Genomic DNA, 56,947 nt, shown 5'->3' on the forward strand with positions numbered 1-56,947 from the left:
AAAAAGAGTCAAAGAAATGAGAGATTTAGCAGTGGAATCAAGAATGGAAATTAAAGAGATCAATGCCAGTTTGAAGTACTTTAAGCGTAAGTACAGGGAATCTATAGAGGAAGGTAATATTTAAGACTTACGTCACAAGAGTATTGCAACCCAAATTCAAGGAAAAGTGATGAAATTAAATTTATTGATTATGTTACCGATAATCTCACTAAGCGCTTGTGTAGTAATGCCTGTTCAAGATACTGCTCATACCAACAAGTGCGAGATTTCATCGGATAGAAAAACCCTAAAGATAGTCGATGTTGCAGATGAAACCAATACGTATTATTCCGTGAGTGGAATTATGTTAACGCCGATACTCGTTCCTACTACTGCTATTATTTCGGGAACTTATGTGCTGGCAAATAATGCCTATCGTCTTGGGGAAGAGACGATAAAATGCGAGAATAAATCTTAAAACTAACTACAAACTTATTTAATTGTTGTGTAACTCCACCCAATTTAGTTCAGCTATTTCGTAGAATTCGGATCAAGCCAAGGCTTGATCCGACTTTCGCTTAGTGTTGTGGCTGTGGTGGGAAGTTAGCCAGCAACTCCGAAATGGTTTTGTTGATTGACGCTGTTCTTTGCTCAGGTGATTGGTTGCTACGCAAGCGGCCTTCTTTTGCACCGCGCCAAACTAGCTGGTTAGACGCTTTGTCTATCATATCGAGTACTAGCGTGCCCACTTCATATTCACGTGTTGTGGTCTGTGTTTGCCAACCAATACCCCAGTAGTTCCAACGCGCACCATAAGTGGTGTGAAGCGAGTCAGATTCAATTTTTGTATCAACTGATGCGTGATAGTTAACCAGTAAGTCGGCCGATTGCGGATCGGTGAGGGTGAAACCTTGTTTGCTCATTTCGTTTTGAATTGCACTGCGGATCCGCTTTTCCATTAAGTCATTGACTTGGTATTCACGACCATTATTTTTTAGGTCCGCTTCGGGTGACCAAGCATAGGTTTTGTAGTTAGCGAATTGTACAGACTTATCATAATCCCAATCAGGGGTTTTGGCGCAGGCCGCTAACATCAGCACCAAAGTGGCGATAACAATATTCTTAAACATGTGTCTTTACTCCTTAGTCGGATGTTTGCTCTACCTTAACGTGTTAAGGCGTTAAATGGTAGAGACAAGCATCCTTTAATAATTGTATCTGAGACATTAACTTGAGATTAATGTTCCACTTCAATCCAGTCTTTTTCATCCACCCAGTTTTGGCTACCTTGTGCAACACTGCGGATCGGCACCAAGTAGTCACAGCTGATCTGTGGTTTCACCGATGCAAAAATTGGCACAAACCCAAAGCTTAGTGCGGTTTCGATAATAGCCTTTTGGTTTTGTGGGTCGATATCCGCAGCTTCATCGATGTAAATCGGGATACGATACATTGCTTGCTCTTGATCAGATAGCAGATAGCGGATAAATAGCATGCCACATAAAAGCTTGATAGTGATCCGCGTACCGTTAGAGCCAGCCGAGTCAATTTTATCAAAGTGCTCAGTGTCACCTGCGCGGTTGACCACTTCAAAGCGAATGTCGAAGAGATCGGTTAACGTCAATCCCGCTTTATCACTTGCTAGTTTGATGATGTGATCTTTCGCCTCATTAACAGACTTTTCTGAGCTAGGCTGCTCGCTCAGTAAGTCTAAGCTTTCGCCTTTTTCATATAAATCTGAAGTGCTGATAATGGTATCTATGCTATCAACTAGCATTTTACGAGGGATGACATTGATTTTGAATGCCTGCAAGTTAGAGATACGATGCTGGCTTATGCCTTTGTTAAAGCTGTTCATCTCTCGGCGTAAGCGGTCTAAGTCTTGACGCAGTCCTTTAATGGTTGCGGCCACTTCAGTGAGCGCCACTCGTGCTTGTTTATCGACGGCATCTCGTTCGTTATCCAAGTTGTGATACGCGCTGATCAGCTTTTGATACTTAATAGTAACGTCTGACTCGTTTTCAAACTTAGTGATCCCAGCATTGTAGATATGCAAGTAGGTATTACGCACATTAACGTCTAAGTTTCTAAGCTCATTACAATCTTTATTAAATTGGTGGACCACTTCTGAGAGGTTATCAAAATCTAGGTTAATGTCGATTTCGTATGGTGCCAGCTTACCCGAATATAGGTCTAGTGTGTGGTCGATACGTTCTGACTTCACTTGCTTTAGGCGGTCGGCTTGGCGCACCAACAAGTCTTGCTTGCTTTTAATGATAGAGCGGCGGTCTGAAATTGAACCAGCATTACGTTGAATATCATGTAAATATTCATCAACTTGCTCTCGTTCCATTTCTAGTTGCTCTTTTAGTGCTTGTTGAGCATCGACCGATTGCAACATGGTTTGATATTGCTCAAAGCGTTTCATGGCCGCTTCTGTTGCCATGAGTTCATCATAAAGCGCATCACGTTCTTTTTGCTTTTCAGCGACATTTGCAGCTACTTCACGCTGCTGCTTTAAGTCGTTAAGCGACTGTTGTAGTGACTCCAGCTGTGCTTGCAATTGGGCTTTGTTCTCACCGCTTTGCATTTGTACTGGACTTAGTTTTTTCAACTTAACGGTAGCGCCAGGTACTTTAAGCTCACCGCCTTGAACTGACTTAGATAGCGACTCTAAAAATGCGCCAAAGGCATCCTCGTCGGTGATATCAATTTCACCTTGAGAAGTGGTTGAAAACGATAACAAATCTGGGTTCAAGATCCGTGAGATCTCTTCCACTTCTTTTAAAGAAAGATCTTCACGCATACGAGTAAACAGGTTGAACTCAAGGTTCTTGAGTTGCAGTTTTAAACTCTTAATCTGCTTTTGTGTTTCGTTGATGCGAAAATCAAGGGTATGGAGACTTTGCCCCTGTGCACTATTAATAGAGAAGGAAAGTTGCTCATATTCCTTTTTCAACAGCGTTAAATTGGTTTTAAGCGTTGCATGATTAGTTAGTTCAAATTCACGTTTTAACGCGTGGAAATCGGTAAACCATTGCTCTATTTGGGTTTGTTTACGCTCGATATCACGAGACTGCTGAACATATAGTTGCTGTTTAGACTCAAATTCGCGCTTTTCGGCTTCTATGTCTTCTAGCTGTGTTGCTAATTCTGCAATTTGCTCGTTATGATAGTTATCATATTCGACCAAAGCTAAATCGAGTTTCGGGGCGTAAGCCGCCAATTTACCTTTTAATACCGCTTCATTTTCAAGCATTTTCTCAAGGGCTGAAATTGGCTCTTGCATCGACTCCAGCGCATTTAGCTCACGGCGAGCGCGGTTGACCTTATCAAAAGCGCGACGCCAGACTTCATAAAAGTCGACTTTCGAGTTCGACATATGACGTTCAAACACTTTGAGCATAAAGCGCTTTACGTCTTGCGCGCCGAGTTTATGCAGATTCAGAATACGGCGGAATATTTCTTTATATACAGGCGCATCTTGGACATTATTCAGTGGGATCATCTTCAGGTTGATATCACCATCAAATGGGGTGGCGCCACCTGTGAGTAGGGCATTAAGCTCTTGTGCTTTTAGCTCTACAGGCTTAAGTTGTTTTTCCTGTAAGTGATTAAATAGCTTAGTGTACTTGATGATACTTTTCCCTTCGGTGTAATCATCAAGATTGAGTTTGCCTTGATAGCAAAAAAACTGATGCGCGTAACCGGCGATTTTACCCAGTCCCGCAACGCCAATGACCACATCGCCGTGGGGGAGGTTGGCTTCAAGCAAAATATAGGATTGATCAGAAGAGAAGTAGAACTTACGCGTTTCTTCTAAATCGTGACCATCCCATTCAGTCAGTCTTAAATCGTTGATAAGTGGAAACTGCAGCGCATTGATCACTGAGCTTTTACCGGTGTTATTCGGAGCGCAGATTGACGCGCTTTTATCCAGAGGAATGACACACTTAGCGTATCCGGCGGTATTTAATAACGCTAGTTTACTTAAGCCGTACAACTGCTCGCTCATAGCTCGTCCTCAATATCATATTGTTCTTCGTTTACTTCCATTAGCGCGTCAATGTAGCGATAAATCGGTGCAAGTAGCATAAAGCCTTGTTCAACCTCACGGGCTAGACCCAATCTCACCATACGTAAAAACACGTCTTTTCTGAGATCTGAGCCCGAAAAAATCTCCAACTGGTCAAAAAGATGCTTATTGAGCTGCACTATGGTTTGCATTAGCTCTAAATCGCAGCTTTCATCAAATAGTACGCGAAGCGGATCTTTACCTTGGTTGGCATAGTGCTCAATCAAAATATAAATGGTTAAGGCAATCGCGCGGGAAATTTTCCCCATATTTGGCGTACTTTCATCGCTTGCCAAATAATAAAAGCCACGGGCATCGTGCTGTAAGTCATGGCCTAAAGCTGAAAATAGCGCTTGATAGCTATCAATTTGCTGATCTAATTCTTGCCAAAGGGTCGTGTCTTGCTCACTGATATGATACCCGCTCACCAGTTTTTTATTGATGGCTTGGAGCTCGTTGAGCATATCTAAGTTAATTGTCGTCATAATGCTAATCTTGTTTTGCTTTGGCACTAAATGGATATAAAGAGAAGGTATGCGATGCGATAGTGATCTTACTCTTTTGTTGCTCTTGGCTAAGTGCCAAGTCAGATTCGTTGATCAGCTTTTGATAGAGAAACAGCATTTCGTCTGCTTCAAGATCTGGGTAGCTATCGCTTAAAAAGCCCAATAGTGCCTGGCGCTTTTTACCGGTTTGTTGAAATCTCGTTTTTACCGAGTTGTAATCTGGAATGTAAGGGCTTTGATAAGCTGGTACATCGTCTTGATCGGGCAGCTGATATTCTTCATGTTCAAACTCAACGAGACTTGCCATATAAGCGACCATGTGACGCTTTTGCCCAAGGTTAAAACGTTGAATGTCTGACACAAATTCTGGTTGAACTGGTGAAAGTAGTCGGTCAACGCCGCGTTTTCTAATTTGTCCAAGGACTTTGGAGGCTTGCCGTGTAATGAGTGTATTACGGCGCAGTTCTTCTCGTAACGGCATAAGGAGATCGGCACTACGGCTTAAGCTTTCTCTACCAATGAGGTGCATATCTAAAATACGTGTTCTGAGCTGCTCCAGCATACGTTTGTCTGCAGCGCCACGGCCTAATTGTTCAATCTCATCAATTTGCTCACTGACCTGAAGCTCTATTTGATCAAAGCAACGCTGGAAAGGGCCATGAATATCGACCATTTCCAGCATAGGTTCGATATATTCTTCAAACGCTTCCAATACCGCTTTATATCTCATGCCAAGAGACAGCGTTGAAGTATCCGATTTAGCTTGCTCTACTAGGTTCATGATAGCACTTTCGTTATGTTCGAACAGCTTAACAATTTTACGAACGCGTTCGTCCATAATGCGGCTAAAGCGGCGTAGCTCAGAGTAGTCAGCCTCTTCACCGGCTTGTGCGATGCGATTACCTAGTCTTTCTAAGTCTTTTACTAGCACCGTGATCTCTTCCGCTAAACCAAGGCTCTCTTCTTGCAAAAGGAAGCTGGCAAAGTCAGCGATTGAACGGTTGATCTCTAACTGTGAGGACTTAGCTAAAGGAATAATAATTTCTTGCTGGAGTAGTCGATTGGTTTCTTTATAAATTCGTTCACTCGACCAGCTTGGGTTTTTCTGTTTTAGGATGTTTTGTACATCTTTTAGGCTGAAATCTGCGAGCTTAAATCGTTTAAAAAGTAGCTCCAACACATTCCAGTGCTCGTTTATCGTATTTAATAATTTTTTAGCTGGGATCATAACTTTCCAAGGTGTAGTAGCTAGGCTACATCACAACTTCATCAATTTGTCACAAAATGTTTATCGTACGTAGCATGGGGACTGTGATGGTGCTAGAATCCGCCGCGAAAACGAACCCACCCCTTGTTACATTTAATTACAGGTTGTTTACGCATTATGGTCACGTCCATTATTCTAACCCTGATCGCCATCGCTTTTATACTCATCGTTATAGAAGATATTATTCACGTAAACAAGGCCAAAACAACGCTTTTTTTTGGCACTTTATGTTGGATTATCGCCTTTATCTCTCCGATTCATGGCCAAAGCCCAGAAATTGTACAAATTGAGCTAGACCATAACATTTTGGAAATCGCGACTTTATGGCTGTTTTTAATGGCTGCCATGACGTTTGTGGCCTACTTGAACTCAAAAGGGTTTATCCAAAATATTGTTCATCGGATCATGCCAACCCATATTAGCGAACGCAAGCTAATGTTTTTGGTCGGTGCTTTTGCATTCATATTTTCATCCATCTCGGATAATATTACTGCGACGCTTATTTCATTAGCTGTTGTCATGTCTTTGAAACTTGACCCGAAAAAGTTAATAAAATATGCGACGTTAATTATCTTTAGTGTCAATTCGGGCGGCGTATCATTGATCACCGGTGATGTAACCACCTTGATGATATTTTTGGCCGATAAAGTCACGATCCCAGACCTTTTATTGCTGATCATGCCGTCGATGTTGAGTGTATTTGTGTTGGCAGCCATGCTTTCTATTGGTATGAATGAAAAAATTACCTTTGAAAAAGCAGAATTACGCAGAATCGAAAAGACCGATATCACTATTGCACTCATCTTCTTGTCAACCATTTTTGCCACGTTATTCTTAAGCGTGCAATACCATGTACCGCCAATGCTAACTTTCTTATTTGGACTATCGTTGATGTTTTTGACTGCACAATTTTTAATGCGCAAGAAAGACGTTAACAAGAAAATCATCGACTATATCCGTGAAATTGAATACGACACGTTATTATTCTTTGTTGGTGTGCTGTTACTCGTTGGTGCATTGAAAGAGGTCGGTGTACTGTCTAAATTTACCGATTTGTACCTGCATCTTGCGCCGGAATACGCAAACTACTTGGTCGGTTTAATGAGCGCTGCAGTAGATAACGTGCCATTGACGGCGGCGTTATTAAAAGCAGATATAACGATGACACCAGGGCAGTGGCTTACCTTTACTTATGCCACTGGTGTTGGAGGTTCTATGCTTATCATTGGTTCTGCTGCGGGGATCATTGCAATGAGTAAGGTAAAAGCCTTAACCTTCTCAAGCTATCTTAAAATGAGTGTCTACCTGCTTGTCGCATACACCATTGGATATAGTGGCGCGTATTTCGCGGGCCAGCTTATTTAAGACAAATTGGCTTAATTCTTTACCGCTCCAGCGCAAGTTTTTCATAAATAACTTGACACCTAGACGGCTAAAAGATAATTTTCTTACATCGCCCGCATTGATTGCGGGCTTTTATTTTGTTTTTATTCAGATTAACAAAGGCAAAATAAACAGAAGAGGCGCGATGCTTAGGTAGTTAGTGTGAGGTGACGAGACCAATGACCACTAGTGAGGGAAGTATTCGCCGAGGAGAAAAGTTGCTCGTCGCAACAATTCTTCGGTTTACGAGGCTGAATCCTCGGAACTGTCACCGTATTGGTGGAGAGCTTCTGGCAAAGGTCATTTCAAGTGTTCGTCTTTCTAGAAATCCCATGCCGAGTTCTCCTTATAAAATTTGACTGTGCCAACAGTCGAGAGGAGAGAAAATGAATTCGCAGTATGTTGTAGCCAAATTTGGCGGTACCAGTGTCGCTGACTTTGAAGCTATGTCTCGTTGTGCTCACATTGTTCGTGACAACCCTAATGTTCGAGTGGTCGTTGTGAGTGCATGTGCTGGCGTAACCAATCACCTTGTAACGCTAACCCAACAAAAGGAAGATGAAGCCGGGCGCAAAGCAGTTGTTGCAGCGGTTGAAAACATACAGCAAGCGATTATCGACCAAGTGTCTTTGGATGCAGATCTTGCTGAGGGTTACAAGCAAACTTTCAGTGAATTTGAAAGCCTTGCGAGTTTACCTGCACTGAGCAGACAGCAATGCGATGAAATGTTGAGCTTTGGCGAACGTTTTTCTTCTTATTTGTTTACCCAAATACTACGTAATAACCAGGTTCAGGCGTCGCGCTTTGATGTGCGTAAGGTACTTAAAACAGATAATCAATTTGGTAAAGCGAATCCGAATGTCGCAGCGACGCGTGAGGCGGCACAAACGAGTTTGGTCGCGCTACTTGGCGATACAGTGCAAGTGACGCAAGGATTTATTGGTAGTGACCAATACGGCCAGACGACTACGCTTGGTCGTGGCGGTTCTGACTATAGTGCTGCATTGTTAGCAGAGGCAATTGACGCGTCAAGTGTGCATATTTGGACCGATGTAGTTGGTATTTTCAGTACTGATCCGCGTTTGTGTGCAAAGGCTAGACCTATTCCTCGTTTGAGTTTTGATGAAGCGGCAGAAATGGCGACATTTGGTGCCAAGGTGTTACATCCCGCAACCATATTGCCAGCGAGTCGTAAAGGTATTTCAGTATTTGTTGGTTCAAGTCGTGATCCGCAAGCGGGTGGCACTTGGATTGAAAAAGAGAAAACGGCGCAAGCAGGTATTCGCGCAGTGACACAACGCAAAAACCAAATACTATTGACGTTAAAGAGCCCTGAAATGCTTCTTGCTAGCGGCTTTTTGGCTCGTATCTTCACCATTTTAAGCAATTACAATATATCGGTTGACTTGGTAACGACTTCGGAAATTAGTGTTGCACTTACGCTGGATAATGCGCCGAATGCTTCTCGACCAGAGTTAGAGCAAGCTTGTTTGGATGAACTTGGCGAGTTTTGTCATGTGACCGTTGAAAATAATCTCACTTTGGTGGCCATGATAGGTTCTGAGATCCAGTTGAAGAAGTGCCAACTTAATCTGATGGATGTATTGTCAGAGTTTAATATTCGACTAATATGCCATGGTGCGAGCAAGCACAATCTGTGCTTTTTAGTGGAGCAGCAGGAGTCAGATCAGGTCGTGCAGTCAATTCATGCTAAATTACTAGAGGTTGCATAAATGAATTTATTGTTTTTCAGGAACTAATAAAAAAGTTGCATTATTGAATAATGGATGGCACTTTGTTTATAACGGTTAGGGTCTGCTGACCATCAAGTTTGTTTTTCCCTAGGAGTGCCATCATGAATTATAAAGATGTCTACGAATTCTGGTTTGTTGAATGCACTGAATCAGATTGGTGGAAGAAGTCTGCGGACTTTGATCGCATAATAAAAAATCGCTTCGGTATTTTGCACCAAATGGCGCACCAAGGTGAGCTTTCGAGCTGGAGAGCAACACCACTTGGCGCGCTGTGCGAAATCATTATCTTAGATCAGTTTTCACGGAATATATTCAGAGACACTCCTGCGGCGTTTGCCAGTGATCCTTTGGCGTTATGCCTCACTCAGCATGCCATTGAAAAGGGCTATCATCGCCAGCTTAACGACACTGAATTGATGTTTTTATACCTACCCATGATGCATAGTGAAAGTCGCATCATCCATCGTGCCGCAGATCATTATTTTCGTGACCTGCCTAATTATGATTTTGAAGTCGCGCATAAAAAAATTATCGATAGATTTGGCCGTTATCCCCATCGAAATGAAATACTCAATCGTGATTCAACAGAAGAAGAAATGGATTTTCTAGGGACGCCTAACTCGAGTTTCTGAGGTGCGGCTCGAACCTCTCGCATTTTCAGCGGAAGTACGTATAATCGGCCGTCTACAAAAATAATGATTGATTACAGACATGGCTCATACGCGCGATGGATTTCAAAGCCGATTTGGCTTTGTGTTAGCAGCAGCTGGTGCGGCTGTTGGACTTGGTAACATTTGGGGATTTCCCACACAAGCCGCAAACCACGGTGGCGGTGCATTTTTACTGGTTTATTTTGCGGTGATTTTCTTACTCGCATTACCTGCACTGTACACCGAATTGTATTTAGGCCACCAGGCACAAGCAAACCCAGTTAAAGCACTTAAGACAGCCTGGCGTGAAGGTTATCCGAAAATAGGAGCTGCGGCGGGATATATTGGTCTTGCTGGTGCTATCGTGATGTTAAGCTTTTACTCCATTGTGGCTGGATGGATGCTGTCTCATGCACTCGATCCTCTTGTGCAAATGGCTGAATTGGATGCCGCACACCAGTTTCTGAGCGGTGATTCGATGCTGAGAAACTTTATCTTTACGCCACTGATGTTAATTTTGACTGCGAGCATTATTCTCAAAGGCGTAAAATCAGGCATAGAAGCTTGGTCGCGCAGACTCATGCCCTTGTTACTAGTATTATTGCTTTGCCTTATCGGTTATATGGCGACATTAGACGGCGCAGCAGAAGGGTTTAGAACGTATTTAGTACCGGACTTTTCAAAAATTAGTGATCCTGATTTGATCATCGCGGCGATGGGGCAGGCGTTCTTTTCGTTATCGTTGGGTGTGGGCTGCATGATGATTTATGGTTCGTACTTAAAACCGAATGAAAATCTACCTAAGCTTACGTTGAGTGTTGCAATGCTAGACACCAGTGTCGCATTTTTGGCCGGTTTACTTATTATCCCAGCAATATTTGTTGCGCAACAAAATGGTGTTCAAGTATTTCAAGACGGCAAATTAATCGGTGAAGGCCGTTTGATTTTTGCAATTTTACCTGAGCTGTTTGCTAATATGGGTGAAGTGGGGCTATTAGTAAGCCTGACTTTCTTTGTACTTATGTCGATTGCGTCAGTAACTTCTACCATTTCTTCAACAGAAATTCCGGTGTCTTTTTTAGTTGAAAATCATGGCTTTAATCGTAAGCACGCGACTTGGTTGGTTACGTTAGTTATCTTATTAGCATCAAGCACGATTATTCTAAACTTTGATTGGCTGTTCGAGTTGGTGATCAGTCTATTCACGCAATATCAGCTACCATTGATGGGACTGTTCTACTTTATTACTGTTGGTTGGGTTTGGAAGCGCGGTAATCAGCTCCACTTAGAATCTCGTGGTGCACATTATTGGTTTGCTCAGTACGTTAGATTTGTTTGCCCAGTCTTGATGACCGCGGTATTTATTAACGTAGCACTGGCAAAGTAGTGGTGATTTTTTTAAAAGCGGGAAGCGAAAGCTTCCCGTTTTGATTTTGGTAACAAGGTTTAGAAATCACGGGGGGAAACAAACTCCCCAGCCTGAATACTCTCGTAAGTTCGTTGCGCCAATGAATCTAAGTTGGCTAAATCCTTTCCCATTGACGCTAGTTGGTTTGCCACTGGAATAATATCGATATCTTCAACCCCAGAAAGTTGAGCCACTCGGGCAAAAGTGTATGCATGCTTATATTTTTCGTGTTTGTAGAAAATACTAACTAACGATGAATAGACTTCTGGGTTAGGGGTATGGCCTCTCTTGTTTAGCTCTAATACACGGTAGAGAATATCGACGGTTTTATCGTCATCTACTTTGGCGTAAAACTCTGCGAGGAAAAGCTGAATTTCGGGATCGTTTTGAACTCTAGGGTCATCCTGCATGTTCAGTAGCTTGTTCATTGCTGTGCGATCATTGTTACGAGACCAATGATAATAAAGTAGGCCTGGGTGGTTACTGCCTTTTGTTTCATTGTAAATACGTGTCGTTTCTTTTAGCGCAGTGAGATGACCTTCTACTCGTGAAGTGGTTTTTTCTTTTAGCTTGATGTGCTCAATTTTGGCGGCGCGAGAAACACACAGGTTGTAGCTTTCTAAATTCTGCAACAAGTCATATTTGTTTTCGTCCGTCGGGGATTTGTATTCGTGATAGCGCGCGTAGATAAGCGATGCACGTTCGTCTTTACAGTGACTGTCTTTATTTAAGTCTTCACAAAAACCAGGCGTTTCGCTACACACTTGGTTCAAGGTTAGGGTGTTGTCGCAACCAGCAAGTAGTAACGCTGCAAAAACTAGCGACTTTTTAAACGCCATAGTTTGACCTCAATGATTTTTTATAATTATAGGGGGTTACGCCCGAATAAACAGGGTAGAGCTAATAGTTTATCAGTTTAACGCAATGAATTGTTCGGTAACAGTGGAGAATCACGGCAGTTTAAATTAGAATAGCCGTGCCCATTCGGGCTATCCGTTCAAAGAAAATTGTTTATTAGGCAGAAAAAATGACCTTATCTCACGAGCAAGAATATCAAAACAGCTGGCAAGAGCGTCAAGATTATGCAGAAAGCATGCAACCCCTAATCGGTCGTCTATACCGTAATAAAGGCGTTGAAATCTCTGTATACGGCCGTCCTCTTGTAAGCGCAAGCACCATTGATGTTATCAAAGCACACAAAACAGTGGCACGCTTTGAAGAGCGCAAACTACGTCTTCGTGAAAGCTTTCCATTCTTAGAAGTGATCAGCAAAATGGAATTGGCACCGGGTCGTGTTGACCTTGGTAAGCTAGCTTATGCCTACATTTATAAAAATGCAGGTGAAGGCCGCTCAATCGAAGAGTTTTTAAATGCAGAACTTGCAGAATTACTAAACCAAGGCGCACGTCCAGAACCTCGTGACGTTGTTCTTTATGGTTTTGGTCGCATTGGCCGTTTATTAGCACGCCTACTTATCGAACGTGGCGGCTCTCACGCTGATTTACGCCTACGTGCAATTGTTGTTCGCGGTGGCCGCGATGGTGATCTTGAGAAACGTGCAAGCCTTTTACGCCGTGACTCAATTCATGGTCCTTTCAATGGTTCAATCACGGTAGACCATGAAAAAGGTGCGATTAAAGCAAATGGTAACTACATTCAAGTTATCTACGCAAACTCACCTGAAGAAGTGGATTACACTAAATACGGTATTGAAAACGCACTTATCGTAGATAATACAGGTGTTTGGAAAGATGAAGATGGTTTAGGTAAACACCTTAAATCAATCGGTGCCTCTAAAGTGCTACTTACAGCGCCTGCTAAAGGCGACATCAAAAACATCGTTTATGGTGTCAACAACTCAGACATTCAGTCTGAAGACAAGATTGTGTCTGCTGCAAGCTGTACAACTAACGCAATCACACCGGTATTAAAAGCACTTAACGACAAGTTTGGTATTAAAAACGGTCACGTTGAAACGGTTCACTCTTACACCAATGACCAAAACTTGATCGACAACTACCACAAAGCTGAGCGTCGTGGTCGTAGTGCCGCGTTGAACATGGTTATCACTTCAACTGGTGCTGCGAAAGCAGTTGCTAAAGCACTTCCAGAGCTTGCTGGTAAACTAACTGGTAACGCAATCCGTGTACCAACACCAAACGTATCAATGGCAATTCTTAACCTAAATCTAGGTAAAGAAACAACTGCTGAAGAGCTAAATGAATTCCTTCGTGAATCTTCACTTTACTCTGAACTGCGTGACCAGATTGACTACACAGCATCAACAGAAATCGTGTCTACTGACCTTGTGGGTAGCCGTTATGCAGGTGTGGTTGACTCAAAAGCAACCATCGTTGATGGCGACCGTGTAGTACTTTACGTTTGGTACGATAATGAGTTTGGTTACAGCTGTCAGGTTGTACGTGTAATGCAAGACATGGCGGAAGTAAAATTCCCGAGTCTACCTCGCTAACACGAAATTTACGATAAAAAGCCAGCGCCAGCTGGCTTTTTTAGTTTTTGAAACAAGTTCGTTGTGGTAGGCTTGCAAAGATAGGTCAGCTACAATTAGCTAACAAAAAGTTACACCTCAACTTTGTGCAAAGACATGCACAGTATTACTTCTCTTTGAGGTTTAATATAATTCTTGACTGAAGCATAGTTGAGTATGGTAACAGTGTATTTACACAGCAGTTTTTAACTTATTTAGGGAAACCTATGCGCATTACGAGTAATTTCGATAGTGGTAATATCAAGGTGGTAAAAGCAGAATCACCTGCAGATATTCAACTAGAAATCAATAAAGACAATGAGTCTGACTTTTTTCAATGGTTTCACTTTAGACTTGAGTCTACGCCTTTTTTAGAGCACAAAATTCATATCAACCAACTACTAAACTCAGCCTACCCAGAAGGTTGGGATGACTATCATGCGGTTGCATCTTATGATCGTCAAACTTGGTTCCGTGTGCCAACCCATTACGAGAATGGCACATTAACTATCGATTTTGAGCCTGAATGTGCTCATACCTACTTTGCTTACTTTGCGCCTTATAGTTATGAGCGTCATTTAGACCTAGTCTACTGGGCTCAAGCCCACGATGCGTGCGTTGTAGAGACGCTAGGTCAAACGCTTGATGGCCGTGATATGAGTTTGCTCACTATTGGTGAGCCGTCAGATGAGAAGAAAAAGATTTGGATCACGGCGCGCCAGCACCCGGGTGAAACGATGGCTGAGTGGTTCGTTGAAGGTCTACTTCACAAACTATTGGATGACGAAGATCCACATGCCGCGGCACTGTTGTCGAAAGCGGTATTTTATGTCGTGCCAAATATGAATCCGGACGGCAGCGTTCGTGGTCACCTGCGTACAAATGCAAAAGGCGTAAATCTAAACCGTGAATGGCAAACGCCAACACTTGAGAACTCACCTGAAGTTTATTATGTATTAAATAAAATGCATGAAACTGGGCTGGATATGTACCTCGATATTCATGGTGATGAAGCACTACCGTACAACTTCGTTGCAGGTAGTGAAGGTATTCCGAGTTATGATGAGCGCCTACAGCGTTTGGAAGAATCTTTCAAGGCTGCACTGTTAACTATCACACCTGAGTTCCAAGATGAATTTGGTTACGATAAAGATGCACCGGGTGAAGCAAATCTTACCGTAGCATCATGTGCTGTTGGTGAAGCGTTTAAAGCATTGGCCTATACTGTTGAAATGCCGTTTAAGGACAATGCGAATCTGCCAGATCCATACTTCGGCTGGTCAGACCGACGTTCATATCAGTTTGGTCAAGATACTTTAGCCGCAATCTTAAATGTGGTTGACGACTTAAGGTAAGTATAAAGACGGGTAATCGCCATTTGGATTACCCGTTTGTTTTTGTGGGTTTAAAAGAACAACAAAATAATATTTAAAGCAAATTAGTATTAAAAAAATAAGGTAGAACACCTCAACAGGGTGTAATAACAACAATAAAGGGGAATATTCGTGGATGCGTTAGGCAGCTTATTAGATAGCATAGATGGAATGTTAGGTGGTTCACCTTGGTTCCCGTATGTACTGTTAGGGGTAGGTTTATTTTTTACAATCTACTTGAAATTTCCACAGATCCGATATTTCAAACACGCTTGTAAAGTCGTGACTGGAAAATTCGATAAAAAAGGCCTCGAAGGAGATACAACCCATTTCCAAGCGTTAGCTACGGCGCTCTCTGGTACGGTTGGTACCGGTAACATTGGTGGGGTAGCATTGGCAATTTCAATTGGCGGACCTGCGGCATTGTTTTGGATGTGGATGACCGCATTTTTTGGTATGACAACCAAGTTTGTGGAAGTGACTTTATCTCATAAGTATCGTGTCCAAACTGATGATGGCACAATGGCTGGTGGTCCAATGTACTATATGGATCGCCGCTTAAACATGAAATGGCTAGCGGTTTTATTTGCGATTGCGACTGTAATTAGCTCTTTTGGTACAGGTAGCTTGCCTCAGATCAATAACATTGCTCAAGGCATGGAGGCGACCTTTGGTTTTGCCCCTATGGCGACAGGCGCAGTGCTTTCAGTTTTACTTGCGCTCGTTATTCTTGGCGGAATCAAGCGTATTGCAGCTATCACTTCTCGCGTCGTGCCATTAATGGCTGCGATTTATATTCTCGGTTCATTTGCGGTGATTTTTTATAATATCGAAAATATCGTTCCTTCGTTCCTTTCTGTATTTGAAGATGCCTTTACAGGTTCAGCAGCTGCTGGCGGCTTCTTAGGGGCTTCTTTTGCGTATGCATTCAACCGTGGGGTTAACCGAGGTCTGTTTTCAAACGAAGCGGGTCAAGGTTCAGCACCAATTGCGCACGCCTCTGCAAAAGCCGATGAACCAGTGTCTGAAGGTATGGTTTCAATTCTTGAACCATTTATTGACACAATCATTATCTGTACCTTGACGGGATTGGTTATTTTGTCATCGGGCGTGTGGACTGAAAAGTTCGAAACCCACTTTGAGCGCTCGTCTATGGTTATTCTAGACGGTAAATATGACGAATCGAACCAACAAGACCGAGACGCGTTGTATGCCTACTTGAATGGTAAAAAAGAGCACAATGTTAAGCCTTTCAATGGTGAAATTGAGGTCGTACAGGGTAAAGCGGTTACAGAAAACTTTACCGTTATCCACTCGCGCTCTATTGGTGAGCAAGTGCGTTTTGGTATTACCGAGCGTCACAAGTACACAGGAACAGTGGAAGTGAAAGACGGTTTGCCAACGGACAATAGTATTAGTTTGATTGGGCACTCTCTAGTGCACTCGGCAGAGCTGACAACAAAAGCGTTTACCCGAGGTTATTTAGGTGAAAATGGTAAATACATCGTCTCAATTGGCTTGTTGTTATTCGCGTTTTCTACTGCAATTGCATGGTCATACTATGGCGACCGCGCGATGATTTATCTACTTGGTAGCCGCTCGGTTATGCCATATCGCGTATTTTATGTCGCCGGTTTCTTCTGGGCGTCGTTTGCAGACACCACATTGGTATGGAAACTAGCGGCAGTAGCCATTGTAGTAATGACCTTACCTAACTTATTTGGTATTTTACTACTCAGAAAAGAAATGAAATCTTCGGTTAAAGAATACTGGGAAGATTTCAACAAAGAACACAAACAGTGAGCGAATTTTAATTAAAATTATCTTGTCATTTAAGGACAAGAGTTCGCAAAGGTAGTAGAATAGGGCACCTCACAGGTGCCCTTTTTTGTATTATGGAGAAGTAACACGATGGCAATAGCACAGTGCCCAAGCTGCGGTAAATCTATTTCCTCCAAACATAAGTCCTGCCCGCATTGTGAAATCAATTTAGCAGACTTTTCTCAAGAAGACAGAGAGAGAGCGGCCTCTAGAAATCGTGTAAAACGTCAGCAATCTGTAATGAATTACTCGTTTATTGCACTGATCCTAGTGCTAGGTGGATTCTTATATATCTATTGGCAGCAGCCTGAACCTAACTCGTTTGAAATGATCGCAAGCAAAAGCGCTATAGGCATAGGTGCGGTTTGGTACTTAATTAATCGAGTCATCCTCGTTATTTTGAAAAAGAAAAAGTAGTAATGAATGTAGATAGCTTAGTTCAAAATATTACCCCTGAAGTATTCGAGCGTTTGCAATACGGCGCGTCAACTGGAAAGTGGCCTGATGGTACGCCGCTAAGTGATGCGCAGAAAGAGCAAACCGTGCAGTTGGTCATGCTATATCAAGCAAAAGTAGCAAAGTCTAATGAGCAATTCACCATCAACGAAAAAGGTGAGATGGTGCAAAAATCCAAACGCGAATTACAACAAGAATTCAAAGCCGACAACGAAATAGCTAGGTTCAGTGAAAATGATCTTTAAACACCTTTTTACACCGAAATGGAAACACCCTAAGGTTGACGTTCGCTCACAAGCAGTGGACAAATTAGATTTAAGCAAAGACGCAACTTTACTACACACGCTAGCGCTTGAGGACGAGTCTGCGCAGATCAGAAAAAAGGTACTTACTAAGGTAAATGACCTTGGTCTTTGGTGGAAAGTTTATAAGCAAGATAGTGAGCTAAAAGAGCTTGCTGAGCAGAAAATTTCGAGTGCGGTTATTAATCAAGACACCGGACTGCAGAGCAACATTCGTGATGAATACATTGAACGCTATGCACCAGCTAAAACGCTTGAGAAAGTCGCGTTAATTGAAACTGATTTAACGAACAAAGTTAAACTCCTAAAGCGTCTTGCGAACGCCACGTTAATCGAAAAATCATTCAAAGAAGGTGATGAAGCACTTCAGATCGCTATGTTGGAACTGATTGCACAGCATTCACTTGAAAAGAGTGTCCTAAAGGCAGCCAAAGGTGAAGCGCTTACTTCTCTTAGTGGATCACTGGAGCAGCAGCGATTAGCAAAAGAAATGCCTGCTCAAGTTGCTGAGCAAACACGAGTTGTGCTTGCCAAGTTAAATGCGCTAAGAGATAAGCAAAACTATGAAACTGTGAATGCGCAAGCACAGCAGTTATTTGCGCAGTGGCAAAGCATTGAGCTTAAGTGGTTAGATGCTGAAACGGTAACTGCACTAGATGCAAAGTATCAACAAGTAGCAGATAAATTAAACCGTCACCTCAATGAGTTACAAGTTAAACATCAAGCGCAGCAAGCTGAGTTAATGCAAAAGCAAAATGAAGCGTTAGAGGTTGCTGAATTAACGGCTGAACTTGAAGCCATTGAAAAATCAGTGGAAATTGCATGTAAAACACTCGACTTAGCCCAACACGATGCACTGGTTAAGCGTAGTGAAGTATTAAAAGGTAAGGTAGCCGCACCGCAATATGTCGCTGTTGAAGCGCTTGGCGATTTCACCCGGAAACTGCAATATATTGAGCGTGATCTTGCCGATTTACCAGCACTTATTGCTGCAAGTGAAACCTTCAATAGTGCTTTAGCAGAGTTGAAGGCAGTTGAAGTACCAACTTCACTAGAAGCGCTTGATACCCAAGTACAAGCGCAAAAAGACCGTTATGTCACAGCGCGTAAAGCACTAGGTTCACTGCCGAAAGTGTTACATAAATCAGCAAAAGCTGAGCTATCAAACACAAGCCAAGCGTTTATGACAGCTATCGAACCGCTGAAAAATGAGCAAGAAAAAGTACTCAAAATAGCGAAGAAGAAAGCACGCGATGTTCAACGATTAATTGATCAAGGTCGATTTAACGTGGCATTTGGTGTTTTTAACGGCTTTACTGAGCAGTTTGAGTTGCTTACGCCAAGCTACAAAAAGCAGCTTGAAAACCAGCATGAAAGCTTGTCTCAAGCATTAAAAGACCTTAAAGATTGGCAAAAGTATGCAGCCACACCTAAACGTGAAGAATTGCTTGCGGAGCTTGATCTCAAACTGGCTGAGGAGTCGGTTGATCCCGTTAAACGTGCTGAGGAAGTAAAATTACTTAGAACACGTTGGAATGAACTTGGTCATGTTGAAACTGAACAAGAAAAGGCACAAGCAGCTCAATTTGATGAAAAAATTGAATTATTGTTTGTACCTTGTCGCGCTTACTTTGCGGAGCAGGAAGTGCAGCGTGAGCAGGCAAAAATGGCACGTGAAGCGGTGATCGAGGAAGTGAAAGTGCTGCTTAGTACTTTGGATAACGAGGGTATTGATTGGCGAGAAGTTGAAGCACAATTTAATCGCCTAGCCAAAGCATGGAAAAATGCTGGCAATGTGGATGCCAAAGTCTATCAAAAGCTGAATTCGATTTACCGTGAGCACCATCAAGCGGTTTACGAGAAACTTAAAGCCTTTCATCAAGCCAATGCCGTTGAAAAGGCTAAGCTAGTTGAAATTGCGCAGCAGCAGCTAGAGGCTGAAGATTTGGCTGCTGCTTGTGACTTACTGAAATCATTACAAAAACAGTGGCAACAAATTGGTTTTGCTGGTGCAAAACAAGAGCATACTCTATGGAAAGCATTTCGTGCCCATAATGATGCCGTGTTTGAAAAGCGCAGCGCACAATATGCTGAACAAAAAGCACAGGAAAAGTCGCAGGAAGCCGAGCAGCGTCAGTTGTTAGCTGAATTCGACAACAAAGTCATCGAGGCGGTCACTCAAAGTGAACTGGGGGCTATTCGTGATGAACTAAATACGTTTATTGTAGTGCCAGGACTGAAGCAAGAAAAGAATCGTTTATTGTCACAAGTGAAGTCTAAATTAGATGATCTATTTTCTTCACAGCGTCGCGAAAAATTCAATGAACTGGTGGAAGCTGTAGACATTGGCGGTGATATTCCAAGCACTTGGCAAGGTACAAATAAAACCTCGCTAAACGCCGCCCAGTTACTTTTAAGACTTGAGATTTTAACGAATCAGTCCTCACCGGAAGCATTGCAAAGCGAAAGAATGTCCGAGCAAGTCGCGATGCTGGACGCAAAACTTCAAGGTGAAGAAAGCAACCTTGAGACTTATCTTATCAGTTATTTAGCTGAAGCTGACAAAGCCGATTTAGTGACTTCAAAAGACAGGTTACTTGCTGTTTTAAAGGCATAGTCATTGCACTTTGAGCCTACTCAGAACACTCTGAGTAGGTTCCTATCGATGTAAATCCATTTCTGCAACTTGACTACAACGCTGTAAGCACTACGCTGCGTGAGAGTAGGGTGAATGCAATACGCTTACTTGTGCTGTTATTTGGCACTAAGTATTTGTGCGAGTTTGCGCACATCATCAATAGCACGTTGTTTTGAGTGCTTATGCCTGTCGTCGCCAAATTCTTGATACTCAGATGCGATTTCATAAAACGCTTCGGCACCTAAATATGGAGCCAACTGCTCGATATGGCTACTTAGGTGATTTAGATGATGTTGTGACTCTCCTTTTTTAAATGCAAACTCTCCCCAAGATGCCAGTAAAACGAGTGTTTTACCTGATAAAATTGGCTCAAGTGGTTTATCACCTCGAGCTAAATCAAAGCTGAAGGTTTTATTTACTCGGATCACCATATCAAACCAAGCCTTTAGCACAGCGGGCATGCCATAGTTATACATAGGGCTTGCGATCACGATAATATCGGCATTGGTCACCTCTTTGATAATTTCGTCAGACTCTGCGAGTACCAAGCGTTGTTCTTCGCTCAACACTCCTTTTGTAAATGCAGCCGCGATAAATGTTTCATCGATGAATGCAGGTTGTTTCACCGAGAGGTCGCGATGGGTGACTTCCACTTTATGTGTACAGCAGCTAAACTCTGTTAAAAATTGCTCACCTAACATCCGAGTAATTGACTGATGTTGCGAGCTCGTCTCACTATACTTTCTTACGCTACTACTTATATATAGAATCTTTTTCATGACTTTTCTCCAGTTGTTTTCTATGTTTCATTCTGTGCTTACATAAGCAAAGTGACAACTGAGAAGAATCTACCAATAGATGAGATTAACTAATTTATAAGTTTGCTATGTTCATACATTTACCGTCTTTGAATAACATAAAAACCTTTGCGGTTGCTGCGCACTACCTGAGTTTTAAAGATGCGGCGCGGGTACTTAATGTCACACCTACGGCGGTGTCACATCAGATAAAGTCTCTGGAATCACAGTTAAGAATTCAGCTTTTTGAACGCAAAACGCGAGCAGTGCAGTTAACATTACAAGGGCAGGCATTGGCAAAGGTGTGTATTGATGCACTCAATATGCTTGATAATGTGTTTATTGAGTTTACTGAGCAAAAGAACGATTTACTTATTTCATGTTGTAATTCATTTGCTGCACTTTGGCTTGCTCCAAATATGACTGCAATCAATCGCGCTTTTCCAAATCAAACCGTCACAATATGCGCGAGCGATCAACTCATTGACTTAAATAAAGAGAAACATATTGATATCGCCCTGCGTTATGGCGAAAAGGATCCAAATTCCAATGAAACCCACCTTATCACAGAGAAAATAGGGCTTTATGCGAGTCCTAATTATCGGGTGTCAGACGAAGGTAAACCTGTACTATTTCTTACCCATTGGCAAGACGAAACGAGGCTTAAAAATATTCCTTGGCGAGCGCACATTGACGAAAATCATTATGACTTGCGTTATTTTGAGCAAGAACACTTTGTCTTGCAGGCGGCTGTGGCGGGGCAAGGGCTGGCATTATTGAGCGATGTATTAGCAGAGTCAGCAGTTATACAGGGCTGGTTGAGTAAAAGCACGGCAATGGAGGAATTTTCAGGCTATGGCTATTGGCTCAGGCAAACGACTTATCGCAAGAGCTCGGCGATTGTTCATCTGTTTACTATTTGGTTGGCAAGCGCGTTACAAAATATCAAGGTCGATAAAGGTGAGGATATAAGATAACGGACAGGCATTTTTATCAATGAGCACATAAGCCGTTTTTTAATATTGAACTATACTTTTGTAGAACTTAAATCCGTATTTGGAAGTTGCTTATTGCTAGGTAGCGATGTAATGATAAAAATTTTGCTGATGAGTCTCACTTTATTTCCCGCTTTATGTTTGAGTGGTGATTATACTTTCGCCTTTGTGCCGCAGCAGTCTGCCAATAAGTTAGCCAAAAACTGGCAGCCTATTCTCGATTATCTCAGTGACAAAACCGGAGATAACTACACGTTTAAAACCGCTAAAGATATACCAACCTTTGAAGCCCGCGTGCTGAAACAAGAGTATGATGTGGCATACATGAATCCTTATCACTTTGTTGTATTTAATGAGCGAGCTGGCTATCAAGCTATCGCCAAGCAAAGAGATAAAATGATAAAGGGGGTCATCGTGGTTAAAAAGGGAGCGGGTATTTCCAACTTGTCGCAATTGCGAGGAGAGACGATCGCTTTTCCGGCTCCCGCTGCATTTGCTGCAAGCATTTTGCCTCGTGCTGAACTTGTGAAACAAGGTATTGAATTCTCGGCAAGATACGTCTCTTCACATGACTCTGTTTATCTCAACGTATCGAGAGGGTTTGTAAAGGCGGGGGGCGGTGTTATGCGTACTTTCAACAATGCCGATCCCAAAATTAAATCGCAACTCGACATACTTTGGGCTACAAAAGGTTATACACCACATGCATTTGCCGTAAAAAGAGCAATGCCAGAAGCTGCAAGACAAAGATTAGTAGAGGCATTGACCTCTCTTGAACTAAGCGAAGAGGGAATTAGGTTACTCGAAGTGGTGAATTTCAAAGGTATTATGGCAGCGTCGAACGAAGACTGGCAAGACGTAAAAGCTTTAGAGTTAGAAACCTTGGTTGGCAAATAGTACTCGGATGATTAAGAAGCTCCACGACTGAATGAAAAGGCTATCGTTAAGACTCAAAACTATGATTGGTACCGCCATTATTGAAGCGGTACTATTGAGTGTGCTTATTTTTGTGGTGATTGATTTTATGATGGAGTCTGCAAATGACGCTATGAATAAACGCGCAACGACAACTGCAAGCTTGTTTGCGAGCGCGACAAAGAATGCGGTGCTGTCTTATGATTTAGCGACTCTAGATGCCTTTACCAATGAACTATTAAGTAACCCTGATATTCTCTACGTGAAAGTTATCGATGGTGAGAAGCAAATTCTTTCCTTTGCGGGAAACGAGCGGTTTAAAGAACGTACATTTAAGGGTGACACGTTAGTTGCAAAAGTTACAGACGGTATTTTTGATGTTCATGCTGATATCGTCGAAGGAGAGGCGCTTTTTGGCACCATTCAGATAGGCATTGATATAGGCGCAATCAATCGCACTATGTCTGAAGTAAAGCGCTGGACAGTTTCTATTGCGCTATTTGAAATGGTGTTGGTAGCTATTTTCTCTTATTTTCTAGGTATATATCTAACAACTAATCTATATATATTGAAAAGCCAAGCAAAATTTATCGCTAGCAATGTCAAAAACGGCGTGTTTGATTTCAAATGGAAACCAATACAGAGTAAAGATGAGTTACAAGAGCTGTCTTTGGCCTTCGATGAGCTATCACAAACCCTAGCTGAAGAGCATGAGCGTCGAGAGCGATATCAACATGATTTGGTTGAACTAAATAGAAATTTAGAGGAACTGGTAGCACAAAGAACTGAAAAACTAAATCAGCGAAATCATCAGCTTGAGACTACCAACTTAGAGCTTGAAACAGCTCAACAGCAACTCGTACACTCAGAAAAAATGGCCTCAGTGGGTCAATTGGCCGCCGGAGTTGCCCATGAAATTAATAATCCCCTCGGTTTTGTGATGAGTAACCTCGATGTGATGCGTCACTATCATAACGATTACGTCGAGCTTGCAAAACTTGCGGTTCAACTTGGGCTTGAACCCAATACACTCGCAGCGCTCAATCAGTTTGTTCAGGACAAAGACTTTGCTTTTATTAATAGCGATTGTACTGAACTTATTGAAGAGTCGATGACTGGGCTACAAAGAGTTTCTGCGATTGTGAACGACCTCAAACAGTTTTCAAGAGCAGATACTATTCAATTACAACCTTGCGATATTAACGCCTGCGTAAAGACAACGCTAAATCTGGTGGAGAGTAAGCTCAAGTATCATGCGAATGTGATCACACAGTTAAGTGAAGTCCCTCAAGTAATGGGAAACCAGGGCAAGTTAATTCAGGTAATGACAAACTTACTAATTAACGCAGCGCAAGCATTGGAGGGGGGAGGAGAGATCAAGGTAACAACGTATTTGGAAAATGGCAGCGTTGCGATCAGTGTGCAAGACAGTGGTGTTGGGATCCCAAAGGAGATCATTGATAAGATATTTAACCCTTTTTTCACCACTAAACCTGTCGGTAAAGGCACGGGACTTGGCCTCCCCATTAGCTACGATATAATCAAAGATCACGGTGGAGAGTTACTGGTTGAAAGTGAAGAGTGCATTGGGACATGTTTTACTATTTTATTGCCGCCATGCCAGTAAAGACGACTGTGATAAGAAGCGTCTTAACCCGAAGGGTAATAAGTCACTTGAGATAAAATAGAAATCAATGGACACTTAGCGATACAGAGTAACGGTCGCTGCGAGCGACCGTTTTACAAATTGTTTTTACTGTAACTCAACTGTCAAAGTGCGACCGTAACTGGGTGTACCGATATGCAGGCGAGAAGGCTCGTCGACTTGAAAGTCCATTGTACTGATGTCAAACCTCAGTTGTACATCAATAAGCGCTTTACATGGATCATAGTCACTCATATCGACTAAATTAAACATATATTGAGGAGGAAAGCTTTCTAATGAAGTGCCATCCCACTCGAGTGCAAATATATGTTGAAAACAACCACCACTATATTTTGCATCAATGACTAACTGGCTTGCAGAACGATCATAGTGAGCGCCTTTCAGCCAAAGCATATTTGCCTGTTTTTGCGTTAGTGTCTTGACCATTTTACCTTTTAAGTGAACAGTTTCTTTATCCTGTGTGTTAGCGTCATTACTTGGCTGAATGATTCTCGCACCATTTGCTTCTGAATTACCTATCCAAGGGGCATCAACCGCAAATGGGACAAGCATATCTGCGCCAATCATAGAGGTAGGGGTAACCGTTAATTCGTAGTTCCAAATCCCGTCGGCAGGGGGAACTACAGGTATCATTTCGTTCAGTGAAACATTTAAGTTCGTACTAGAGAGCTGCCCGCTAACTTGGACTCTTCCGTTTTCAGTGATATCGATCGATTGAATATATGCAACAGCCATTGTTATCTCCTATTTCAGCTATTCCCTGAAACTTCTAAACTGGGCTGGGAGGTCCCAGTTCAACTACATAACAATAGAGAGCGACAGAGTGATTCTATCGCAATTTCGCTGATGTTAATTCTCCAGTGTTGGTGTTGCTATGGCCTCACGCTAAATGAAGAATTAACAAATGAGTAAACAAGTATAGACAAAATTACAAATCCGGTAGCAAAACAACTCATGCTTAAGATGATTGGCTAAAGTGGAACATGTTTTTAGGTTGCTTGCTTTAGTTGGTTGACTCGTTATTTTATTCATAAACACGCGAATACAATGTTTATCTGAGTCTATTACGACAAAACTACTGCCACATACCTCTGCCTTGTGGGGTCTGAGCAAACTCAATCTCTAGTAGCTTCCATGTATCGTATAAAGCCAAAAACGCCTCTTGGCTCGGTTGCATAATAGAGATTTCAGTACCGATCCGGCAATCCGCCTTAGTTTTGTAAGCGCTGTGTTTTATTCAAGTGTAATGAAGATATTGTTTGCACATTTAACCGAGACAAATAGTCCCATATCACTTTAACATCATGTTATTAACGCTTAAAGTAATCTTGCACACTGCTTATCGTTGTGTGGAGCGACTCGAAACTGGTTTTTTAACAAAAAGGAAACGTTGTATGGTTAGTTGCTATCTAAAATATGTTGTTGACTCGGTAAAAATTGGTGATTTTGAAGAATATGCCAAAATGTGGCTCCCACTCGTCAATCACTTTGGTGGGTAGCATAATGGCTACTTTTTACCATCGGAAGGCGCAAGTAATATCGCCTTGGCATTATTCGCTTTTCCAAGTTTGGCGGCTTATGAAAAGTATCGCAACGGATCGTCTAAAGATACACTGTGTCAGGCTGCAATTAAATTTGCAGAAGATACTGGTTGCATAATCAGCTATGAACGCAGCTTCTTTAGACTTGTATTTGAATAGAGGTAAGTAAATGGAGCTGAGCATCTCGTGGAACTAGATATTTCTGCCAATCTCAAACTACAAAACCTTGCTGTGACGCATGCAAAACCATTATTTGATTGCGTACAAAGCAGTCGTGAAAGTTTACAAAACGTACTGCCATGGGTTGCAGCATTACATACAGAGGCTGATGCAGAACGATACATAGACACGCGCATAAACAACCAAGTCGGCGGAGTTTGGTCTGCGATAGAGTTTAATCGCGAGTTCTGTGGTGTGTTTGGGATTAAATATATGGACGCGCAAACACAAACCGCCGAAATCGGCTATTGGCTTGGCAAAAAGGCAAGAGGCAATGGTTTAATCGGGCAAGTGCTTGAGCAGGTTATAGCCAAGCTTCGAGAGGTAAGCGATATTAAAACTGTGGAGTTTCAATGTTTACAGTCAAATATTGCAAGCCAGCGGATCATTGAAAAAATAGGCGGCCAGTTTGTTGAGTCCTGTGTCAATGATCTAGGCGTAGCAAGTGACGAGTCGTTATATATCTATCGACTCGCACTTTAATTTCGCCTATTTGAGGGAATGAGCGCATAGCTGTTATGCGCTCAACTGATTAATTTGCCTCACACTTAGCAGGTATAGTCCGGTTTCGTAGGGTAGTGACGATAATTTGCGGTAATAGTGGCATTACAATCATGCCAATCATCAAGCTATACTGAAGCGGTGTGAACGTTTCGCCCAGTAGCACCAACCCCGTTAAAATCCCCGCAATCGGATTTGCAATACCACCAAAGGTAAAGTCCACCACAGACATACGCTGTAGTAACCATACGTACAAGCTATAGCCCAGCGCAGTGTTCAGGAGCACAACCCATAATATGCCGCTGAGATTAGTCATCGAAAAATTGTTAATAGCCGCAATATACTTCGTTGGTGCGATAACACCGTGAATACCAGACACAAGCGTGAGAATAACGCCGCCAATAATGAGTTGCCAAGTTAATACTGTCCACCAGTGCATGCGATCACCAAGAGATTTAGTGATTGAGCTACCGATCACGATACAGGTTATTGCCGCAAGTATTGCCGCTAAACCGAGCGGATTTAAACTCAGTGAACTCGGATCAAATAGTAACCAGGCCAACACAATAAGCGCCGCGCCGCATAAAGCCTGCACTAATCCCGGACGTTGTTTGTTAACTAACCAATGATAAAGCATGGCGAACACCGGCACAGACACCATGCCCACGCTCGATATGGCAGATGGTAGCGTTAACGACATCACGAAGATCATGCTAAAAAAGGCCGCGATATTAATCGCCCCAAGGCTGCATAGTATTTTCCAGTCTGCTTTTTGTGGCAAACTCGGCTTAACTGCAAGCAAAATAAGCCCTGCCGGAAGCGCTCTAATAGCGCCAAGTAAAAGAGGCGGCCAGTCCGCAAGGGTGTATTGTGTCACCGCGTACGTGGTGCCCCACAAAAATGCAGGGATCATCGCGAGGAGTATATTCACATTAACTATCTTTATGTTGAGATACTTTGCGCTAAGGTATTACTAAAAACACTTTTTGTAAAGTATCTTTATGTTAAGATATTTCTTTACAAAGTTTGTTGTCGGGGCAAATATTGATGGATGCGATTGATAGAGTACAAGAGCAGTGGGCTCGCGAAAAACCACAGTTAGAAACAACGCCCATGGCGATAATGGGTCGCTTAGTGCGTATAGCTAAACATATGGAAGCCGAAGTTGAAAAGCTGCACAAGCAATACGGATTAAATTTGGGCGAATTTGATGTGTTAGCTACCTTGCGCCGCAGCGGCAAGCCATTTCGTTTAACCCCATCAGAGCTATTTAAAACCATGTTACTCACCTCTGGCGCGATGACCAATCGGTTAGACAAGCTAGCGGCAAAAGGCCTTATTAAACGTGAGCATTGTATAGAAGATCGCCGCAGTGTAACGGTGGAATTGACTGCCGAAGGCCTCGCCCTAATTGAAAAGCTGATTGAGCCGCATATCGCCATTCAAGCCCAATTGGTTGAAGGGATGAGTAAAGAGCAGCAAACCTTGTTAAATGGCGAGTTAAAAGCGTGGTTAACGCAATTTGAGTGAGGATGTAAACAGTTTTGTAATATGTCGATTAGGTTGGAATAAGTGAAGCACCACCACAAGTGTTTCATAGTGTAAATAACCTAGTGGGAGGGGGTTTTCCCGCCGAGAAGTTGTGTTTTCGAGCTATTGTCGATGATGAGTTTGCGGGCGACCACTTCGAGTTGATTAATGAGTAGAGCCTTCCTTGGCTAATATCAAAGCGCATTCATGCGCTCCTCGTTCATTCTTTTGAAACGACGCGATCGAGCGAACCAAGAAAACGTCGCCCCGACATCCTGTCGGCACATTGCATATCGGCTTATGCTTTATGGGTGTGATGGAGGGGGAATAAGTCGCCTGTGGATTTCCACTTTCTCAATAGCGATAGACTCGTTTACAAGTTCAGAAAATCTAGGCTCCAGCCTCACAGTGTGAATAGTTCTGGGCACCCGCCGAGAAGTATGTTTTTCGGGTGTGACGAAGGAGAATAAGGTGCATGTGAGATCTTCTACGACTTTACAGTAAACCCCAAACAAAAAAGCCACCTTGTTGAGGTGGCTTAGTCAAACTTGCATCCGATTATTTATGCTTTACTGCCCACAGATGCAGTAGTTCGTGTGCAATGGTGGCGGCGGCGATTGCGGTGAGCTCGCTTTGGTCGTAGGAAGGGGAGACTTCTACTACGTCCATGCCTATCATGTTTAGTCCTTGCAGTGCGCGTAAAATCTTCAGCACTTTGTCGCTGGTTAGACCGCCGCATACTGGGGTGCCGGTGCCGGGTGCGAATGCAGGGTCTAGACAGTCGATATCAAAGGTTAAATACACCGGCAAGTCGCCGACGCGTGCTTTGATCTGCGCAGCTATTTCTTCGGCGCTTAAGTCATTTGCTGCCATAGCGTCAATCACGCCAAACTCGTGGCCTTGCTCTGTGTACTCGGTTCTAATGCCAATTTGCATTGAGTGCTCTGGGCTTATTAGGCCTTCAATCGGTGCATGATAGAACATAGTACCGTGGTCATAGCGTGAGCCTTGGCTGTATGTGTCTGTGTGCGCATCAAAATGTACGAGCGCCATTTTGCCATGAATTTGCTGATGAGCACGCAGCAATGGCAGGGTCACAAAATGATCGCCGCCTAGGCTTAATAGCGTTTTGCCTTGCTGCAAAATTTGCAGAGCGGCTAACTCGAGTTGCGCAGTGAAATACTCAGGATCGCCAACTGGGTAAGTGAAATCGCCAGCGTCTTGTAGTTTTATTTTGTCCCACAATGCAAATGACCAAGGGTATTTTTTACTCTCCCAAGCTAAATGCACGGATGCGCGACGGATCGCATCTGGACCCAAACGCGCGCCTGGGCGTCCAGAGGTTGCCAAATCAAATGGCAAGCCAAGTACCACAACGTCTGCATCAATATCTGTGATATTGCGTACCATTGGCTGACGTAAAAACGTCATGCCGTTGGAGTACAGAGAATGATCGGTGTGATCGAATAAATGGCTCATGGGTTAAAAATCTTCCAAATAAGTATAGCCGTCAAGGCCGGTTTCAAGCTCTGCTAGGCAGGTTGCTTGCTCTTCAAGCGGTAGTTTGCTTTCAACAAGGTTGGCAAAGTTACGCTTAAATTGTTCAACATCAAGGTGTACATAACGCATCATATCGGCAACGGTGTCACCTGCATCGATATTACCCAGCGATAGTTCACCCTGATCGTCCAATGTGGCTACAACGGTGTGGGTGTCGCCAAATAGGTTGTGCATGTCACCTAAAATCTCTTGGTATGCACCCACCAAGAAAAATCCCAGTAAATAGGGCTTATCTTTGCAAAACTCAGGTACAGGCAATGTTGCTTCAATACCTTGACCATCCACATAATGCTCCACCGTACCGTCAGAATCACAGGTAATATCCAGCAAAACCGCGCGGCGCTTTGGTGCTTCTGTTAATCCGCTAAGTGGCAATACAGGGAATACCTGTTCAATACCCCAAGCGTCTGGCAAAGATTGAAATAGCGAGAAATTCACAAAGAATTTATCCGCAAGCTTAGCACTGAGTTCGTCAATAATTGGGCGATGGAAACGGTTTTTGTTGTCCATACGCTTGTTTAGCTCATAACATACACGCAGATTTACTTGCTCCGCCCAAGCTCTTTGCTCAAGACTTAATAGGCCCATCGCAAATTGGCTGTGTACTTCAGCCAAGTCGCCTTGCGTATCATGAAAAATTTCAATCAACGCACGGTCATCACTCTGCTCGTTGAGCGCCTGCCAAGACGTCCACATATTGTGTAGCAGTCTTGGGGCGTCACTCATCGGTGCAGTTATCTCTTCTACTTGGTAGCTTTCGGTGCCAATCACATCGGTGATTAACACCGCATGATGGGCAGTTAACGCACGACCCGACTCAGAGATAATCTTTGGCATTGGCTGATTGTATTGCTTACAGGTATCGCCTACGGTGTAAACGATGTTGTTTGCATATTCAGCTAAGCTGTAGTTCATTGAGTTGGACGACTGGCTGCGCGTTCCATCGTAATCTACTGCAAGCCCGCCACCTACGTCTAAATTCAACAGGTTTGCACCTAAACGGCGTAATTCGCAGTAGAACCTAGCGGCTTCACCCACACCAACGCGCACGTCACGAATGTTGGCCATTTGCGACCCTAAGTGAAAGTGCACCAGTTGCAGCGCGTCTAGCATGTCAGCGTGCTTTAATTGGTTAACAACCGTAAGCACTTGCGATGCAGACAGGCCAAATTTGGACTTTTCGCCGCCGCTTGCTTGCCATTTGCCTTTACCTTGTGATGCCAAACGAACGCGTAAGCCTAAGCGTGGTTTCACGTTTAGTGCTTTGGCTTCTGCCATCACGATGTCGAGCTCAGAACGCTTTTCTAAAACGATATAAACTTGATGACCTAATTTTTCACCGATAAGCGCAAGACGGACATATTCTCTGTCTTTGTAGCCGTTACACACGATCACTGCGCTGGTCTTTTCACTGAGCGCCAATACAGTAAGTAACTCAGCTTTACTGCCAGCCTCTAAGCCAAGCTGTTTTTTATCACTTGCCGCTTGGCTTGCAATCAGCCCCTCAATGACTTCTTTTTGTTGGTTTACTTTAATTGGGTAAACCAATAAATAATCTTCTGGGTAGCTGTAATCAGTAATCGCCTGATTAAACGCACCAACAATATTATGTACACGCTGCTCTAAAATTTGTGGAAAACGTACTAGCGCAGGTAGGGTATAACCCTCAGATTTAATTTGTTGTGCAATGTTTGTCAGAGTTACGGCGTGCTGTGGTTGCTGTTGGTTCGGCATCGCAGTAACCTCTCCCTGATCATTAATACCAAAGAAGCCTTGGCTCCAGTGGCGCACGTTGTAGCATTCACGTGCTTGCTCAGAAGAGATAAATTTGGTCATTCAAGTTCCTTAACATAAGTTAGAGTTCAGCCTGCAGTGCGCCATCATTGGCGGCTACTCACTGAGTGAAAGGTCTCATTAATTTTCGCGCATTAGACACAAATAGAGAGTCTCAGTCTAATGAGTTATTTTGCTCGTCAAGAGTGACAAATCTTACCCTCGGTTTAGTTGCGATATAACGTGAATTAAGTGAGAGTAAACAAGAACTAGTAATTTCTATTCTCATGGTTATTTCTAGCTAACGTTCCATCAATACGCAAGGTTTGCATCAATGACAATCAATCTTATTTATATCGTTTTAGGTTTATCACTCTTGGTCTTTGGTGCTGACCGTTTAGTCGCGGGTGCCTCTAAGCTAGCTGCGAGTTTTAATGTTCCAAGCGTATTGATTGGGTTAACGATAGTGTCATTTGGTACTAGTGCTCCTGAGCTTACTGTCAGTATTCAGTCAGCCGTTACGGGGCAAGGTAGTCTCGCTTTTGCTAATGTGTTAGGCAGCAATACCTTTAATATTCTGTTTATACTCGGTGTATCTGCACTGATAGCGCCGCTGGTGGTTTCACAGGAATTAGTGAAACGAGATATTCCAATGCTAGTGATCGCCAGTTTTATAGTCACTGCATTAGTCTGGGATGGCTGGCTCAGTCAGTTAGACGCAGCATTATTGTGCTTGCTTTTGTTATTTTATGTCGTTTATTTGTTTACCCAAGGCCGTGCGCTTAGCAATAAGAATAATGAACCGACGCCATCACAACAACCAAACCGTTGGCGTGAGCGCGCAGTTAGCATGCTGCTATTTATCGTAGGGCTTGGCTTGTTAATACTTGGTGCAAAACTTATGGTGGATAATGCGGTGCAACTAGCCCGTGCTTTAGCAGTGGATGAAGTAATGATTGGCTTAACTATTATTGCTATTGGCACGTCGCTACCAGAAGTGGTTACCTCAATCATGGCGAGTATAAAAGGGCATGCTGATATTGCGGTAGGCAATGTTATTGGTAGTAATTTATTCAATTCATTGGGTGTACTTGGCGTGACAGGACTTATCAGCGCCACTCCTTTAGAAGTGACAAGCCGTATGCTGAGAATTGATATTTCAGTCATGATCGTTGCAACGATACTTTGTACGCCATTACTTATTTCTGGGTTAATGCTCAGTCGCAAAGAGGGAGGCATCTTATTTATAGGCTACGTCGCATACTTTGTTTACACTTTGATATAATAAAGTTTCAGAAGTTTCTGAAACTTTATTGAATTCATTAAGGGAATTGCTTAGTATGTTTTTGGAGCAAACAATAAATGAGAAAGGACAATGAAAATAATAACATCAGCAGTACTCGGGCTCGTCGCCTATAGTTCAGTGGCCAGCGCCAACCAATCAGTTCATGAACACGATTATCAATATGTGGAAATAAACGGCAACAAACTTGCCTATGCTTGCAAAGGAGAGGGCGAAACGACGGCACTTTTACTAGCTGGTATGGGCCTTGATGCTCATGAAACCTACAAAAACACCATTCACAACATAAAGCCAAAAGGCTATCGCTTATGTTTTTATGATAGAGCGGGCACCGGAAAAAGCACTTTTGCAAAGCCTCGAGTACGGACTATGTTGGAGCTTACACAAGAGCTTGAGGCATTCACTCAAGCCACTAAAATGGATAATTTGGTACTTGTACCTCACTCTTTTGGTGGTTTTGTTGCAAGAGCCTATGCCAACCGAAACCCTGAAAAAGTGAAAGGGATGGTACTTATTGATATCGCTCATGAGTCTTGGTATCACAATATGAAAAGTAAGATGTCCAAAGAAGCTTGGAAGATCATGGATTGGATCGTCAACTGGGAGAGAGATACTCATTCATTAGAAGATTTGGAAGAAGCTTCTGCCCATACAGAGATGTATAAAATTAACCGGAAAATGCCAGTTACGATCCTGTCGCGTGGGATCCCTCATGTGACTATCCGCTCTACCGGCATGAGTTATGCTGATGTTGATGTTTACACTCAAACGTCAAAAGATTCCCAGATAAAACTGCAAGAAATCGGCGACAATGTCACCTCTGTTACCATGAAATACGCTTCTCACCTATTTGATGAGACAGACCCATTTATTGCCATTAAATATATTGAAGAAATGGTGAATAAGGTACAATAATATTTTTTAACCTGAAAGGTTAGTGGTTATAATGCCGCTAACCTAACGAGCAATAATAAAAAATAAAAGCGATGTTTTCTCACCATATAAATAGCTCAAAAATTACTACCTTCTTATTAGCATGCGTGGGAATAGCTGGGTTTGTATTATTTCTATTGGGCGTATTTAGCGCCCCAGAATGGACCTTAATTCTAGACTTTACTGCTAGCTTTTTGTGTTTATTCGTCGCGTTTAAGTTATATCAAAAGCAACTCAGGGCCTTAAATTGGGCTGTGATGCTCGGCGCACTCATGTCCATAGGCGTAGTCGTCGAAGACACCGTAATCCAATTTTCATCAGGACTGTTGTTAACGGTTCAGTTGAATCTAGAAACCATTGCAGTAAAAATCAACTTGCTTGGTTTGATTATCATCACGACTGCGCTCAGGGCAAAAATAAAGCTAGCTAATTCAAAGGAATAATCAATGGAGCTACTTAATTATCTGCAGACGCATTTTATTACCAAAGAGACCTTGCTACGCGAGTCGCAGCTATCTCACTTTGAATTGGCTACGTTAATTGAAAAACGTTTGATGCCAAAAGCCGCCTATAAATTAACATTAAAGCTCGAATGTGATTCTTTCTTTGGCGAGCACAGTGATAAAAGCTGTCTAGAATTTTATCCGCAAGGCGCTTTGGTATGGCTTGGTGCTGTGTTGCAAGCAGAGGATGAAGCACAAGCCTTTTCGCTCTTCAGTCAACGCTATAAAGACCAACTATATAGATTAAAAACGCAAGGTCTTAATCCACAAGATGCAAAACTGGATCAAGACATCGACGCTCACTTAGAAAGTGAATGGCAACACTTTCTTGGTGGTATTTACGGACTTTGTACAAAAACCGGTTTACCTGAGGATATTGCAAATAAAGAAGCCGCTATCGTTATTATCAACGAGTATTTAGCACAAGATGAGCACTTGAGCCCAGATGAACTAACCAACCTTCACCAAGTGGTCGATTTATTAGATGAGGCAAGTGCTTTATTCGCGCCTCATGAGCGTGAACGTAGCTCGCGCAAGCGCTTAATAGACGACGTAAGAGTAAAATTTCCAAAGCCTTTAAGATCATAATTAACGGTTTTTCGCTTTTTAAATCATATGAATTGACTTCACATCCATTTCACACCTGTCCGCATAAAGTGTCTGTAACAAAACAACACAAGGGTCAACAGGCCCGAGGACAGGATGATGAACAAATCACTATTCACCTTATCTCTCGTTGCTGCGTTGTCAGCAACTTCAGTCAATACGCTTGCACAAGATAAAAACACACCTCATGTGCTCATGGTGCTCAGTAGCTATGGCGAAATGGGGGATGATGGCACTTTAAGCAAACCTGGGTTTGAATTTGACGAGCTCAGTAAAGCATATGCCGTGTTTAAACAAAATGGCGTAAAAGTCACATTAGCCTCGCCAAAGGGCGGTGAACCACTAGCAGATAAGTTCGATAAAAACAAACCCTATAATCAAGCATACAGTAACGATACGGCGGCGATGGCGCAGCTTAAAAACACTAAAAGACTGAGTGAATTAGAGCCCGCGCAATTCGATGCTGTGTTTGTGGTTGGGGGTAAAGGCCCAATGTTCGACTTGCATGACTCCAAACCGTTACAGGCAATTATTCGTGATATCTACGTTAACAATGGCGTAATTGGTGCTGTTTGCCATGGTCCTGCGGCATTGGTGGATGTAAAGCTTGAAAATGGAGAGTATTTAATCGCCGGCAAGCGAGTAAATGGTTTTACTAACGAAGAAGAGGCAGCGTTTGGTAAAAAGTGGACCAAACAGTTTCCATTCCTACTTGAAGATAAACTCATTGAGCGTGGTGTATCGTTTGTGCAAGACGGGTTGATGTTGAATCAGGTAAGTATTGATGGTCAATTGATCACGGGACAAAACCCTTTCTCTACGGTAGATACCGCTAAAGCGGTGGTTGCGGCGCTTGGTCTGACGGTAAGCGAGTTACCGCGATTCAAAGACGATGAAAGTATTTTGTTAGTAGAGCAATTCTTTTCAGATAGCAGCAAAGCGAGGGCACGTTATTTAGCGGATAAGTCATCATTTGATCCTATGTTGCTCGGGATCTCTGGTTTATATCAAGCGCAGCATGCGCAAACTGCTCATCAACTTGAAGTGGCCGTTGAGTTAATGCAATTAACCTTTGCAGATATTGATCTCCCCATGCTGTACGAAGCGTTAGTAAATGCACAGCTCAAACTAAATGATATATCTGGTGCACAGTCCACATTAGAAGCAGCGCTCAAAAAGCACGGGACGGCGGAGAGTCTGATTGCACTAAAGGAGAAAGTTTATGGTTAAGCAAAGCTGGAGAAAAACAATGTTAGTAGTGACTGGAATTATCGCAGGTGTTGCCGCTGTTTGGTACGCAGTATTTGGATTAAAGCCATATAGCGTTACGCCGGAGGAATTAGCGCAAATATATAGCTATGAGCAAAAGGCGGTAGAGGTAAATCTTTCACCATTAAAAGCTAATCACTTTGCGCTTGAGTACAAAACGTTTGATGGCGATAAAGTCAATGGGCATATTCTCTATCCAAATAATTATGACGCGACTGAACCAATGCCCGTTATGGTGGGTGTCCACGGTATGGGTCGAAGTGATGTACGCTGGATACAAGAAAGCTTTAAAGGACGTGACACATACGAGCAAACGGATGAACTTACCAAAATGGCACTAGCAAACGGGTATGCTGTGATTGCCATTGATTCAAGAAACCATGGTAAGCGTAAAAACCCAGACTATAACCTTATTGATGTTATGCATGATTTAGATTGGTGGGGAAAACGCGAGCCCTACGAAAACATGGTTATTGATTCGGTAAAGGATCACAGAGTTCTGCTTGATTGGATCGCAACCCAACCGCAATTTGATCAAAACCAAATCAGTGTTGCAGGATACAGCATGGGAGGTCAAATCAGTTTAATTTTAGCTGCACTGGATAAACGAGTGGATAATGTGTTATCAATTGTGCCGCCTTACCTGACTAATGCGGTGGCACGAGTGGCGATTAAAAACTTTGCGACAGCCGTTGATTCTCCCAAGGTGTGGTTGGTTTCGGCAGATGACGATGAATACGCCAGCGAACGTGAAAACGAAGCATTATTCGAAGCTATTGCGAGTGTTAAAAAACATCACGTGGTTATTGAAGGTGAGCATATCTTGCCTGAAGGCTACTATGAAGAATTACAAGGTTGGTATTAATGAAAACAAGCTCACAACTCAATATATTAGTAATTGAAGACAACTCCGCGATTGCAAGTAATATTGCTGATTACTTCGATATGCAGGGACATAGTTTGGACTTTGCTTATACGGGAGAGCAAGGTTGTGAGCTTGCATTAACACAATATTTTGACTGTATTATTTTGGATATTATGCTGCCAGATATTGAAGGGCTTGAGGTCTGCCAGCGATTAAGACTTCAAGCCGACAGGCATATTCCCATCATCATGTTAACTGCTCGAGATACTTTGGACGATAAATTAGCAGGATTTGCGCAGGGTGCGGATGATTACCTCACCAAACCTTTTTCGCTAGAGGAGCTAGTAGCTCGAGTCAGCGCATTAACTTGTCGATTAAATCCCACACCTGCTGCAAGGGCGCTCAGTGTGGGGGAGGCAGATAAACAGGTTACGCTCAATTACCAAAACCAAACGGTAACGCGGGGTGAGACTGCACTCGTGTTACCGCCAATTTTGTTCAATATTCTTAAAATTTTGATGGAAAGTTACCCTCGAGCGGTATCTAAGAGTGAGCTTGTTGAGCGTATTTGGGGCGAGGAGGGCACTGACTCGGATTCTTTACGGTCACATATCTACCAATTACGCAAAGCGGTAGATAAGCCATTTCCAACTGCCATTATTAAAACCATTCACAGCGTTGGCTTAGTGCTGGATTTATAGCTGAAATAGCAATTGAGAAAAATGAAAACAAAACAACTAAGAAACCGCATCATCACTTATTTTGTCTCTATCGTCGTGCTGCTCAGTGTATTATTTTCACTGATCACTTTGCTTTTTAGCTACATCATAGAAGACAGCTTTTTTTATCAAATTTTAGAGGATGAAAGAAAGCAGATAGCGCTTCAAATCGTCAATAACGAGACACCAAAAGCACATTTTGACTTCGTCACATTTCATCCAACAACCGACACCTTACCCGCGGTGGTAAGAACGTTACTCGCTGAGGAGCCAAACCGTAAAGAGTTTAGTGCTGAGGCGGGTAAACATTATCATATCGTCTTTCTAAACAAGCATGACCGTGGACAAGGCATATTGCTTGCTGAAGTAAGCGGTCATCTTGTGGTACGTGAACTTCGAGGCTTGATGCTTGGTTTTTCACTGACCTTATTGGCGATTGGCTTAGTAATTGCGTTATTGTTAGCGCTTGGTACGGTAAAGCTGGCAAAAAAACTACTTAAACCTTTGGATGAGCTAATGGTAATTGTAGAAGCAAGTCCCGTTGAAAACCTCCCGACCAATTTTGCATCTCAGTTTTCGCAAAATGAAATTGGTAAATTTGCACAAACGCTAGAGTCATCCCTTGCTCGTATTCGAGCATTCGTTGAGCGTGAACGCCAATTTACCAGAGATATTTCTCATGAATTGAGAACACCTGTCACCATTTCCCAAGGGGCGGTTAGTTTACTCAACCACACCGAGTTAAATAGTAAACAGCAGGAATTGGTGGCAAGGATAGCGGAGTCTGACCAGCAGATACAGCTAACACTAGAGGCGCTACTTGCCCTTGCCCGAGAAAAAGCCGATACACCGGAGCAGACTAATCTACAATCCGTGATTGAAGCCTGCATTATCAACAATCAAGCGCTGTTTGAGCATAAAGTCCTAACTATCGACTTACCCGACAATGTATTTGTTTTTATGGCTGCGCAGGAGCTAAGATTGGTGGTGCAAAACCTGTTACAGAACGCTGTACATCATAGCCAAGGTGAGCAAATCCATATTCGTTACAGAGATAATACACTAACAATTGCGGATAATGGGCAAGGGTTACCAGAGATCTTTACGGCAAACGAGCAAGCCTTTGAGTCTGGAATGCGCGGTCCCAATAGTTCAGGCACAGGCATTGGGTTATCGCTAGTAAAGCGTCTTTGTGAGAAGTTTTCTGTGGAGGTGATGATTGAAAGTGGCGAAACAGGTGTGTCGGTTCACTTAAAGTTTGCTTAAGATAAAAAGGCACGGTGACTTCTGTTATCGTGCCTTGAGAGAGTTTAATTGAACTTAAGAAAACTCGGCGATAACCAATACTCTCTTGTGTTTAGCACTATAAAAAACAATCCCTTCGCCACCGCCCTCAAAATAAGTGGAGAAGCAGAAGGTACCAAGGTAGGTAAAATCTACGTCATGCTCTTCATCAAAAAAGCCAATTTCACGAGTGGAGTAGTGGCTGTAATTCTCGCCGCTTTGCTCATCCATAGCGTCAAAATAGCGCGTTTCATCATCACCTTCTTCATCCCACAAATAGGCGTCCCAATTGCAACCGAGCATGGGTTGGCCACCTAATTCAAAGAGCAGGTCGCTTTCTTCGTTTTCGTCAAGAGAGTAGTTAAGTCGTTGATGCTTGGCGTAGAAGCTGGCTGCTTGCTGATAGTATTCGCTATAGTCTTCAAAATCCTCCTTATCTTCACTTAGGTTGTCAACATTGTGCGCGTCAACTTGCCACCCAATGTCTGTCAGTGAGTAGGAAATATAAGGAAGGTCGCCATCAAAAATCTCCATAGAAATCGGTAATGCGATAAGTACATTATCATCGCTGGTTGCGTCTAACCTCGAATAGTCAAGTAGCCCTATTGGTAATAGCTGAGTGTCATTAAACGCGACATCTTGGGTGCTCGGGAATGGCTTGTAAAAGTCTGTAGCTTGCAACACTTTTTCCGCAGGACATGCGACCGCCGAATTTTTAATGTAGAGGGCCATAAAACAACTCCTTTTTATGATTTATTTCTTGGTAATTAATACGTTAGGCTCGTATTTGGTGCACACCATATAGCGAGGCGTGTGGAAAATCAATCAGTGATAATAATTGTTCGGGTGTTAGTGTGCCTATCCTTTATATTTGCTCCAAATTTGAGGCTTATTATGCCTATGATAGGGCCATTGCAGTGCAGGATTGTCCGCTATAATACAAACTACATCAGGTGATGAAAGTAGATACGTCATGGAAAATAGAGCATTTAAAATAAAAGTAATGGACCTAGCTGAATTAAAAGTTGCAGCAAAATGGGCTCTGCAAGAAGGGTGGAACCCAGGACTTAGTGACGCACAGTGCTACTATCAAGCCGATCCAAATGGCTTTTTAATTGGCTATCTAGGCGATGAACCTATCGCTTCGATTTCGGTGAATAAGTACGATGATTCATTTGGTTTTTTAGGCTTTTATATCGTTAAACCAGAATATCGAGGTCAGGGTTATGGGATGCAGATTTGGCAGGATGGACTTCAATACTTAGCTGGTTGTAACGTCGCACTGGATGGAGTGGTCGCTCAGCAAGAGAATTACAAAAAATCGGGTTTTAAGCTCGCCTATCGTAATATTCGCTACGAAGGGGTGGGCGGTGGCGAAATGCCTGATTGCACAAACTTAGTGGCACTTGAACGGTTACCGATAGAAGAGGTCATTGCTTATGACAGTGCATTTTTCCCCGCAAAAAGAGTCGCTTTTGTTGACGCTTGGGTTAACCAGCCAGACTGCTACGGTTTCGGTATTAAGCAGGGGGATACACTGGCAGCCATAGGGGTGATCCGCCCTTGCCACGTCGGCTATAAAATAGGTCCGCTTTACGCTGATAGCGCGGAACTTGCAGAGACTCTCTTCTTAGCGCTTAGATCTAAGGTATCAAAAACCGAGACCATCTATTTGGACGTGCCAGAAGTAAATGCAGCTGGTGTTGCGCTTGCACAAAAGTACAAGATGTCACTTTCCTTTGAAACCGCGAGAATGTATACCGGTGAACAACCTGATTTACCATTAACTCGCGTGTTTGGGGTAACTTCATTTGAAATTGGCTAGTTTGATTCAATCGAAGCGGTATTGCTGATAGGTTGAAGTCAATAGCTCAACAAACTCCCGTACCTTTGCGGGAGTATATTGCTTCGACAAGTACAGCGCATGGATTGGATAACTTTCATCGTGAAGTTCAGGTAGTAGCTGTACACAACTGCCCATAGCTAATTCATCTTTAAATGCCCATAGTGGCCCGTAATGCACGCCAAGGCCAGCGTTTACCCAATTCTTTAGTACTGCAACACTGTTGGCGACGAGCTTACCACTTACCGCAACGGCTTCACGATGCAGGCCTTTACCGAGAATGAGCTGATCACCAAGCTTAGGTTTATTGTAAAAGATAAAATCCAGTTTGCTTAAGTCACTAAAGCGTTGTGGTTGTCCCATGCGCTCAATATACGATTTAGAGGCCACCAAGACTCGTGGTACATTGCCTAGTTGTCGGCAGATCAAGGAGGAGTCATCCAATTTGCCAATCCTAATTGCAATATCGATTTGTTTAGTCTTGAGATCTTCAAAATGACTGTCGAGCAGTAACTCGATATTGAGGTCTGGATAGGTGGTTATCATGGTTTGTACCACAGGAGCAATGAAGCGCTCGGCGAAGTCGTGTGGCGCTGCAACTCTTAATGTACCAGAAGGCAGTGTGGAGGTGCCTGAAATCGACTCTTCTAATTCCCTTTTTTCATCTAGTAATTGTTTTACGCCTTTATAGTACTCAAGCCCAACTTCAGTTGCGGCTGTTTGCTTAGTGGAGCGCTGTAAAAGTTTTACTCCTAATCGGCTTTCTAAGTTTGCGAGCTTTCTGCTTACCGAGGAGGGATCGGTACCTATCACTTCAGCCGCAGATTTGAGGCTGCCAGATTCAACGGTAAGAACAAACAAATCTTCTTCAGTAATCGATTTCATAGCGGATGTAAAAAATGCAATTAGTAAATGACTAAAATCACTATACCTGTATCCCTTTCACCTAGCTACACTAAAAGTCGATTGAATATTTTAAGTAGGAGAAATACGTATGTCTAAGCAATTAACAGGTAAGGTTGCGTTTATCACTGGCTCAGCCAAAAATATGGGGAAAAATTTTGCCATTGCGCTGGCAAAGCAAGGCGCTGATCTTGCACTTCACTATCATAGTGCCCATTCTAAACCACAAGCACTTGAAACTCAGAAGGAAGTTGAAGCGCTGGGTGTTAGAACGACGCTAGTACACGGAGATATCAGCAATAAAGCGCAGGTAATGAATATATTTGAGCATATTATTAGTGAGTTTGGCGGCGTAGATATCGTTATCAATAATGCCGGTAATATCAGCAAAAAACCGTTTGTTGAATATAGTGAGGAAGATTTCGACAGGCTATTTGGGGTCAACTGTAAAGGAGCATTTTTTGTGATGCAAGAAGCCGCTAAGCATATTCGTGATAATGGTCGGATCATTAATATGGGCACTTCGCTGTTGGCAGCATTTACTGGAAATTATGCGCTCTATGCTGGCTCAAAAGCGCCACTTGAGCATTTCACTCGTGCGCTGGCAAAGGAAATAGGGCATCGAGGGGTGACCGTCAATACCATTGCACCAGGTCCAATTGACACAGACTTTTTCCATGGCGAAGAAAATGAGCAAACCGTTAATTATTTGCAGTCTGCAAGTGTAATGAACCGACTAGGGCAAGTGGACGATATTACCCCTGCGGTGCTTTATCTTGCGTCGGAGCAATCACGCTGGACGACTGGGCAAACCTTGTTTGTTAACGGAGGCTTTGTCACTCGTTAAGTATGCTATTAGGGCACAAGTTGGTTAGGCGGTTTGTGCCAACGTTTTGTTCGCCAACAAGATGGTAAAAGTAGTGCCATTTCCGGCTTTGGAATTGACTTTTAAGTCACCGTTTAAGTGTTTTTTGACGAGATTATAGGTAACGGAAAGCCCAAGCCCTGCATGACCATGTTGGCGAGCAGTGGTGTAAAAGGGCTCGAAGATCCGGTTTAGGATCTCATTACTCATACCAACGCCTTCGTCTTTGACTCGAATAAGTATTTTATTGTCAGTGATCTCTAAACGAATAGCAGCAAACGGTTGAGTATTAATATCATCGCTATAACCGTGAATTCGGGCATTCTCAAGTAGTTGTAGTAAGGTTTGCTGTAGCGCATTAACGTTGATTTTGACCAGTTGTTCCAGTTTTCCCGTTGCGCTAAATTCAACGCGCATCTTTAACTGAAAACGGGCAGTCTGCTCGCAATAATCGCGGATAACGGCTTCTAGGTCGACAAGTTGCTCAACGTCCGTTTCTTGCTCTGCGGAGATATTTTTGAACTCTTGTACCAACTTTGCCGTTTTGCCAAGATTTCGCTCTGCGATAGACAACCCAGAATCCAATGCTGCCATGATTTCTAAAAACTCAGGGTGCGACAGACGCTGCGCTTTCATGCCAGTTTCCATCACATCCACTTGCTCTTGGCAGGATGATATGGCGGTTATTGAGACGCCAAGTGGGGTATTTACCTCGTGAGCCAACCCTGAGACTAAACTACCTAGGCTCGATAATTTTTCCGCCTCTAACAATTGCTGGTGGATCACTTGAATGTGGCTAAGGAGCTGATTGATGGCAAGGCTAACATCAGTCAATTCATTGTGATTATCAATGTCGATACGTTTTTCAAGACTCGAGCTCTCAATAATGTGGTTGATTTGTGAGCGAATATGATTGATTGGATGTTGAATAGAACGGTATAAAGCGAAGCCAACAGCAATTAAACTCACCAATACGATCACAGAAAAAGTAGTGAGCAGCAGCTTGAGTTGGCTAAATTGTTGCTCGGTTTGTTTCACAATACCGAGTGCGACATCATTTTGTACTTCGGTGAGTACTTGTAATGATGCAGTTAACGGATCGAACTTTTCATAGAGTGCAGTAACAAACTGATTTTGTGGAATAGCTAAAAATGTTCCTTGATTTATCGCGCTTTGGATTGTGGCAATATGCGTAAATACGGCCTGCATTTGAAACTCAATGAGTTCGATCTTGACTTGCTCCGCCGTCACCAAATAAGTATTTAGGTAGCTTTGCCACGCGTCGTTCATGACCTGAGTAGCATCTGCTATTTGCACCAGCACCTCGTCTTTGGAGACCAACCTTGCACGATACTTATGAAGTATGTCGACAATCTGAATCGCACCGTGATCTGATACTTTTTTTATTTGAATAAGCGGCACAACACGATCAGCGTATAGAGATTCTACTTCTGACTCAAGGTGAGCGTAACGATTAAAAGCATATCCAAGCAGTAAGGCAAGCGCAATGACCGGAAACACAATTAGCAGCCATAATTTATGGCGAATATTAATTAGCTCTAGCACTACAGATAACTCATTTTTTACATATCAACTTGAAGTATAAGTGCTGTTGCTAATGTCGCCATTTTTCGTGGTGAAAATTAAAAAAACACAATATGCGACTTGTGTCGCACTTTTTTGTTTGTTAATGTGTGACATCTGTCGCAGTTGTGAGAAAAACAATGAAGCCTAACTCAACCGAACTAATCGTTTTAAAGATCCTTTGGCGTGAACAGCCAAGAACGGGCAAAGAAATTCACACAGAAATTGGAGCAAAGCTCAGCTGGAGCTACTCATCAACTCGAAAAACTCTTGAGAGAATGTGTGAAAAGGGTTATCTCGCCGAGCAAATGCAAGGCAATAAAAAAATATACTCAGCTGTCCTTGCTAAGGTACCGACTCTCGCACTTTATGCTCAAGAGTTTGCAAAGCAAATCATGGAGTTGGATGAGCCTCTTCCAATCGCTATGTTTTCAGATAGTAAGTTAATTGCAGCGGATGAATTAGATGAATTAGAAGCCATGTTAGATGAGTTAGCTAAGACGCAAGGTGATGAAGAGTAAGGTATGGAACTGATATTACTTTCGGTCTTGCTGTGGGTAGTGCTTAGTGGCTTAATGTACGCACTTGGAGTGAAATTTTCCGCTCGGTATGTACAGAATAAAGGACTTTGGTGGGGCGTGCTGGCAGTGACTTTTTTGCCTTGGATCCCATTTGAACATATGGAACAACATAACGCCATTCCAGCCATCTTGTTTAATGCCAACTTACAACAATTTGCAGAGCCGCTGCTGGCAATGACGAAGCGCACACAGGTTGGGTCTGACTGGCTAAACTTGACGCTTTTGGCTGTATTTATGGTCTATTGCGTTGGTCTCATTGCTCATCTTTTGGTACTTGGGCGACAGTTTTGGCGAGTAAAACGCCTTTGTAGTACTGCATCAAAAATAAAACTCGGCACACTGAGTTGCTATCAATTACCAATTACTTGCTCTCCTTTTGTGTTCGGACTGTGGCAACCCAAAGTGTATTTGCCAGTGGAATTTGACACGCTACCAAAGGCCGAGCAGCAAGCACTTATTCTGCATGAGTTAACTCACATAGATAAAGGCGATCATATTGCTGTCGTAATTTGGCGAATACTCGTGACGCTTGCTTGGTTTAATCCGTTTATTGCAAAAATGGAACAGGGCTTTATTCGAGCGATGGAATATCGCTGTGATGAGGTGACGATAGCGAAGCACAGCCTTGACCCTTTGGCTTATAGCAAAGCATTAATGAACTCGTTAAAACGGGCTGCTGCGCAGTCGAAAACGATGAATATGACAGCAAGTTTTGCGTCTAATTCACTGACCTTAGATGACTATAAAAAGCGTTTTAGCGTTATTCTTAAATCTAAAAAGAAGCCAAGTAACCGTGTATTGACAGGGTTTTTTGTGTTGCTTAGTTTAGGTTTAGCCTATGGCAATATTCAGTGGACAATGGGAATGGCGTTGGTGAGTAAAACATGGACATACCCGGTCGCCACCCCTGAAATAACATCCAGGTTTGGGCATATATCAAGCTTTCGTCACAATAAAGCACATCAAGGACTGGATTTAGCTGGCGGCGTTGGTGAACCTGCGATGGCGGTTGCCAGCGGTACGGTCACGATTGCTGATGATAAAACCTTGCCTAAGAATTACGGTAAAGTGGTGTTGATCCATCATGACAATGGTTATCAAAGCCTCTACGCACACCTTGATAGCATTGATGTTGAAGTGGGTGAGCAAGTATCGCAAGGAGAAGTGATCGGTACCATAGGTGAAACCGGTCGAGTCACTGGTCCACATCTACATCTAGAAGCTCTGCATAACAACACGCGCATTGATCCGCTGACCTTATTGGAAAATTAACATGATTAAAAAGCTTTCTATCGCTATTGCAATGATGGCAACTTTCGGCTGCTCGAAACAACCCGAGCAGACTCATTCGGTCAATAAAGCGCCAGAGAACACCTTTGTGTCTGCGCAACCAGATCAAGCGCAAGCTGTTGTACATAATGGATCCGCTGAAGACTCAGTCGCGGCCCAAATCACCCAGGAGCTTAAGCCAGTTCAAGATATTCGTCTACTTGAACTTAAATCGGGTGAGAGTTTAGCGAATCTTTTAAGTAGGTTTGCGTTCAGTGACCGTGATAGTTGGCTGGTAGAACAAGCCGTGAGTGCGTGGACATCACTGACTAAACTCAAGGCTGGACAGTTAATAGAAGCAGAGCTTGTAGACGGACAAGTACAGCAAATCCGCTTTGAATATGCATTTGCACAGGTTATTGAGATTAAAAGAGTAGATGAACACTGGCATGCATCGCTAAGTGAGCTTGAAACCGTCACGCAAACAAAGCGTTTATCGACAAGCATAGATTCTAGTTTTTTTGTGGACGCCAGCAAAATCGGGGTGCCTAACGACATTATTAATCAAAGTATTGTGGCCTTATCTCATCTTGTCGATTTTCAAAGAGAAGTATATGCTGGCGACCAAATCGATTTTGTATTTCAAGAACAGCAGCTTGTGGCAGCCGAAGGTATACTCAAGCAAATCTCCAAACCTATAGAATTACAACATGTTGCGCTACTTTCAGGAAAAGAAAAATATCGCTTATACCGGTTTACTGATAATGGCGGAACGACCGCTTTCTACCACCCTGATGGTACCCTCGCGCAAAGCTTTCTAATGAAAACGCCGCTTAATGGTGCTCGATTATCGTCAAACTTCGGTAAACGTCATCACCCAGTATTGGGCTATACCCGAATGCACAAAGGTATCGATTTTGGTGCGCCTGTTGGTACGCCTATTATGGCTGCGGGTTCTGGAAAAGTACTCAAAGCTGGGTGGGGCGGCAGCTTTGGTAATCGCGTAGTGTTAGATCACGGTAAAGGCTATCAAACACTTTATGCGCACTTAAATGGCTTTGCGAACAGCCTCGAGGTTGGGATGCGAGTAAAGCAAGGCGATGTGATTGGTTATCTTGGGAATACCGGCCTGTCGCAGGCGCGTCACTTACATTATGAAGTGCATAAAGATGGAAAAGCCATCAATCCACTCACCCTAAAACAACCAAAAAACACCAAGCTAAGTGACACGCAATTTGATGAATTTAGCGCGCAGGTTGCACAAATTACCACACTGCTCGATAGCGAAAACGCAAAGCTGGCTCACCATGATGGACAGTCGGGCAGCATGGGTAGCGCTGATGACTAGTGCTGAAAAAAATCGTATTAACAGCCTCGATTTTATTCGCGGGGTAGCAATTCTATGTATTTTACTTATCAACATCGAAAGCTTTGCCTATCCCAATCCATGGGGCAGTTACCAATATGGCTTTATGGCAGATATAGACAGTGAGGTAAGGTACTGGGTTTACGTGTTTGCTCAGGGCAAGTTTTACGGGCTGCTGGCGATGTTATTTGGCGCTGGCCTTACGATTATTCTTCAAAAACAGCCATTTGAATTTGCTATTAAATTAAGTGCGGCAAGGCTAGTGGCTTTATTTATACTCGGCCTTGTTCATGCCTATTGTATTTGGAGTGGCGACATTCTCTATCACTATGCCGTGATAGGAATGATTGCCACCACCGTCATATTACTTGGCATCCGGGCCATCAAAGTCAGCATAGCAATTTGTTTGGCGTTTATGTTAGTTGCAGGTTTTGGCAGAGCAGAACGCACCAACGCCCAATACGATGCTTACCAAGCAGCGCTCAATGTTGACGAAGCGTCTCGCACACGAGACCAGCAAAAAGCGATTAATCGGTGGCAGAATAAAACCGAACCACGGACACCCAGCCATCGTACTTTGGAAGAAACGCTAAACTTAACTGAGTATTGGCAGGAAAACTTTGACAGCCCGCAGGTCCATAAAGGTAAGCTGTTTTATTCAAGTATTTTTTGGTCCACGTTGATGATGATGCTGATAGGCTCACAGTTGTTTCAATGGGGATTGTTCTCAAAGACTAAACTTAGCCCTTTTGCGGTTGTGGCACTGCTTTGCTTGATTGCGGTGTCGTGTTATGCCACTCAAGCTCGCTATTTTCATTGGCTACACAGTTCACATATCCCAGTGTTATCTTACGCTAAACAAATGGTCATCGTACTTAACCGGGAGCTGCAAGCGATTGTTTACTTGGTTTTGTTATCTTTGCTATATAACCGTTGGTTGCATCGCTTCAAATCCCTTGAGGCGATAAATCAAGTGGGTCGATTTGCGCTTAGCAATTACATTGGACAGTCACTGTTATTGGTGGTGATATTTTATGGCTTTGGATTACATAATACGCTAAGTCGCAGTGAGCTCTTACTCTTATGGCTTGTGATTATGGCAGTGCAGCTGCTGTTAAATGTGATTTACGGGCGACTCTTTAAGGTGGGTCCCGTTGAGCGAGTATGGCGCAAACTAACAATTACGTTACATGCATAATCGACTCGAATTTTTTACAAATTCGAACTTCATACCTAAGCTAACTTTGACCTAATATTGAAGTCGACACGTTAGCTTGAGGTAAGGTATGGAAATAGAAATAACACAAGGATGGGATATAGAGTATGCGCAAGCGGCTGCTGAGCTTTACGTTGATGCGTTTGGTAGCAAATTCAAAGCCGCAGTGCCGGATCGCAATAAGCTGATCACTATTATCGCGAAGAGCTTCATCCCAGAATACTCTTTCGCTGCCTTTGCAGACGGCAAGTTAGTGGGGATTGCGGGCTTTCAATATGGCAAAAGCGGTTTTACATCAAATATGGGCTTTTCTGGACTTATTGACGAATTAGGCTTGCTAGGCGGGGTTAAAGCCGCAGCGGTATTTACCCTTTTTGAGCGAAAGCCTGCGCCCAATGAAGTGGTGATGGACGGTATCGCAGTTGCAGCATTGGTCAGAGGACATGGTGTTGGCACTGCGCTTCTAGTGGCACTGCAGCGCTATACCAAACAAAGCGGGTTTCACGCATTACGACTTGATGTAATTGATTCTAACCCCCAAGCAAAAAAGCTTTACATGAGAATGGGCTTTGTTGCCTCCCATCATGAAGATTTTTCTTATCTCAATTGGTTAACTGGTTTTAGCGGGGCAACAACGATGTTGTGGCGCCCATAAGACTGGTTTCCTTTGCTGCAAAAAATAAACGTGAAAGCTAAGCAGACCTTAGGCATTTGCTTTTGCTGTGAAGTAACAAGTAAAATGCCGGACCTTACGCATATAACCAGACACCGACATGACAGCAATAAACCCTGTATCGACCCTCCTGAATCATTTGCAAACCCAAGCCGTACCAAACGAGCTTAGACGTCTATTTCATGGACGTGGTCGTTGCTATGAAGGGCTTGAACAAATCACAGTAGATTGGTTACAAGGTCAGCTCTTAGTCTCTTTATTCAAGGAGCACGACGTTGACTTGATAGCGTCGCTAAAGCAGGCATTATTATCACTTGTGGAGACTGAAGCATTTAACGGAAAAGTCTCTGCTATTTTGCTACAACATCGTTATTTGCCTGATTCAGACCTCGAGGTATTGTATGGTGAATTAACTGCTATGCCTATCGTTGAAGAAAATGGACTTAAATATGGCTTAAAGCTCGGTGTAAAGCAGAACATGGGACTGTTTTTAGATATGCGTTTGGGTCGTGAGTTTGTTAAAGCTCAGTCGGCGGGGGCTCGGGTACTTAATCTGTTTTCTTATACTTGTGGGTTTTCTGTCTCGGCAATTGCGGGCGGTGCTGCCCATGTTGTGAATCTAGATATGGCAAAAGCGGCACTCAAGCAAGGCAGAGTAAACCATCAACTCAATGAACACGACCTCAGTAAGGTGTCTTTTTTAGGCCATGATTTATTCAAATCTTGGGGAAAAGTGCGTAAATATGGGCCGTACGACCTAATCGTAATTGATCCGCCAAGCTTTCAAAAAGGCAGCTTTGCACTGACCAAAGACTATCAACGAATTTTAAGAAAGCTTCCTGAGTTACTTACGCCAAATGCCCAAGTGTTGGCGTGTGTGAATTCTCCCGATGTTTCAAGCCAATTCCTCATTGATGAAATGATAAGAGAGGCACCAACGCTTACGTTTGTTGAACGTTTACAAAACCCACCTGAATTTAAAGACATTGATGAGCAAAGCAGCCTCAAGTGTTTACGATTTAAAGCGGATTAATGTAGCGCAGACTTGATTTTATATTGGTTCAATTTGAGAGATTAAATCCGATGCTAGCGACATTAAAAATGTTTTATGTAGAACTACTAACAAAATTTTTGCTTTGTTTAAATTGATGTATGCACTTGGGTGATGGCTGAATACGTAAGCGGAGCATTGATCTTGGGGTGCGTCAAGTAAGCTATTGGCAGTATGTTTATTCAGGGTAAACCTCACTAGCGTTTTCTACTTTGTATTCATTAGCCGTAGTAGTATCTAGATCGGAAAAACCACCCAACTTGATATTCATATTTGGTATTAGAATCAAGGTTGGGTATTACTATTACAGCTGCAAGATCAAAGTTAGAGTCCACCTTACAAATGATTACGGTATATTTTTATGATTTTGCGCACATTCGATGAGCTTTCTATACTTTGCGGGAGTGATTTTTAATATCGTGCCAAACTCTCTGATAAAGTGTGACTGATCTGAGTATCCACATTCTTGTGCTATTTGAGAAAGTGCGAGTCTCGGATTTGCTTGTAGTCTTTCTTTAGCCTGTCTGGCACGATAAATTCTCTCTAGCTGTTTTGGAGTGATCCCACAGAGTTGCTTCATATTTCTTTCCAGTTGCCTTGCACTCAATGGAGCTTGCTCATATGCCTCATTGAGTGGCACATACGCAGTGAGTAGCTTAACGAGCTTTTGCGTGTAGTATGTCGAGCCATGAAGCGGTACAAGTGTATTTAAACTGGGGGCCAGTAACGATTTGAACGTAAGAAAATCGGATCTGTCTTGCAGTTTTTCTGCAAGTGTAGTTAGTTCTTCAGGCAAAGCAAGTGGGTGTTGAACATGTTGTAATTGTGCGAATCCGCCCGGGTGAAAGCGCACTCCGCAAAACAGTGCCTTCGCGGAGTAGCTAATTTTTCTAGATTGTGTGGCGGTAGACTGCATATAAACGGAATGTGTTAATACTTCTCCATCAATGGCTATGGTTCCTGTTAGGGGTAAAATAAACCCAGTTGCCCCGTCGCTTGGAAGCCAAGTTTCTCCGCGCTTGTGTGATTGTGCAAACCAGATAGCTTGCACATAGTTAGCGATTTCACCTGTTGGGTTTATCAATTCAAGCGTTAGATCTGTGCTCATTGAACTCTACATTCGGCTTAAACATTTTTACGATCCGATTCCAACTATTGATGGCATTAATAGCGATAGTTAACGTAGTCAGCTCTTTATCATCAAATTCTACATTGAGTGTTTGATAAAAAGCGTCGTCAATCATTTGTGCGTTTGTCAGCTTTTCACAAAGCGCTAATGCCAGTTTTTCTTTATTGGAGTATAGCGGCATGTCTTGCCATGCACTTAATCCAATAATACGATTAGTGGTTTCTCCATACTCTAGTGCCTGTTTAGTGTGCATTGCAATACAAAAAGCACATTGATTGATTTGTGATGCTCTAAGTTTAACGAGCTCCCAGATTGAGACTCCAAAAGTTGCATGGGCCTGCTGTTTTAGCAACTCCTCTTGTCCCAATAAGTGCTGAATAAGCTCAGGTGCCTGATTGAAGTAGTCTGCTCTTTTCATCTCTGAATCCTCATGTTTAGTGATACCTATAGTGTAATGAGGTGTAAGCGTTAAAAATTGAAAAAAAACGTCTTTGTAATAAAATTTTAAGGAGGGAACACACAACTCTACTTTAAAGGATGGTTGTTAAATAATGTGTGATGTAAATCTTGCTCTAGCGCTTTATCATTTATCCATACTCAAAAAAATCTGGCTTCAAGCCAGCAACACTTTCACAAATAAACAGCAGCAGGTAGAGCCAGTTAGTTTCGAATTATATAAAACGACTTTTGACATACTGGGCCTAAGTTTATCTCAAGCACATCAGTTACAGTTTCAATATGCTCATGATTACGATCGCTTTATTGATGCAATTGTAACAACTGCTCAGCCGAGCAGTGAAAAAATAGCATTGCTAAAACATGTCACCTGCCACTTCCCTTGCCCCGACAGTTATCAAGAAAAAATAGCTGCTGTTCAAAATATGCCAGATGTACTCACTGAGGACGACCTGAAATGCTGGCAGGACAACGGCTATGTCATCGTTAAAAATGCAGTGAGTGCCGAAGGCTGTGCTAATGCGAGAAACGCCATCCAAGACTATTTGGAGATTGAATTATCAAATCCAAAGACTTGGTATAAGGTTAACCAAGGAAAAATGAGTCGCAGTATGGTGCACTTGGTACAACATAAAGCACTGGAGGACAATCGGAATTCGATGATAATTCATAAGGCTTTTAGCCAGTTATGGCAAAGCGAACAACTGATAGTTTCAGCTGATCAGTGTGGTTTCAACCCGCCTGAAACTGCGCAATCTAGTTTTCAAGGTCCTGATCTACATTGGGATTTAGATTTCTCTAAGCAACTCAAGTTTGGCACGCAAGGGATTTTGTATCTATCAGACACTGAAGAAAAACAGGGTGCAACAACGGTTGTGCCAGGATTTCATACGAAGCTAGAGTCATGGCTTGCAACGGCTCCATGGGATCCATGTATTCCAAACACAGAATACTTACATCAACTGGGTTCCAAAGCAATTGCAGCCAATGCAGGAGATATGGTGATTTGGCATCAGTTTTTACCTCATGGCGGTAGCGCGAATACAGCAAACGCACCCCGTATAGTGCAATACATCAATATGCACCCATTCCCAGAAATGTAGAAAGTGAAAAAATCTCTATTTGGTTAAATTTTGTCTTAACTTGGCGGCGAGCAAACAGTAGTATGATTGTGAAGTTTGGTAGAATGTAGCAACTCACCACAAGGAAAAGCCGTCGATGCAATTAGCACAACTCAATATAGCCACCGCTAAATACCAAATGGATGCGCCAGAAATTCAATATTTTGTAGAAAGTTTAGACCGCATTAATTTACTCGCAGAGCAAAGCCCTGGCTTTATTTGGCGCTTAAAAGATGAAACCGGTAATGCAACAGAGATTAAGGCGTTTGATGATCCAAATATTATCGTGAATATGTCTATATGGCAGTCGGAGCAAGCGCTCAAAGATTTTATGTTTAAAACCGCGCATAAGGAATTTTTGGCGCGTAAAAAAGAATGGTTTCACCGCGCTGAACAGGAAACCTACGTGTTGTGGTGGGTTGAAGAGGGCCATATTCCGACGTTAGATGAGGCAAAAGAAAGACTCGATTACCTGCGTCGTTTTGGAGATTCAGCTTATGCCTTTACGTTTAGAAATAGTTTCACCGAACTAGACGTAAGGGAAAGGGAAGCTTGTGAAGAAGATTAACCTTGTGCACCGATGAAATGATAATCAACCGTAAAGGTGTTGAGCTGTGTGATGTAGTGAATAGCAGTGATGTTGATGGTACACTAACCGCAGATCTTGATGTATGAATTTAACGAAAAATGCACACAGTACTAAGAAGCAAGATAATAGAAGTATGTGATAAAAAAATCGCACAAAAAGGGGATAACGTTGGCGTATCATTTTACGCTTTTTTTGCCAATAAAAACACGAACCCTACACTACTTATGGAAGCGGCGACTTGGTGGATACAAACTCACGAATTAGACCACTTCGAAAAGGCGCTAAAGATAAAAACGATGGTTGAAAGTGGAAAATAGGTCTTAAAGGACATGCTCTTGGGCCATCAATCGAGATGACCCAACCTGGCAGTTACAGCGTGTAAAACGACACAAAAAATACTGCAACAGATGCCAGTGCAAACATAGTGTACTCGGTGATAGTTTGTTTGCGTTTCTCATCATCAGTTTTAGGGGCTGTCGCTATCATTAGCAGACTGGTGACAAACATTGCTAATGAATATAAACATAAAATTGATAAGGTAGCATCTGTAAACATATAAGCCTCGACTTGGTTCCACTCATTTTAACTACGTGCATCATGGCCACACAGATCAACCTCAATACACGTTTATTTAAGTTGTATTCGCTCCGAATTACAGTAAATTATACTGTGTTTTTAGGGGTTTCTGAAAGGAGTAAAAGATGCAAGTTGAGTATTTTGTGGTTGACGCATTTACGCGTAAACGTTTCGGTGGTAACAACGCTGCAATCGTTGAGGTTGAAAATTGGCTTAGCGACGCTCTAATGCAGCAGATAGCCATCGAAAATAACCTTTCCGAAACCGCCTTTTTGAAGTCGATTGGTAACAATCATTATGAGATCCGGTGGTTTTCTCCAATAACTGAAATTGACTTTTGTGGTCATGCAACGCTCGCCGCTGCGTATGTACTTTTCAATCACAAGAGAAAATCAGGTGAGATAAAATTTCAAACCCAAGAAGTCGGGACACTCACTGTTAAGCAGGAGGCTGATGGTCGCATTGTGATGGAGTTTCCGAGCTTAGCCCCTGAGTTAGCTGAAGCGCCCGACGCACTGCTGGAAGGGCTTAACGTAACAACGACGCAGGTACTTAAAAATCGTCAAGCATACTTTGTGATTGTTGAGACTGAGCAGCAAGTTCGTAGTTGTGAGTACGACAGCGACAAACTGAAAATTCTTGCGCCTTTTGATGTTGTGGTGACAGCAAAAGGCGATGAAGTTGATTTTGTATCGCGCTACTTTTGGCCCGCCAATGGGGGAGATGAAGATCCGGTTACTGGTTCAATTCATGCTGGGTTAGCGCCGTACTGGGCTAAAATGCTAAACAAGCAGAAGCTTCTTGCACATCAGGCTTCAAAGCGGGGCGGTGAGCTCTTTTGTGAAGTGACGGATACGAATGTCATCGTGTCTGGGTTTGGTGTACTTTACGCAAAAGGAATGTTTGAAGTTGATGACAAATAAAATTCGCTTTATAAAGGCAAAAGACAGCGACTTTGACTACCTAGTGGCGCTGCGTAAAGCGACCATGGTGCCGCACTTAGAAAATGCCGGACTGTTTTTGACTGAAGCTGAACATAAAGCCCGAGTATTATACGAATACTCAAGCTCATATCTGATACACGCGAACGAAAAGTGTGTTGGCTTGGCTAAGTTTAAGCAACGTGAATATGACTATTACCTCTTTCAGCTGCAAATAGAGCCCCAGCAACAAGGAAAGGGGCTCGGTGCGCAAGTCATTAAAAGCTTGATAGAAACCTACTCAACATTGCCTTGGGTATTGACGGTGCTCAAAGCGAATCCCGCGAAGCGTTTATACGAAAAGTTGGGATTTGTGCAGTTTGATGACGATGCACATGAGTTTCATTTTAGGCGTGAACCTAATCCCTAAATTTAGTATTCTCTAGACAATTTAAATTTAAAAGAGTTGTTATGGCAAAACAAATATGGGTAGATGCGGATGCCTGTCCCGTGGTGATAAAAGAAATGCTCTTTCGCGCAGCTGTGCGCACTTCTACCACGGTTACGTTGGTTGCAAACCAATATCTAAAAACGCCCCCGTCTCCTTTTATTCAAAAGCTTCAAGTCCCAAAGGGATTTGATATTGCGGATAACGAAATCGTGAAGCGCGTTACTGAAGGTGATTTGGTTATTACCGGCGATATTCCACTGGCTGATGAAGTCATTGAGAAAAAGTGCACCGCACTCAACACGCGTGGTGAACTGCTGACGAAAGAAAACATAAAGTCTCGCTTAAATATTCGTGACTTTATGGACACGATGCGTGCCAGCGGCGTACAAACTCAAGGGCCACCGCCTTTGTCTCAAGCTGATAAGCAAAATTTCGCAAATCAATTGGATACTTGGATCACCAGAAACACAAAGGGATAGGTATGGCTTATAAGGCAAGTTGTTTGTGTAAAGCGGTTCAAGTTGAGATCCGTGGGCCTATCAGCGATATCATTCATTGTCATTGCTCTTTGTGTCGTAAGTCTACAGGCACAGCTTATGCGACTAATGGCTTTGTGCTGTGGAGTGATTTTGTGATTCTCAGTGGCGAAGAGGCACTAAACATCTTCGAATTTAAACCTGGAAGAAAGCGCCATTTTTGCAAATATTGTGCGAGTCCAATTTTTAGTTCGAATGAAAGCGATCCAAAGCGGGTGAGGTTAAGACTTGGCATTTTGGACTCGGATATCAAAGAGCGGCCAATATCACATAATTTTGTCTCTTCAAAAGCCAATTGGGACGACTTAGACACGCCGCTTCCTCGTTACGATGCATTTGAACCTAACCGCGATTTATCAACAACATCAGGAGGTAATTTGTGACGGGTATTAGTGATTTATGTCAATTATTAAAAGACATTTCGCCAGTGCTTGATGAAACACCTTATGTATTTTGTACCGTGCAAAAAAGCTTTGCTGAGTGCTTGATTTTCAATCCAATTGCGACTTTTATGGAGCGCGAAGGGTTAACGCTGGTGGTCACCAAGCAAATGGCAGACGAGCACGAATTGGGTTACAGCTGCGTGATGAATAAAATTACCTTGCAAGTGCATTCGAGCTTAGAAGCCGTGGGGTTAACTGCCGCATTTTCCAATGCGCTAAAAGATGTTGATATTAGCGCGAATGTAATTGCGGGCTTCTATCATGATCATATTTTTGTGCCTGTAAACGATGCT

At 42.8% G+C, this 56,947-nt stretch carries 57 protein-coding genes, 1 pseudogene and 1 riboswitch (2 of these 59 only partly in view); of the genes and pseudogenes, 42 read left to right on the top strand and 16 right to left on the bottom strand.

Annotation, left to right across the window (positions count from 1 at the left end; translation table 11 throughout):
• Together CWC03_RS09225 and CWC03_RS09230 are read left to right on the top strand one after the other, a co-directional pair.
• Window positions 1-124, top strand: the 3' portion of a protein-coding gene (locus CWC03_RS09225; protein ID WP_010378049.1) for a hypothetical protein. 104 nt of this gene lie to the left of the window's left edge; only the last 124 of its 228 coding nucleotides appear in the window; the start codon falls outside the window, past its left edge; its stop codon occupies window positions 122-124.
• 45 nt (window positions 125-169) lie between these two features.
• Window positions 170-457 (top strand): hypothetical protein, encoded by a 288-nt coding sequence (locus CWC03_RS09230; protein ID WP_138581624.1) that lies wholly within the window; start codon window positions 170-172, stop codon window positions 455-457.
• A 100-nt stretch (window positions 458-557) separates the two neighbouring features.
• Here the strand turns inward: CWC03_RS09230 and CWC03_RS09235 are convergent, their stop codons facing one another.
• The 4 genes from CWC03_RS09235 to CWC03_RS09250 form a co-directional block, all read right to left on the bottom strand.
• Window positions 558-1,109 (bottom strand): DUF4136 domain-containing protein, encoded by a 552-nt coding sequence (locus CWC03_RS09235; RefSeq protein ID WP_138523300.1) that lies wholly within the window; start codon window positions 1,107-1,109, stop codon window positions 558-560.
• A gap of 107 nt (window positions 1,110-1,216) precedes the next feature.
• Window positions 1,217-3,994 carry an Mks condensin complex protein MksF gene (locus tag CWC03_RS09240; RefSeq protein ID WP_138581626.1) on the bottom strand — a complete coding sequence of 926 codons (2,778 nt, stop codon included), beginning with the start codon at window positions 3,992-3,994 and terminating at the stop codon, window positions 1,217-1,219.
• A complete protein-coding gene (locus CWC03_RS09245) occupies window positions 3,991-4,539 on the bottom strand; it encodes a condensin complex protein MksE (protein WP_010371906.1) in 549 nt (182 codons plus the stop codon). Before CWC03_RS09245 ends, CWC03_RS09240 begins: the two co-directional genes overlap by 4 nt.
• Window positions 4,540-4,543: 4 nt before the next feature.
• Entirely contained in the window at window positions 4,544-5,788 is a 1,245-nt protein-coding gene (locus tag CWC03_RS09250) for an MksB family condensin complex protein (RefSeq protein ID WP_138581628.1), read from the bottom strand.
• A gap of 156 nt (window positions 5,789-5,944) precedes the next feature.
• On the opposite strand from CWC03_RS09250, the gene nhaD reads away from it, so the two are divergent.
• The 4 genes from nhaD to CWC03_RS09270 all read left to right on the top strand — a co-directional run bounded on the left by nhaD (window position 5,945) and on the right by CWC03_RS09270 (window position 11,001).
• Window positions 5,945-7,192: a sodium:proton antiporter NhaD gene (nhaD, locus tag CWC03_RS09255; protein WP_138581630.1), complete on the top strand. Its 1,248-nt coding sequence runs from the start codon at window positions 5,945-5,947 to the stop codon at window positions 7,190-7,192.
• A 145-nt stretch (window positions 7,193-7,337) separates the two neighbouring features.
• Window positions 7,338-7,508, top strand: a riboswitch (Lysine riboswitch).
• An 88-nt stretch (window positions 7,509-7,596) separates the two neighbouring features.
• On the top strand, window positions 7,597-8,943 hold the full coding sequence (lysC, locus tag CWC03_RS09260; protein ID WP_138581632.1) for a lysine-sensitive aspartokinase 3: 1,347 nt from the start codon (window positions 7,597-7,599) through the stop codon (window positions 8,941-8,943).
• A gap of 122 nt (window positions 8,944-9,065) precedes the next feature.
• Window positions 9,066-9,596, top strand: a complete 531-nt coding sequence (locus CWC03_RS09265) for a DUF924 family protein (RefSeq protein ID WP_138581633.1) — start codon at window positions 9,066-9,068, stop codon at window positions 9,594-9,596.
• 79 nt (window positions 9,597-9,675) lie between these two features.
• Entirely contained in the window at window positions 9,676-11,001 is a 1,326-nt protein-coding gene (locus tag CWC03_RS09270; protein ID WP_138581635.1) for a sodium-dependent transporter, read from the top strand.
• 59 nt (window positions 11,002-11,060) lie between these two features.
• On the opposite strand, the gene CWC03_RS09275 is transcribed toward CWC03_RS09270, so the two are convergent.
• Window positions 11,061-11,861, bottom strand: a complete 801-nt coding sequence (locus tag CWC03_RS09275) for a DUF2989 domain-containing protein (RefSeq protein ID WP_138581637.1) — start codon at window positions 11,859-11,861, stop codon at window positions 11,061-11,063.
• Between the two features lie 188 nt (window positions 11,862-12,049).
• Here CWC03_RS09275 and CWC03_RS09280 point away from each other — a divergent pair, with 188 nt between their 5' ends.
• The 6 genes from CWC03_RS09280 to CWC03_RS09305 all read left to right on the top strand — a co-directional run bounded on the left by CWC03_RS09280 (window position 12,050) and on the right by CWC03_RS09305 (window position 20,082).
• Window positions 12,050-13,495 (top strand): glyceraldehyde-3-phosphate dehydrogenase, encoded by a 1,446-nt coding sequence (locus tag CWC03_RS09280; RefSeq protein WP_017219277.1) that lies wholly within the window; start codon window positions 12,050-12,052, stop codon window positions 13,493-13,495.
• Window positions 13,496-13,740: 245 nt separating this feature from the next.
• Window positions 13,741-14,868, top strand: a complete 1,128-nt coding sequence (locus tag CWC03_RS09285) for a M14 family metallopeptidase (protein ID WP_138581639.1) — start codon at window positions 13,741-13,743, stop codon at window positions 14,866-14,868.
• Window positions 14,869-15,018: 150 nt separating this feature from the next.
• A complete protein-coding gene (locus tag CWC03_RS09290) occupies window positions 15,019-16,689 on the top strand; it encodes an alanine/glycine:cation symporter family protein (RefSeq protein ID WP_138581641.1) in 1,671 nt (556 codons plus the stop codon).
• A gap of 108 nt (window positions 16,690-16,797) precedes the next feature.
• Window positions 16,798-17,124, top strand: coding sequence for a hypothetical protein (locus CWC03_RS09295; RefSeq protein ID WP_138581643.1), 327 nt, complete (start codon window positions 16,798-16,800; stop codon window positions 17,122-17,124).
• Window positions 17,125-17,126: 2 nt separating this feature from the next.
• Complete coding sequence (locus tag CWC03_RS09300; protein WP_010371878.1) at window positions 17,127-17,408, top strand: YeaC family protein; 282 nt, start codon at window positions 17,127-17,129, stop codon at window positions 17,406-17,408.
• Window positions 17,398-20,082, top strand: a complete 2,685-nt coding sequence (locus CWC03_RS09305) for a DUF349 domain-containing protein (RefSeq protein WP_138581644.1) — start codon at window positions 17,398-17,400, stop codon at window positions 20,080-20,082. Before CWC03_RS09300 ends, CWC03_RS09305 begins: the two co-directional genes overlap by 11 nt.
• A 137-nt stretch (window positions 20,083-20,219) precedes the next feature.
• Here CWC03_RS09305 and CWC03_RS09310 read toward each other — a convergent pair whose 3' ends face one another.
• Window positions 20,220-20,882 carry an FMN-dependent NADH-azoreductase gene (locus CWC03_RS09310; protein ID WP_138581646.1) on the bottom strand — a complete coding sequence of 221 codons (663 nt, stop codon included), beginning with the start codon at window positions 20,880-20,882 and terminating at the stop codon, window positions 20,220-20,222.
• A gap of 107 nt (window positions 20,883-20,989) precedes the next feature.
• On the opposite strand from CWC03_RS09310, the gene CWC03_RS09315 reads away from it, so the two are divergent.
• The 3 genes from CWC03_RS09315 (at window position 20,990) to CWC03_RS09325 (ending at window position 24,437) form a co-directional block, all read left to right on the top strand.
• Window positions 20,990-21,877 (top strand): LysR family transcriptional regulator, encoded by an 888-nt coding sequence (locus CWC03_RS09315; RefSeq protein ID WP_138581648.1) that lies wholly within the window; start codon window positions 20,990-20,992, stop codon window positions 21,875-21,877.
• A gap of 111 nt (window positions 21,878-21,988) precedes the next feature.
• Complete coding sequence (locus tag CWC03_RS09320; protein ID WP_138581650.1) at window positions 21,989-22,792, top strand: PhnD/SsuA/transferrin family substrate-binding protein; 804 nt, start codon at window positions 21,989-21,991, stop codon at window positions 22,790-22,792.
• A 31-nt stretch (window positions 22,793-22,823) separates the two neighbouring features.
• Window positions 22,824-24,437, top strand: coding sequence for a HAMP domain-containing sensor histidine kinase (locus tag CWC03_RS09325; RefSeq protein ID WP_249313990.1), 1,614 nt, complete (start codon window positions 22,824-22,826; stop codon window positions 24,435-24,437).
• A 126-nt stretch (window positions 24,438-24,563) separates the two neighbouring features.
• Here CWC03_RS09325 and CWC03_RS09330 read toward each other — a convergent pair whose 3' ends face one another.
• Window positions 24,564-25,211 carry a hypothetical protein gene (locus tag CWC03_RS09330; protein ID WP_138581652.1) on the bottom strand — a complete coding sequence of 216 codons (648 nt, stop codon included), beginning with the start codon at window positions 25,209-25,211 and terminating at the stop codon, window positions 24,564-24,566.
• A gap of 659 nt (window positions 25,212-25,870) precedes the next feature.
• Between CWC03_RS09330 and CWC03_RS09340 the strand changes: the two are divergent.
• Window positions 25,871-26,176 (top strand): annotated as a pseudogene (locus CWC03_RS09340) (NIPSNAP family protein).
• 27 nt (window positions 26,177-26,203) lie between these two features.
• Window positions 26,204-26,719 (top strand): GNAT family N-acetyltransferase, encoded by a 516-nt coding sequence (locus tag CWC03_RS09345; protein WP_138581654.1) that lies wholly within the window; start codon window positions 26,204-26,206, stop codon window positions 26,717-26,719.
• 49 nt (window positions 26,720-26,768) lie between these two features.
• On the opposite strand, the gene CWC03_RS09350 is transcribed toward CWC03_RS09345, so the two are convergent.
• On the bottom strand, window positions 26,769-27,668 hold the full coding sequence (locus tag CWC03_RS09350) for a DMT family transporter (RefSeq protein ID WP_171040226.1): 900 nt from the start codon (window positions 27,666-27,668) through the stop codon (window positions 26,769-26,771).
• Window positions 27,669-27,784: 116 nt separating this feature from the next.
• Here CWC03_RS09350 and CWC03_RS09355 point away from each other — a divergent pair, with 116 nt between their 5' ends.
• Window positions 27,785-28,267: a MarR family winged helix-turn-helix transcriptional regulator gene (locus CWC03_RS09355; RefSeq protein WP_045962358.1), complete on the top strand. Its 483-nt coding sequence runs from the start codon at window positions 27,785-27,787 to the stop codon at window positions 28,265-28,267.
• A gap of 558 nt (window positions 28,268-28,825) precedes the next feature.
• Here CWC03_RS09355 and speB read toward each other — a convergent pair.
• Both speB and speA read right to left on the bottom strand, forming a co-directional pair.
• Entirely contained in the window at window positions 28,826-29,746 is a 921-nt protein-coding gene (gene speB, locus CWC03_RS09360) for an agmatinase (RefSeq protein WP_010604538.1), read from the bottom strand.
• Window positions 29,747-29,749: 3 nt separating this feature from the next.
• Window positions 29,750-31,663: a biosynthetic arginine decarboxylase gene (gene speA, locus CWC03_RS09365; RefSeq protein WP_138581656.1), complete on the bottom strand. Its 1,914-nt coding sequence runs from the start codon at window positions 31,661-31,663 to the stop codon at window positions 29,750-29,752.
• 271 nt (window positions 31,664-31,934) lie between these two features.
• Here speA and CWC03_RS09370 point away from each other — a divergent pair, with 271 nt between their 5' ends.
• The 8 genes from CWC03_RS09370 to CWC03_RS09405 all read left to right on the top strand — a co-directional run bounded on the left by CWC03_RS09370 (window position 31,935) and on the right by CWC03_RS09405 (window position 39,064).
• Window positions 31,935-32,885, top strand: coding sequence for a calcium/sodium antiporter (locus tag CWC03_RS09370; RefSeq protein WP_138581657.1), 951 nt, complete (start codon window positions 31,935-31,937; stop codon window positions 32,883-32,885).
• A 90-nt stretch (window positions 32,886-32,975) separates the two neighbouring features.
• Window positions 32,976-33,818: an alpha/beta fold hydrolase gene (locus CWC03_RS09375; protein WP_138581659.1), complete on the top strand. Its 843-nt coding sequence runs from the start codon at window positions 32,976-32,978 to the stop codon at window positions 33,816-33,818.
• Window positions 33,819-34,108: 290 nt separating this feature from the next.
• Window positions 34,109-34,279: a hypothetical protein gene (locus tag CWC03_RS23770; protein WP_249313991.1), complete on the top strand. Its 171-nt coding sequence runs from the start codon at window positions 34,109-34,111 to the stop codon at window positions 34,277-34,279.
• Between the two features lie 3 nt (window positions 34,280-34,282).
• Window positions 34,283-34,927, top strand: coding sequence for a DUF6058 family natural product biosynthesis protein (locus CWC03_RS09385; protein WP_138581663.1), 645 nt, complete (start codon window positions 34,283-34,285; stop codon window positions 34,925-34,927).
• 117 nt (window positions 34,928-35,044) lie between these two features.
• Window positions 35,045-36,175 carry a type 1 glutamine amidotransferase domain-containing protein gene (locus CWC03_RS09390; protein WP_138581724.1) on the top strand — a complete coding sequence of 377 codons (1,131 nt, stop codon included), beginning with the start codon at window positions 35,045-35,047 and terminating at the stop codon, window positions 36,173-36,175.
• Window positions 36,168-37,079 (top strand): alpha/beta hydrolase, encoded by a 912-nt coding sequence (locus CWC03_RS09395; protein ID WP_138581665.1) that lies wholly within the window; start codon window positions 36,168-36,170, stop codon window positions 37,077-37,079. The genes CWC03_RS09390 and CWC03_RS09395 overlap by 8 nt, the downstream gene beginning before the upstream one ends.
• The gene (locus CWC03_RS09400; protein ID WP_138581667.1) at window positions 37,079-37,780 is read left to right on the top strand and encodes a response regulator transcription factor; all 702 of its coding nucleotides are present in this window, start codon (window positions 37,079-37,081) and stop codon (window positions 37,778-37,780) included. The genes CWC03_RS09395 and CWC03_RS09400 overlap by 1 nt, the downstream gene beginning before the upstream one ends.
• 21 nt (window positions 37,781-37,801) lie before the next feature.
• Window positions 37,802-39,064: a sensor histidine kinase gene (locus CWC03_RS09405; protein ID WP_138581669.1), complete on the top strand. Its 1,263-nt coding sequence runs from the start codon at window positions 37,802-37,804 to the stop codon at window positions 39,062-39,064.
• A 54-nt stretch (window positions 39,065-39,118) separates the two neighbouring features.
• Here CWC03_RS09405 and CWC03_RS09410 read toward each other — a convergent pair whose 3' ends face one another.
• A complete protein-coding gene (locus tag CWC03_RS09410) occupies window positions 39,119-39,814 on the bottom strand; it encodes a hypothetical protein (RefSeq protein ID WP_138581671.1) in 696 nt (231 codons plus the stop codon).
• Between the two features lie 241 nt (window positions 39,815-40,055).
• Between CWC03_RS09410 and CWC03_RS09415 the strand changes: the two genes are divergently transcribed.
• A complete protein-coding gene (locus CWC03_RS09415) occupies window positions 40,056-40,907 on the top strand; it encodes a GNAT family N-acetyltransferase (RefSeq protein ID WP_138581673.1) in 852 nt (283 codons plus the stop codon).
• 6 nt (window positions 40,908-40,913) lie between these two features.
• On the opposite strand, the gene CWC03_RS09420 is transcribed toward CWC03_RS09415, so the two are convergent.
• Window positions 40,914-41,810, bottom strand: a complete 897-nt coding sequence (locus tag CWC03_RS09420) for a LysR family transcriptional regulator (RefSeq protein WP_138581675.1) — start codon at window positions 41,808-41,810, stop codon at window positions 40,914-40,916.
• Between the two features lie 109 nt (window positions 41,811-41,919).
• Between CWC03_RS09420 and CWC03_RS09425 the strand changes: the two genes are divergently transcribed.
• Entirely contained in the window at window positions 41,920-42,675 is a 756-nt protein-coding gene (locus CWC03_RS09425; protein ID WP_138581677.1) for an SDR family oxidoreductase, read from the top strand.
• A 24-nt stretch (window positions 42,676-42,699) separates the two neighbouring features.
• On the opposite strand, the gene CWC03_RS09430 is transcribed toward CWC03_RS09425, so the two are convergent.
• Window positions 42,700-44,259, bottom strand: coding sequence for a sensor histidine kinase (locus CWC03_RS09430; RefSeq protein WP_138581679.1), 1,560 nt, complete (start codon window positions 44,257-44,259; stop codon window positions 42,700-42,702).
• Between the two features lie 158 nt (window positions 44,260-44,417).
• On the opposite strand from CWC03_RS09430, the gene CWC03_RS09435 reads away from it, so the two are divergent.
• From CWC03_RS09435 to CWC03_RS09460, 6 genes are all read left to right on the top strand, one after another.
• Window positions 44,418-44,798 carry a BlaI/MecI/CopY family transcriptional regulator gene (locus CWC03_RS09435; RefSeq protein ID WP_138581681.1) on the top strand — a complete coding sequence of 127 codons (381 nt, stop codon included), beginning with the start codon at window positions 44,418-44,420 and terminating at the stop codon, window positions 44,796-44,798.
• A 3-nt stretch (window positions 44,799-44,801) separates the two neighbouring features.
• A complete protein-coding gene (locus CWC03_RS09440) occupies window positions 44,802-46,130 on the top strand; it encodes a M23/M56 family metallopeptidase (RefSeq protein WP_138581683.1) in 1,329 nt (442 codons plus the stop codon).
• Between the two features lies 1 nt (window position 46,131).
• Complete coding sequence (locus CWC03_RS09445; protein WP_138581685.1) at window positions 46,132-47,475, top strand: M23 family metallopeptidase; 1,344 nt, start codon at window positions 46,132-46,134, stop codon at window positions 47,473-47,475.
• Window positions 47,435-48,691: a DUF418 domain-containing protein gene (locus tag CWC03_RS09450; protein ID WP_249313992.1), complete on the top strand. Its 1,257-nt coding sequence runs from the start codon at window positions 47,435-47,437 to the stop codon at window positions 48,689-48,691. The genes CWC03_RS09445 and CWC03_RS09450 overlap by 41 nt, the downstream gene beginning before the upstream one ends.
• An 88-nt stretch (window positions 48,692-48,779) precedes the next feature.
• Window positions 48,780-49,364: a GNAT family N-acetyltransferase gene (locus CWC03_RS09455; RefSeq protein ID WP_138581687.1), complete on the top strand. Its 585-nt coding sequence runs from the start codon at window positions 48,780-48,782 to the stop codon at window positions 49,362-49,364.
• Window positions 49,365-49,482: 118 nt separating this feature from the next.
• The gene (locus CWC03_RS09460) at window positions 49,483-50,415 is read left to right on the top strand and encodes a class I SAM-dependent methyltransferase (RefSeq protein WP_138581689.1); all 933 of its coding nucleotides are present in this window, start codon (window positions 49,483-49,485) and stop codon (window positions 50,413-50,415) included.
• A 364-nt stretch (window positions 50,416-50,779) separates the two neighbouring features.
• On the opposite strand, the gene CWC03_RS09465 is transcribed toward CWC03_RS09460, so the two are convergent.
• Window positions 50,780-51,541, bottom strand: a complete 762-nt coding sequence (locus CWC03_RS09465) for an AraC family transcriptional regulator (protein ID WP_138581691.1) — start codon at window positions 51,539-51,541, stop codon at window positions 50,780-50,782.
• Window positions 51,519-51,980 carry a carboxymuconolactone decarboxylase family protein gene (locus CWC03_RS09470; RefSeq protein ID WP_138581693.1) on the bottom strand — a complete coding sequence of 154 codons (462 nt, stop codon included), beginning with the start codon at window positions 51,978-51,980 and terminating at the stop codon, window positions 51,519-51,521. Before CWC03_RS09470 ends, CWC03_RS09465 begins: the two co-directional genes overlap by 23 nt.
• 133 nt (window positions 51,981-52,113) lie before the next feature.
• On the opposite strand from CWC03_RS09470, the gene CWC03_RS09475 reads away from it, so the two are divergent.
• From CWC03_RS09475 to CWC03_RS09485, 3 genes are all read left to right on the top strand, one after another.
• Window positions 52,114-53,121, top strand: coding sequence for a phytanoyl-CoA dioxygenase family protein (locus tag CWC03_RS09475; RefSeq protein ID WP_138581695.1), 1,008 nt, complete (start codon window positions 52,114-52,116; stop codon window positions 53,119-53,121).
• A gap of 115 nt (window positions 53,122-53,236) precedes the next feature.
• A complete protein-coding gene (locus CWC03_RS09480; protein WP_138581697.1) occupies window positions 53,237-53,707 on the top strand; it encodes a DUF3291 domain-containing protein in 471 nt (156 codons plus the stop codon).
• Between the two features lie 119 nt (window positions 53,708-53,826).
• Complete coding sequence (locus CWC03_RS09485) at window positions 53,827-54,045, top strand: DUF6500 family protein (RefSeq protein WP_138581699.1); 219 nt, start codon at window positions 53,827-53,829, stop codon at window positions 54,043-54,045.
• A gap of 52 nt (window positions 54,046-54,097) precedes the next feature.
• Here CWC03_RS09485 and CWC03_RS09490 read toward each other — a convergent pair whose 3' ends face one another.
• Window positions 54,098-54,283 carry a hypothetical protein gene (locus CWC03_RS09490; RefSeq protein WP_010604566.1) on the bottom strand — a complete coding sequence of 62 codons (186 nt, stop codon included), beginning with the start codon at window positions 54,281-54,283 and terminating at the stop codon, window positions 54,098-54,100.
• A gap of 146 nt (window positions 54,284-54,429) precedes the next feature.
• Between CWC03_RS09490 and CWC03_RS09495 the strand changes: the two genes are divergently transcribed.
• The 5 genes in view from CWC03_RS09495 to CWC03_RS09515 are tightly spaced (at most 41 nt apart) and all read left to right on the top strand, a layout consistent with a single transcriptional unit that may run on beyond the window.
• A complete protein-coding gene (locus CWC03_RS09495; protein ID WP_138581701.1) occupies window positions 54,430-55,227 on the top strand; it encodes a PhzF family phenazine biosynthesis protein in 798 nt (265 codons plus the stop codon).
• The gene (locus CWC03_RS09500) at window positions 55,217-55,654 is read left to right on the top strand and encodes a GNAT family N-acetyltransferase (protein WP_249313993.1); all 438 of its coding nucleotides are present in this window, start codon (window positions 55,217-55,219) and stop codon (window positions 55,652-55,654) included. The genes CWC03_RS09495 and CWC03_RS09500 overlap by 11 nt, the downstream gene beginning before the upstream one ends.
• Before the next feature lie 41 nt (window positions 55,655-55,695).
• A complete protein-coding gene (locus CWC03_RS09505) occupies window positions 55,696-56,154 on the top strand; it encodes a YaiI/YqxD family protein (protein WP_128726317.1) in 459 nt (152 codons plus the stop codon).
• 2 nt (window positions 56,155-56,156) lie between these two features.
• Entirely contained in the window at window positions 56,157-56,594 is a 438-nt protein-coding gene (locus CWC03_RS09510) for a GFA family protein (RefSeq protein ID WP_138581705.1), read from the top strand.
• Window positions 56,591-56,947, top strand: the 5' portion of a protein-coding gene (locus CWC03_RS09515) for an ACT domain-containing protein (RefSeq protein WP_138581707.1). 39 nt of this gene lie beyond the right edge of the window; the window shows 357 of its 396 coding nt (coding positions 1-357); it begins with the start codon at window positions 56,591-56,593; its stop codon lies off the right edge, out of view. The genes CWC03_RS09510 and CWC03_RS09515 overlap by 4 nt, the downstream gene beginning before the upstream one ends.

This window comes from Pseudoalteromonas sp. S2755 (genome assembly GCF_005886535.1).
Lineage (GTDB): Bacteria > Pseudomonadota > Gammaproteobacteria > Enterobacterales > Alteromonadaceae > Pseudoalteromonas.

Bases quoted from the DNA above. Each gene is read 5' to 3' on its own strand.
- CWC03_RS09470 (WP_138581693.1), bottom strand. From the start codon at position 51,980: ATGAAAAGAGCAGACTACTTCAATCAGGCACCTGAGCTTATTCAGCAC.
- CWC03_RS09395 (WP_138581665.1), top strand. From the start codon at position 36,168: ATGGTTAAGCAAAGCTGGAGAAAAACAATGTTAGTAGTGACTGGAATT.
- CWC03_RS09405 (WP_138581669.1), top strand. From the start codon at position 37,802: ATGAAAACAAAACAACTAAGAAACCGCATCATCACTTATTTTGTCTCT.
- CWC03_RS09270 (WP_138581635.1), top strand. From the start codon at position 9,676: ATGGCTCATACGCGCGATGGATTTCAAAGCCGATTTGGCTTTGTGTTA.
- CWC03_RS09435 (WP_138581681.1), top strand. From the start codon at position 44,418: ATGAAGCCTAACTCAACCGAACTAATCGTTTTAAAGATCCTTTGGCGT.
- CWC03_RS09425 (WP_138581677.1), top strand. From the start codon at position 41,920: ATGTCTAAGCAATTAACAGGTAAGGTTGCGTTTATCACTGGCTCAGCC.
- CWC03_RS09485 (WP_138581699.1), top strand. From the start codon at position 53,827: ATGCACACAGTACTAAGAAGCAAGATAATAGAAGTATGTGATAAAAAA.
- CWC03_RS09235 (WP_138523300.1), bottom strand. From the start codon at position 1,109: ATGTTTAAGAATATTGTTATCGCCACTTTGGTGCTGATGTTAGCGGCC.
- CWC03_RS09445 (WP_138581685.1), top strand. From the start codon at position 46,132: ATGATTAAAAAGCTTTCTATCGCTATTGCAATGATGGCAACTTTCGGC.
- CWC03_RS09375 (WP_138581659.1), top strand. From the start codon at position 32,976: ATGAAAATAATAACATCAGCAGTACTCGGGCTCGTCGCCTATAGTTCA.
- CWC03_RS09370 (WP_138581657.1), top strand. From the start codon at position 31,935: ATGACAATCAATCTTATTTATATCGTTTTAGGTTTATCACTCTTGGTC.
- CWC03_RS09245 (WP_010371906.1), bottom strand. From the start codon at position 4,539: ATGACGACAATTAACTTAGATATGCTCAACGAGCTCCAAGCCATCAAT.
- CWC03_RS09325 (WP_249313990.1), top strand. From the start codon at position 22,824: ATGAAAAGGCTATCGTTAAGACTCAAAACTATGATTGGTACCGCCATT.
- CWC03_RS09355 (WP_045962358.1), top strand. From the start codon at position 27,785: ATGGATGCGATTGATAGAGTACAAGAGCAGTGGGCTCGCGAAAAACCA.
- CWC03_RS09315 (WP_138581648.1), top strand. From the start codon at position 20,990: ATGTTCATACATTTACCGTCTTTGAATAACATAAAAACCTTTGCGGTT.
- speB (WP_010604538.1), bottom strand. From the start codon at position 29,746: ATGAGCCATTTATTCGATCACACCGATCATTCTCTGTACTCCAACGGC.
- CWC03_RS09275 (WP_138581637.1), bottom strand. From the start codon at position 11,861: ATGGCGTTTAAAAAGTCGCTAGTTTTTGCAGCGTTACTACTTGCTGGT.
- CWC03_RS09490 (WP_010604566.1), bottom strand. From the start codon at position 54,283: ATGTTTACAGATGCTACCTTATCAATTTTATGTTTATATTCATTAGCA.
- CWC03_RS09495 (WP_138581701.1), top strand. From the start codon at position 54,430: ATGCAAGTTGAGTATTTTGTGGTTGACGCATTTACGCGTAAACGTTTC.
- CWC03_RS09280 (WP_017219277.1), top strand. From the start codon at position 12,050: ATGACCTTATCTCACGAGCAAGAATATCAAAACAGCTGGCAAGAGCGT.
- CWC03_RS09265 (WP_138581633.1), top strand. From the start codon at position 9,066: ATGAATTATAAAGATGTCTACGAATTCTGGTTTGTTGAATGCACTGAA.
- CWC03_RS09230 (WP_138581624.1), top strand. From the start codon at position 170: ATGAAATTAAATTTATTGATTATGTTACCGATAATCTCACTAAGCGCT.
- CWC03_RS09450 (WP_249313992.1), top strand. From the start codon at position 47,435: ATGATGGACAGTCGGGCAGCATGGGTAGCGCTGATGACTAGTGCTGAA.
- CWC03_RS09480 (WP_138581697.1), top strand. From the start codon at position 53,237: ATGCAATTAGCACAACTCAATATAGCCACCGCTAAATACCAAATGGAT.
- CWC03_RS09500 (WP_249313993.1), top strand. From the start codon at position 55,217: ATGACAAATAAAATTCGCTTTATAAAGGCAAAAGACAGCGACTTTGAC.
- CWC03_RS09390 (WP_138581724.1), top strand. From the start codon at position 35,045: ATGAACAAATCACTATTCACCTTATCTCTCGTTGCTGCGTTGTCAGCA.
- CWC03_RS09505 (WP_128726317.1), top strand. From the start codon at position 55,696: ATGGCAAAACAAATATGGGTAGATGCGGATGCCTGTCCCGTGGTGATA.
- CWC03_RS09420 (WP_138581675.1), bottom strand. From the start codon at position 41,810: ATGAAATCGATTACTGAAGAAGATTTGTTTGTTCTTACCGTTGAATCT.
- speA (WP_138581656.1), bottom strand. From the start codon at position 31,663: ATGACCAAATTTATCTCTTCTGAGCAAGCACGTGAATGCTACAACGTG.
- CWC03_RS09440 (WP_138581683.1), top strand. From the start codon at position 44,802: ATGGAACTGATATTACTTTCGGTCTTGCTGTGGGTAGTGCTTAGTGGC.
- CWC03_RS09465 (WP_138581691.1), bottom strand. From the start codon at position 51,541: ATGAGCACAGATCTAACGCTTGAATTGATAAACCCAACAGGTGAAATC.
- nhaD (WP_138581630.1), top strand. From the start codon at position 5,945: ATGGTCACGTCCATTATTCTAACCCTGATCGCCATCGCTTTTATACTC.
- CWC03_RS09455 (WP_138581687.1), top strand. From the start codon at position 48,780: ATGGAAATAGAAATAACACAAGGATGGGATATAGAGTATGCGCAAGCG.
- CWC03_RS09320 (WP_138581650.1), top strand. From the start codon at position 21,989: ATGATAAAAATTTTGCTGATGAGTCTCACTTTATTTCCCGCTTTATGT.
- CWC03_RS09330 (WP_138581652.1), bottom strand. From the start codon at position 25,211: ATGGCTGTTGCATATATTCAATCGATCGATATCACTGAAAACGGAAGA.
- CWC03_RS09300 (WP_010371878.1), top strand. From the start codon at position 17,127: ATGAATGTAGATAGCTTAGTTCAAAATATTACCCCTGAAGTATTCGAG.
- CWC03_RS09250 (WP_138581628.1), bottom strand. From the start codon at position 5,788: ATGATCCCAGCTAAAAAATTATTAAATACGATAAACGAGCACTGGAAT.
- CWC03_RS09305 (WP_138581644.1), top strand. From the start codon at position 17,398: ATGATCTTTAAACACCTTTTTACACCGAAATGGAAACACCCTAAGGTT.
- CWC03_RS09415 (WP_138581673.1), top strand. From the start codon at position 40,056: ATGGAAAATAGAGCATTTAAAATAAAAGTAATGGACCTAGCTGAATTA.
- CWC03_RS09460 (WP_138581689.1), top strand. From the start codon at position 49,483: ATGACAGCAATAAACCCTGTATCGACCCTCCTGAATCATTTGCAAACC.
- CWC03_RS23770 (WP_249313991.1), top strand. From the start codon at position 34,109: ATGTCCATAGGCGTAGTCGTCGAAGACACCGTAATCCAATTTTCATCA.
- CWC03_RS09410 (WP_138581671.1), bottom strand. From the start codon at position 39,814: ATGGCCCTCTACATTAAAAATTCGGCGGTCGCATGTCCTGCGGAAAAA.
- CWC03_RS09310 (WP_138581646.1), bottom strand. From the start codon at position 20,882: ATGAAAAAGATTCTATATATAAGTAGTAGCGTAAGAAAGTATAGTGAG.
- CWC03_RS09385 (WP_138581663.1), top strand. From the start codon at position 34,283: ATGGAGCTACTTAATTATCTGCAGACGCATTTTATTACCAAAGAGACC.
- CWC03_RS09510 (WP_138581705.1), top strand. From the start codon at position 56,157: ATGGCTTATAAGGCAAGTTGTTTGTGTAAAGCGGTTCAAGTTGAGATC.
- CWC03_RS09400 (WP_138581667.1), top strand. From the start codon at position 37,079: ATGAAAACAAGCTCACAACTCAATATATTAGTAATTGAAGACAACTCC.
- CWC03_RS09295 (WP_138581643.1), top strand. From the start codon at position 16,798: ATGGCAATAGCACAGTGCCCAAGCTGCGGTAAATCTATTTCCTCCAAA.
- lysC (WP_138581632.1), top strand. From the start codon at position 7,597: ATGAATTCGCAGTATGTTGTAGCCAAATTTGGCGGTACCAGTGTCGCT.
- CWC03_RS09475 (WP_138581695.1), top strand. From the start codon at position 52,114: ATGTGTGATGTAAATCTTGCTCTAGCGCTTTATCATTTATCCATACTC.
- CWC03_RS09240 (WP_138581626.1), bottom strand. From the start codon at position 3,994: ATGAGCGAGCAGTTGTACGGCTTAAGTAAACTAGCGTTATTAAATACC.
- CWC03_RS09285 (WP_138581639.1), top strand. From the start codon at position 13,741: ATGCGCATTACGAGTAATTTCGATAGTGGTAATATCAAGGTGGTAAAA.